The 57,671-nt window shown below is 44.3% G+C and carries 55 protein-coding genes, 1 tRNA gene and 3 pseudogenes; 21 read left to right on the forward strand and 38 right to left on the reverse strand.

All coding sequences use genetic code 11. The annotated features are described in order from the left end of the window. The 4 genes and pseudogenes from A3CS_RS1000000112300 to xylA all read right to left on the reverse strand — a co-directional run. Positions 1-264 (reverse strand): annotated as a pseudogene (locus A3CS_RS1000000112300) (transposase); the annotation flags it as partial. A gap of 306 nt (positions 265-570) precedes the next feature. After that, a tRNA-Sec gene (locus A3CS_RS1000000111905) sits at positions 571-665 on the reverse strand. A 74-nt stretch (positions 666-739) separates the two neighbouring features. Beyond that, positions 740-2,212, reverse strand: a complete 1,473-nt coding sequence (gene xylB / locus A3CS_RS0108425) for a xylulokinase (protein ID WP_019518407.1) — start codon at positions 2,210-2,212, stop codon at positions 740-742. 48 nt (positions 2,213-2,260) lie between these two features. Further along, positions 2,261-3,580 (reverse strand): xylose isomerase, encoded by a 1,320-nt coding sequence (gene xylA / locus A3CS_RS0108430; protein ID WP_019518408.1) that lies wholly within the window; start codon positions 3,578-3,580, stop codon positions 2,261-2,263. Between the two features lie 257 nt (positions 3,581-3,837). Here xylA and xylF point away from each other — a divergent pair, with 257 nt between their 5' ends. The 6 genes and pseudogenes from xylF (at position 3,838) to A3CS_RS0108460 (ending at position 11,367) form a co-directional block, all read left to right on the forward strand. Beyond that, complete coding sequence (gene xylF, locus A3CS_RS0108435; protein WP_005574956.1) at positions 3,838-4,836, forward strand: D-xylose ABC transporter substrate-binding protein; 999 nt, start codon at positions 3,838-3,840, stop codon at positions 4,834-4,836. Between the two features lie 56 nt (positions 4,837-4,892). Further along, positions 4,893-6,407, forward strand: a complete 1,515-nt coding sequence (xylG, locus tag A3CS_RS0108440) for a D-xylose ABC transporter ATP-binding protein (protein WP_162137885.1) — start codon at positions 4,893-4,895, stop codon at positions 6,405-6,407. Between the two features lie 3 nt (positions 6,408-6,410). After that, positions 6,411-7,457: pseudogene (locus tag A3CS_RS0108445) on the forward strand (sugar ABC transporter permease); the annotation flags it as partial. 30 nt (positions 7,458-7,487) lie between these two features. Continuing rightward, positions 7,488-8,684: a MalY/PatB family protein gene (locus A3CS_RS0108450; protein WP_005546250.1), complete on the forward strand. Its 1,197-nt coding sequence runs from the start codon at positions 7,488-7,490 to the stop codon at positions 8,682-8,684. Beyond that, positions 8,671-10,080 (forward strand): annotated as a pseudogene (nhaC, locus tag A3CS_RS01000000111055) (Na+/H+ antiporter NhaC). The gene A3CS_RS0108450 and the pseudogene nhaC overlap by 14 nt, the downstream one beginning before the upstream one ends. A gap of 114 nt (positions 10,081-10,194) precedes the next feature. Continuing rightward, the gene (locus A3CS_RS0108460; RefSeq protein ID WP_005546256.1) at positions 10,195-11,367 is read left to right on the forward strand and encodes a XylR family transcriptional regulator; all 1,173 of its coding nucleotides are present in this window, start codon (positions 10,195-10,197) and stop codon (positions 11,365-11,367) included. Positions 11,368-11,393: 26 nt separating this feature from the next. Here A3CS_RS0108460 and A3CS_RS0108465 read toward each other — a convergent pair whose 3' ends face one another. After that, entirely contained in the window at positions 11,394-12,785 is a 1,392-nt protein-coding gene (locus A3CS_RS0108465; RefSeq protein ID WP_019518410.1) for a DHA2 family efflux MFS transporter permease subunit, read from the reverse strand. A 351-nt stretch (positions 12,786-13,136) separates the two neighbouring features. Between A3CS_RS0108465 and manX the strand changes: the two genes are divergently transcribed. The 3 genes from manX to A3CS_RS0108480 are packed head-to-tail and all read left to right on the forward strand — an operon-like array spanning position 13,137 to position 15,802. Then, entirely contained in the window at positions 13,137-14,135 is a 999-nt protein-coding gene (manX, locus tag A3CS_RS0108470; protein ID WP_005574944.1) for a PTS mannose transporter subunit IIAB, read from the forward strand. An 11-nt stretch (positions 14,136-14,146) separates the two neighbouring features. After that, positions 14,147-14,950 (forward strand): PTS mannose/fructose/sorbose transporter subunit IIC, encoded by an 804-nt coding sequence (locus tag A3CS_RS0108475; RefSeq protein ID WP_005546265.1) that lies wholly within the window; start codon positions 14,147-14,149, stop codon positions 14,948-14,950. 15 nt (positions 14,951-14,965) lie between these two features. Further along, positions 14,966-15,802 (forward strand): PTS mannose transporter subunit IID, encoded by an 837-nt coding sequence (locus A3CS_RS0108480; protein WP_005546267.1) that lies wholly within the window; start codon positions 14,966-14,968, stop codon positions 15,800-15,802. Positions 15,803-15,982: 180 nt separating this feature from the next. On the opposite strand, the gene A3CS_RS0108485 is transcribed toward A3CS_RS0108480, so the two are convergent. The 6 genes from A3CS_RS0108485 to A3CS_RS0108510 form a co-directional block, all read right to left on the reverse strand. Then, on the reverse strand, positions 15,983-17,587 hold the full coding sequence (locus A3CS_RS0108485) for an HsdM family class I SAM-dependent methyltransferase (protein WP_005574943.1): 1,605 nt from the start codon (positions 17,585-17,587) through the stop codon (positions 15,983-15,985). Positions 17,588-17,687: 100 nt separating this feature from the next. Further along, positions 17,688-17,882 (reverse strand): restriction endonuclease subunit S domain-containing protein, encoded by a 195-nt coding sequence (locus A3CS_RS0108490; RefSeq protein ID WP_005541724.1) that lies wholly within the window; start codon positions 17,880-17,882, stop codon positions 17,688-17,690. Beyond that, positions 17,863-18,816, reverse strand: a complete 954-nt coding sequence (locus A3CS_RS0108495; RefSeq protein WP_005574942.1) for a restriction endonuclease subunit S — start codon at positions 18,814-18,816, stop codon at positions 17,863-17,865. The genes A3CS_RS0108490 and A3CS_RS0108495 overlap by 20 nt, the downstream gene beginning before the upstream one ends. Positions 18,817-19,024: 208 nt before the next feature. Beyond that, the gene (locus A3CS_RS0108500) at positions 19,025-20,014 is read right to left on the reverse strand and encodes a virulence RhuM family protein (RefSeq protein WP_005546272.1); all 990 of its coding nucleotides are present in this window, start codon (positions 20,012-20,014) and stop codon (positions 19,025-19,027) included. 48 nt (positions 20,015-20,062) lie between these two features. Next, positions 20,063-20,845, reverse strand: a complete 783-nt coding sequence (locus A3CS_RS1000000112310) for a hypothetical protein (RefSeq protein ID WP_005568554.1) — start codon at positions 20,843-20,845, stop codon at positions 20,063-20,065. A 64-nt stretch (positions 20,846-20,909) separates the two neighbouring features. After that, positions 20,910-23,051, reverse strand: a complete 2,142-nt coding sequence (locus A3CS_RS0108510) for a type I restriction endonuclease (protein WP_005546278.1) — start codon at positions 23,049-23,051, stop codon at positions 20,910-20,912. A gap of 305 nt (positions 23,052-23,356) precedes the next feature. On the opposite strand from A3CS_RS0108510, the gene A3CS_RS0108515 reads away from it, so the two are divergent. Then, on the forward strand, positions 23,357-24,403 hold the full coding sequence (locus A3CS_RS0108515; RefSeq protein WP_005546279.1) for an extracellular solute-binding protein: 1,047 nt from the start codon (positions 23,357-23,359) through the stop codon (positions 24,401-24,403). Between the two features lie 60 nt (positions 24,404-24,463). Here A3CS_RS0108515 and A3CS_RS0108520 read toward each other — a convergent pair whose 3' ends face one another. From A3CS_RS0108520 to A3CS_RS0108570, 11 genes are all read right to left on the reverse strand, one after another. Beyond that, the gene (locus tag A3CS_RS0108520) at positions 24,464-24,892 is read right to left on the reverse strand and encodes a F0F1 ATP synthase subunit epsilon (RefSeq protein WP_005546281.1); all 429 of its coding nucleotides are present in this window, start codon (positions 24,890-24,892) and stop codon (positions 24,464-24,466) included. Between the two features lie 41 nt (positions 24,893-24,933). Further along, positions 24,934-26,307: a F0F1 ATP synthase subunit beta gene (gene atpD / locus A3CS_RS0108525; protein WP_005546283.1), complete on the reverse strand. Its 1,374-nt coding sequence runs from the start codon at positions 26,305-26,307 to the stop codon at positions 24,934-24,936. Positions 26,308-26,323: 16 nt separating this feature from the next. After that, complete coding sequence (gene atpG, locus A3CS_RS0108530) at positions 26,324-27,193, reverse strand: F0F1 ATP synthase subunit gamma (protein WP_005546285.1); 870 nt, start codon at positions 27,191-27,193, stop codon at positions 26,324-26,326. Positions 27,194-27,208: 15 nt separating this feature from the next. Then, positions 27,209-28,750, reverse strand: coding sequence for a F0F1 ATP synthase subunit alpha (gene atpA / locus A3CS_RS0108535; protein WP_005546287.1), 1,542 nt, complete (start codon positions 28,748-28,750; stop codon positions 27,209-27,211). A 12-nt stretch (positions 28,751-28,762) separates the two neighbouring features. Beyond that, on the reverse strand, positions 28,763-29,311 hold the full coding sequence (atpH, locus tag A3CS_RS0108540) for a F0F1 ATP synthase subunit delta (RefSeq protein ID WP_005546289.1): 549 nt from the start codon (positions 29,309-29,311) through the stop codon (positions 28,763-28,765). 13 nt (positions 29,312-29,324) lie between these two features. Next, positions 29,325-29,795 carry a F0F1 ATP synthase subunit B gene (gene atpF / locus A3CS_RS0108545; RefSeq protein WP_005555006.1) on the reverse strand — a complete coding sequence of 157 codons (471 nt, stop codon included), beginning with the start codon at positions 29,793-29,795 and terminating at the stop codon, positions 29,325-29,327. A 49-nt stretch (positions 29,796-29,844) separates the two neighbouring features. After that, complete coding sequence (atpE, locus tag A3CS_RS0108550) at positions 29,845-30,099, reverse strand: F0F1 ATP synthase subunit C (protein WP_005539567.1); 255 nt, start codon at positions 30,097-30,099, stop codon at positions 29,845-29,847. Between the two features lie 53 nt (positions 30,100-30,152). Beyond that, positions 30,153-30,941, reverse strand: coding sequence for a F0F1 ATP synthase subunit A (atpB, locus tag A3CS_RS0108555; protein WP_005546295.1), 789 nt, complete (start codon positions 30,939-30,941; stop codon positions 30,153-30,155). Positions 30,942-30,965: 24 nt separating this feature from the next. Next, positions 30,966-31,343, reverse strand: coding sequence for an ATP synthase subunit I (locus tag A3CS_RS0108560; protein ID WP_005568543.1), 378 nt, complete (start codon positions 31,341-31,343; stop codon positions 30,966-30,968). A 111-nt stretch (positions 31,344-31,454) separates the two neighbouring features. Next, positions 31,455-32,072 carry a 16S rRNA (guanine(527)-N(7))-methyltransferase RsmG gene (rsmG, locus tag A3CS_RS0108565; RefSeq protein WP_005546299.1) on the reverse strand — a complete coding sequence of 206 codons (618 nt, stop codon included), beginning with the start codon at positions 32,070-32,072 and terminating at the stop codon, positions 31,455-31,457. Between the two features lie 58 nt (positions 32,073-32,130). Then, a complete protein-coding gene (locus A3CS_RS0108570; RefSeq protein ID WP_005546302.1) occupies positions 32,131-32,493 on the reverse strand; it encodes a winged helix-turn-helix transcriptional regulator in 363 nt (120 codons plus the stop codon). 151 nt (positions 32,494-32,644) lie between these two features. On the opposite strand from A3CS_RS0108570, the gene A3CS_RS0108575 reads away from it, so the two are divergent. Continuing rightward, a complete protein-coding gene (locus A3CS_RS0108575) occupies positions 32,645-33,502 on the forward strand; it encodes an SDR family oxidoreductase (protein ID WP_025298271.1) in 858 nt (285 codons plus the stop codon). A gap of 271 nt (positions 33,503-33,773) precedes the next feature. Here the strand turns inward: A3CS_RS0108575 and mnmG are convergent, their stop codons facing one another. The 3 genes from mnmG to zapB all read right to left on the reverse strand — a co-directional run bounded on the left by mnmG (position 33,774) and on the right by zapB (position 36,824). Then, positions 33,774-35,663 carry a tRNA uridine-5-carboxymethylaminomethyl(34) synthesis enzyme MnmG gene (mnmG, locus tag A3CS_RS0108580; RefSeq protein WP_019518411.1) on the reverse strand — a complete coding sequence of 630 codons (1,890 nt, stop codon included), beginning with the start codon at positions 35,661-35,663 and terminating at the stop codon, positions 33,774-33,776. Positions 35,664-36,105: 442 nt separating this feature from the next. Continuing rightward, the gene (gene mioC / locus A3CS_RS0108590) at positions 36,106-36,549 is read right to left on the reverse strand and encodes an FMN-binding protein MioC (protein WP_005546308.1); all 444 of its coding nucleotides are present in this window, start codon (positions 36,547-36,549) and stop codon (positions 36,106-36,108) included. Between the two features lie 56 nt (positions 36,550-36,605). Next, positions 36,606-36,824, reverse strand: a complete 219-nt coding sequence (zapB, locus tag A3CS_RS0108595) for a cell division protein ZapB (RefSeq protein ID WP_005539576.1) — start codon at positions 36,822-36,824, stop codon at positions 36,606-36,608. 195 nt (positions 36,825-37,019) lie between these two features. Between zapB and glpX the strand changes: the two genes are divergently transcribed. After that, positions 37,020-38,033 (forward strand): class II fructose-bisphosphatase, encoded by a 1,014-nt coding sequence (gene glpX, locus A3CS_RS0108600; protein ID WP_005546310.1) that lies wholly within the window; start codon positions 37,020-37,022, stop codon positions 38,031-38,033. 37 nt (positions 38,034-38,070) lie between these two features. On the opposite strand, the gene A3CS_RS0108605 is transcribed toward glpX, so the two are convergent. The 5 genes from A3CS_RS0108605 to A3CS_RS0108625 form a co-directional block, all read right to left on the reverse strand. Continuing rightward, complete coding sequence (locus A3CS_RS0108605; protein WP_005566167.1) at positions 38,071-38,475, reverse strand: hypothetical protein; 405 nt, start codon at positions 38,473-38,475, stop codon at positions 38,071-38,073. Between the two features lie 199 nt (positions 38,476-38,674). Further along, complete coding sequence (gene cysE / locus A3CS_RS0108610) at positions 38,675-39,472, reverse strand: serine O-acetyltransferase (RefSeq protein WP_005546312.1); 798 nt, start codon at positions 39,470-39,472, stop codon at positions 38,675-38,677. 2 nt (positions 39,473-39,474) lie between these two features. Beyond that, positions 39,475-40,488 carry an NAD(P)H-dependent glycerol-3-phosphate dehydrogenase gene (gpsA, locus tag A3CS_RS0108615; protein ID WP_005574927.1) on the reverse strand — a complete coding sequence of 338 codons (1,014 nt, stop codon included), beginning with the start codon at positions 40,486-40,488 and terminating at the stop codon, positions 39,475-39,477. Between the two features lie 78 nt (positions 40,489-40,566). Next, positions 40,567-41,079 carry a protein-export chaperone SecB gene (gene secB / locus A3CS_RS0108620; protein WP_005539581.1) on the reverse strand — a complete coding sequence of 171 codons (513 nt, stop codon included), beginning with the start codon at positions 41,077-41,079 and terminating at the stop codon, positions 40,567-40,569. A 15-nt stretch (positions 41,080-41,094) separates the two neighbouring features. Then, positions 41,095-41,535: a rhodanese-like domain-containing protein gene (locus tag A3CS_RS0108625; protein ID WP_026161191.1), complete on the reverse strand. Its 441-nt coding sequence runs from the start codon at positions 41,533-41,535 to the stop codon at positions 41,095-41,097. 326 nt (positions 41,536-41,861) lie between these two features. Between A3CS_RS0108625 and A3CS_RS0108630 the strand changes: the two genes are divergently transcribed. The 3 genes from A3CS_RS0108630 to cydC all read left to right on the forward strand — a co-directional run bounded on the left by A3CS_RS0108630 (position 41,862) and on the right by cydC (position 46,752). After that, positions 41,862-43,184, forward strand: coding sequence for an anaerobic C4-dicarboxylate transporter (locus A3CS_RS0108630; protein ID WP_005589153.1), 1,323 nt, complete (start codon positions 41,862-41,864; stop codon positions 43,182-43,184). Between the two features lie 168 nt (positions 43,185-43,352). Next, on the forward strand, positions 43,353-45,101 hold the full coding sequence (locus tag A3CS_RS0108635; protein WP_019518413.1) for an ABC transporter ATP-binding protein/permease: 1,749 nt from the start codon (positions 43,353-43,355) through the stop codon (positions 45,099-45,101). After that, complete coding sequence (gene cydC / locus A3CS_RS0108640; RefSeq protein WP_026161192.1) at positions 45,094-46,752, forward strand: thiol reductant ABC exporter subunit CydC; 1,659 nt, start codon at positions 45,094-45,096, stop codon at positions 46,750-46,752. Before A3CS_RS0108635 ends, cydC begins: the two co-directional genes overlap by 8 nt. Positions 46,753-46,863: 111 nt before the next feature. Here the strand turns inward: cydC and fabR are convergent, their stop codons facing one another. Then, entirely contained in the window at positions 46,864-47,484 is a 621-nt protein-coding gene (fabR, locus tag A3CS_RS0108645; RefSeq protein ID WP_005539586.1) for an HTH-type transcriptional repressor FabR, read from the reverse strand. Positions 47,485-47,495: 11 nt separating this feature from the next. After that, positions 47,496-48,395: a DNA-binding transcriptional regulator OxyR gene (gene oxyR, locus A3CS_RS0108650; protein WP_019518414.1), complete on the reverse strand. Its 900-nt coding sequence runs from the start codon at positions 48,393-48,395 to the stop codon at positions 47,496-47,498. A gap of 158 nt (positions 48,396-48,553) precedes the next feature. Here oxyR and pgdx point away from each other — a divergent pair, with 158 nt between their 5' ends. Continuing rightward, positions 48,554-49,282: a hybrid peroxiredoxin PGdx gene (gene pgdx / locus A3CS_RS0108655; RefSeq protein WP_005539592.1), complete on the forward strand. Its 729-nt coding sequence runs from the start codon at positions 48,554-48,556 to the stop codon at positions 49,280-49,282. A 60-nt stretch (positions 49,283-49,342) separates the two neighbouring features. Here the strand turns inward: pgdx and A3CS_RS0108660 are convergent, their stop codons facing one another. Next, positions 49,343-49,564 carry a SlyX family protein gene (locus tag A3CS_RS0108660; protein WP_005546325.1) on the reverse strand — a complete coding sequence of 74 codons (222 nt, stop codon included), beginning with the start codon at positions 49,562-49,564 and terminating at the stop codon, positions 49,343-49,345. Positions 49,565-49,652: 88 nt separating this feature from the next. Here A3CS_RS0108660 and A3CS_RS0108665 point away from each other — a divergent pair, with 88 nt between their 5' ends. The 5 genes from A3CS_RS0108665 to A3CS_RS0108685 all read left to right on the forward strand — a co-directional run bounded on the left by A3CS_RS0108665 (position 49,653) and on the right by A3CS_RS0108685 (position 52,156). After that, positions 49,653-50,378 carry an FKBP-type peptidyl-prolyl cis-trans isomerase gene (locus A3CS_RS0108665; RefSeq protein ID WP_005546327.1) on the forward strand — a complete coding sequence of 242 codons (726 nt, stop codon included), beginning with the start codon at positions 49,653-49,655 and terminating at the stop codon, positions 50,376-50,378. A gap of 79 nt (positions 50,379-50,457) precedes the next feature. Then, positions 50,458-51,126 (forward strand): helix-turn-helix transcriptional regulator, encoded by a 669-nt coding sequence (locus A3CS_RS0108670; protein WP_005546328.1) that lies wholly within the window; start codon positions 50,458-50,460, stop codon positions 51,124-51,126. Positions 51,127-51,129: 3 nt separating this feature from the next. Next, positions 51,130-51,507: a sulfurtransferase complex subunit TusD gene (gene tusD, locus A3CS_RS0108675; RefSeq protein WP_005546330.1), complete on the forward strand. Its 378-nt coding sequence runs from the start codon at positions 51,130-51,132 to the stop codon at positions 51,505-51,507. Next, positions 51,504-51,866, forward strand: a complete 363-nt coding sequence (gene tusC, locus A3CS_RS0108680) for a sulfurtransferase complex subunit TusC (protein WP_005546332.1) — start codon at positions 51,504-51,506, stop codon at positions 51,864-51,866. Before tusD ends, tusC begins: the two co-directional genes overlap by 4 nt. 2 nt (positions 51,867-51,868) lie before the next feature. Further along, positions 51,869-52,156, forward strand: a complete 288-nt coding sequence (locus A3CS_RS0108685) for a DsrH/TusB family sulfur relay protein (protein WP_005546333.1) — start codon at positions 51,869-51,871, stop codon at positions 52,154-52,156. Between the two features lie 4 nt (positions 52,157-52,160). Here A3CS_RS0108685 and A3CS_RS0108690 read toward each other — a convergent pair whose 3' ends face one another. From A3CS_RS0108690 to A3CS_RS0108710, 5 genes are all read right to left on the reverse strand, one after another. Next, entirely contained in the window at positions 52,161-52,928 is a 768-nt protein-coding gene (locus tag A3CS_RS0108690) for an amino acid ABC transporter ATP-binding protein (protein WP_005546337.1), read from the reverse strand. Positions 52,929-52,937: 9 nt separating this feature from the next. Continuing rightward, the gene (locus A3CS_RS0108695) at positions 52,938-53,660 is read right to left on the reverse strand and encodes an amino acid ABC transporter permease (RefSeq protein WP_005546340.1); all 723 of its coding nucleotides are present in this window, start codon (positions 53,658-53,660) and stop codon (positions 52,938-52,940) included. Then, positions 53,644-54,423: an amino acid ABC transporter substrate-binding protein gene (locus A3CS_RS0108700; protein WP_005546341.1), complete on the reverse strand. Its 780-nt coding sequence runs from the start codon at positions 54,421-54,423 to the stop codon at positions 53,644-53,646. The genes A3CS_RS0108695 and A3CS_RS0108700 overlap by 17 nt, the downstream gene beginning before the upstream one ends. A 125-nt stretch (positions 54,424-54,548) precedes the next feature. Then, positions 54,549-55,844, reverse strand: a complete 1,296-nt coding sequence (locus A3CS_RS0108705) for an NAD(P)/FAD-dependent oxidoreductase (protein ID WP_005546343.1) — start codon at positions 55,842-55,844, stop codon at positions 54,549-54,551. Positions 55,845-55,968: 124 nt separating this feature from the next. After that, a complete protein-coding gene (locus tag A3CS_RS0108710; protein ID WP_005546344.1) occupies positions 55,969-57,333 on the reverse strand; it encodes a patatin-like phospholipase family protein in 1,365 nt (454 codons plus the stop codon). Positions 57,334-57,671: the final 338 nt, after the last annotated feature.

Here is a 57,671-nt window from a genome sequence, read left to right on the forward strand (position 1 = left end):
ATCTGTGCACGTGCTAATGCCAGCTCTCGTTGCAGCTTTTTAAACGCTTTTGGGGAAAAGTCTGTTTGTTCCGGGATTTCAATCGCTTTCTTTTTCATCTTTGGCTTCACTATTTTAGGGCGTTGAGGGTTTATATAAGGGGATTTTACGCCATTAAGCCCTCTTTCACGAAAGGCTTTTCCAATAAATGACTTGAGAACGAGAAATCTGATGAAATTTAGCCACCTCACGGATACCCAAATCCTGCTCGGTGACCTGTTTGATAGTTTTTTAACGAAATTGGTAAGAGTAAGACATAATCTGCACCTCAAATTAAGTGTCCGGGTTTTGGGGGGCAGATCATAGGTGTTTATAAGGAAAATAACCGTTTTTCATTAATTCAAAGTTTAGCAATAGCCTACCTGTCGCCCGTTGCCATCAACAAAATGGGTGAATGGATTCAAATGCCAAATGTAACCATGCGATGGCTTCTATCGGGTGACAACGCTGCAACCGAAGCTGATAGTCGGCAATCAATTTCGGTCAAAAGTGCGGTCATTTTATGAAGTGTTTTTTAAAAATAAAATTGAGTGGCGGAAGATCGTAGGAGTTGAACCTACCCGAGACTGCTGGCAGCCTCAACAGGATTTGAAGTCCTGCCGCCTCACCGGAAACGACGATCTTCCTCTTGGAAATTGATGCGAACTTTAGCGCAAAAGCCCGTGCGATTCAAGTGAAGCGGAAAAATAATCCATTAATTTTATACGGAATATTGGGCGTTTAAATGTTGGCGATAGCGTTGGTAAACGGATTGATATTGTTCCGCATTTTCCGCTATCGGCGCTGTGCGCGTCGCTTCATTTAACTGTACGAAAGCTCGGCATAATTCCGCCAGCGAACCCTGTTTATTTGCCCACATGGCTTGAATTGCGGCGCCCAATGCGGCAGCTTCTTCCTCCATCAGGCACACTACGTTGACGTTCATAATGTCGGCAATCATTTGCCGCCATACGGCACTTTTCGCCCCGCCGCCAATCAGGCGGATTTCGGTGGCGGCCAGCCCCGCCTGTTCAAATAAATCCAAGCCGTAGCGCAAGGTAAAACTGGAGCTTTCCATCACGGCGCGGGATAAATTGGCGCGGGTGAAATTGCCCGCATCCAAGCCCAAAATCGCCGCTTTGCTATTCGGCAATGCCGGCACCCGTTCGCCGTTAAAGAAGGGCAGAATGGTCACGCCGTCGGCGCCGATATTGGCTTGTTGTACCAATTCATTGAATTCGCTCACGTTAATTTCCAGCAGTTGCATGAGATTTTTGTTAGCGGACGTCACGTTCATGGTGCAAACCAACGGCAACCAGCCGCCGGAAGAGGAACAAAAATCGGCAATCATCGGCGGCAAATCGGGGAGCGGTTTATCGCTGTAGGCATAGAGCGTGCCCGACGTGCCTAAGCTCATGGTGACGATGCCTTGTTGAATATTGCCGGTACCGATGGCGCCCATCATGTTGTTGTCGCCGCCGGCGGAAACAATGACGTCATTCTCCAGTCCTAATTGGCGCGCGACATCTGCTTTCACCGTGCCGAGAATTTGGTCAGCGTCGATTAAGTGCGGTAGATTTTCCAGGCATTTTTCCGGGGCAATAAGGCGCAACACCTCCTCGTCCCAACAACGTCGCACCACATCAAAATAACCGGTGCCGGAGGCGTCACCATATTCGGTACAGAATTTGCCCGTGAGCCAATAATTGAGATAATCATGGGGTAGCATGATTTTGTCGATTTGTTGGTAAATATCCGCTTGATATTTGCGCAACCAACGGATTTTAGATGCCGTATAACCGGTTTGACAAACAATGCCAAGGCGTTCAAAACAAGCTTGTTCGCCACCGAATAGCGCTAAAATCTCCGCATTTTCCGAGGCAGTTTCCGTGTCGCACCAAAGTTTGGCATGGTATAATGGCTGGTTGTTTTTATCCAGCACCACCAAGCCGTGTTGCTGCCCGGAAATGCCGATACCACGAATTAAGTGCGGTTGAATTTCGGCTTGTTTTATGGCATCGGCAAAGGCATTTTTAAACGCCGTAATCCACCAATCCGGTGCTTGCTCGCGCCGTCCATCGGAGTTTTCAATGAGCTGATGGGCAGCATAGCCACTGCCCAGCACCTTATGCTGTTGACTATCTACAACAATCACTTTCGTGCCTTGTGTGCCGCAATCGACGCCAAGATACATAAAACACCTCCGTAAAAATACCGAAAAAAACCACCGCACATTTACCGATTAACGGTAAATGTAACCGTTCACCAAGTTTTCCAGATACTCCTGTTTACCGGACACCGGTTGCGGATCCAAGCTTTGTTGCTCAACCGCCTGCGCGAGCTGTGCCAAAGAAGCGTTACCCTGCAAAATTTGCTGACCGAGGGATTGCCGCCAACCGGCATAACGCGCATCGACGATTTGTTGCAGGCGTTGTTCTTCCAGTATTTGTGCCGCCCGTTTGAAGGATAACGCCAACACGTCGATAGCACCGATGTGCGCATAGAACAAATCATAAGGATCGGTACTTTGACGGCGGATTTTCGCATCAAAGTTGAAACCGCCGGTAGTAAAGCCACCGTTTTTCAGAATTTCATACATCACCAGCGTATTTTCTTCCACACTGTTCGGGAATTGGTCGGTGTCCCAGCCTAATTGTGGGTCGCCACGGTTGGCGTCGATGGAACCGAAAATATCCAGCGCGAACGCTGTTGCCACTTCATGCTGGAAGGTGTGCCCCGCCAAGATGGCGTGGTTGGCTTCAATGTTCACTTTAATTTCATTTTCCAAACCGAACTGTTTTAAGAAACCGTACACCATCGCCACATCATAATCGTATTGATGTTTAGTCGGTTCCTGCGGTTTCGGTTCAATGAGCAACGTGCCGTTAAAACCGATGTTATGTTTATGTTCCACCACCATTTGCATGAAGCGTCCGATTTGTTCGCGTTCACGTTTTAAATCCGTATTAAGCAGGGTTTCATAACCTTCGCGACCGCCCCAGAGCACATAGTTTTCGCCGCCCAAACGCTTGGTAGCATTCATGGCGTGATATACCTGCGTTGCCGCCCAGGCGAACACCTCCGGATTCGGATTGGTGGAGGCGCCGGACATATAACGCGGATGGCTGAAACAGTTTGCCGTACCCCATAGCAATTTTACGCCGGTTTCCGCCTGTTTACGTTCAAGAATGTCCGTTATCGTGTTGAAATTATGAATGTAATCCTTAATGGAATTGCCTTCCGGCGCCACATCCACATCGTGGAAACAATAATAAGGCACGCCTAATTTGGTGAAAAACTCAAAAGCAATGTCCGCTTTTTGTTTTGCCGCCTCTAACGTGCCGGCATTCTTCTGCCAGCTGCGATCCAGCGAACCCAAGCCGAACATATCGGTACCGTTCCAGCAAAACGTATGCCAATAACATACCGCCAAACGCAAATGCTCCGCCATGGTTTTGCCAAGAGTGACCTGATTGGCGTCGTAATATTTATACGCGAAGGGATTGGTTGAGTCAGGACCTTCGTAGCGAACTTTGTCAATATTGTTTAAATAGTTTGTCATTTTAGCCTCCGGGACAGGGTTAATTTGGCACTATTCTTGATAAAAGCCCTTTGACGATCAATTACGTTATTTCGCATTGGATTTAAGATTATTGTTTATTGTGGACTGGGTCACAAAAGAGAAAAAACGTAATAGGCTCGGAAGATCTGATAATTGCGTTTCTTTGAAACGGAGTGATAAAACTACGTTCAGAGTAATATAAGTCGCTTCTCTAACACCCTTTTAATTCATTCACTATCACTATTTGAGGTGTCATTATGAAAATCAAATTTGCTTTATTATCTCTTGCTGCCGCACTTGCCTTGTGCAGCACCACCGGCTTCGCCAAAGACTTAAAAATCGGTATGTCCATTGATGATTTACGTTTAGAAAGATGGCAAAAAGACAGCAGTATTTTCGTTAAAAAAGCGGAAGCGTTAGGCGCCAAAGTTTATGTTCAATCCGCCAACGGCGATGATTCGGCACAAATTTCACAAATCGAAAACATGATTAATAAAAATATTGATGTGCTGGTGATTATTCCGCATAACGGTGAAGTATTAAGCAATGTCATTGCAGAGGCGAAAAAAGAAGGCATCAAAGTTTTAGCTTATGACCGTTTAATTAATAACGCGGATCTGGACTTTTACGTTTCCTTTGATAATGAAAAAGTCGGTGAATTACAAGCGCAAAGTGTTATTGAGAAAAAACCGGAAGGTAACTATTTCTTAATGGGCGGCTCGCCAGTAGATAACAACGCGAAACTTTTCCGCAAAGGTCAAATGAAAGTATTACAACCGTTAATTGATAGCGGAAAAATTAAAGTGGTGGGTGACCAATGGGTTGATTCTTGGTTACCGGAAAAATCCTTACAAATTATGGAAAATACGCTAACCGCCAACAAAAATAATATTGATGCCGTTGTTGCTTCGAACGATGCCACCGCCGGCGGGGCAATTCAGGCGCTTTCCGCGCAGGGTTTATCCGGCAAAGTAGCGATTTCCGGTCAGGATGCCGACTTGGCGGCAATTAAACGCATTGTGGAAGGCACACAAACCATGACCGTGTATAAACCGATAGCCTTATTGGCGGATAAAGCGGCTGAAATTTCCGTTGCCTTGGCTAAGGATGAAAAACCGCAATCCAATGCGGAATTAAATAACGGCTTGAAAAACGTGCCATCCTACCTACTTGAACCTATCGTCGTTGATAAAAATAATATTGAAACCACGATTATTAAGGACGGGTTCCATTCTAAAGATAGCATTTATAAATAACGCAACAGGGAGGCTTATGCCTCCCGAATTCTAATAGCAAATCACAAAAGGTTTCCATTATGGCTCTATTAGAAATGAAAAATATCACCAAGAAATTCGGCGATGTTGTAGCATTAAACAACATTTCCATTTCCTTGGAAAAAGCGGAGATTCTGTCTTTATGTGGTGAAAACGGCTCCGGTAAATCCACCTTAATGAAGGTATTATGCGGCATTTATCCTTTCGGCGATTATGAAGGCGATATTTATTTCAGTGATGAAAAAATCGTTGCCAAAAACATTAAAGATACGGAAGAAAAAGGCATTTCCATTATTCACCAGGAATTAACCTTGGTAAAAAATATGTCCATTTTGGAAAATATGTTTTTGGGCAACGAAATCACCAAAGGCGGCATTACCGACGACAACGAAATGTATTTACGCTGTAAAAAACTGTTGGAACAAGTCCAACTGGATATTGACCCGCACACCAAAGTCGGTGAATTAGGTTTGGGGCAGCAACAACTTGTTGAAATTGCCAAAGCCTTAAATAAACAGGTTCGTTTGCTGATTTTAGACGAACCGACAGCATCATTAACCGAAAAAGAAACGGCGATTTTATTAAATCTGGTAAAAGATTTACGCGCCCATAATATCGCCTGCATTTACATTTCCCACAAACTCAATGAAGTTAAAGAAATCTCCGACAAAATCTGTGTGATTCGCGACGGTGAGCATATCGGTACCCGTGATGCGAAAACCATGACGGAAGATGACATCATCACCATGATGGTAGGCCGTGAAATCACGTCTTTATATCCCCATGAAGCACATGAAATCGGTGAGGAAATCCTGCGGGTGGAACATATTACCGCTTGGCATCCCATTAATACCCATATTAAACGGGTAAGTAACGCGTCGTTTACGCTCCATAAAGGAGAGATTTTAGGGGTTGCCGGTTTAGTCGGCTCCGGACGAACAGAAATGGTGCAATGTATTTTTGGTTCCTACCCGGGTAAACATGAAGGTGAGATTTTTATTCATAACCATAAAGTAAAAATTCGTAATTGCAGCGAAGCCATTAAACACAATATCGTAATGGTGCCGGAAGATCGCAAAAAACACGGTATCGTTGCCATTATGGGCGTGGGAAAAAATATTACGCTACCTTCATTACGCAATTATTGTTTCGGTAAACGGGTCATCAATGAAGCCTTGGAAGAAACGGTAATTAACCAAGCTATCGCCCAGTTAAAAGTCAAAACGTCTTCACCGCACTTAGCCATCGGGCGTTTAAGCGGCGGCAATCAGCAAAAAGCGATTCTTGCCAAATCCTTATTACTTAAACCTCAAATTCTGATTTTGGATGAACCTACACGCGGGATCGATGTGGGCGCCAAATATGAAATTTATAAACTTATCAACCAACTGGCACAAGAAGGCATCGCGATTATTGTCATTTCCTCCGAATTGCCGGAAGTGCTTGGCATTAGCGATCGGGTTTTAGTGATGCACCAAGGTCAGATTAAAGCGGATTTAATCAATAATCATCTGACACAGGAACAGGTCATGGAAGCGGCGCTAAAGAAGTAATTTATGTCTAAATTGAAATCAATAAATTTACAGGTTTATATTATGCTTATTGCCATTGTGGTGATTATGGCATTCTTCTTTGTCGCCACCGACGGCGCTTACCTGAGTGCGCGTAATATTTCCAATCTATTACGCCAAACCTCCATTACGGGCATTCTCGCCATCGGCATGATTTTCGTGATTATCTCTGCCGAGATTGACTTATCCGTCGGTTCATTAATGGGATTACTCGGCGGTTTTGCCGCCATCGCCGATGTTTGGTGGGGCTGGCCGTTACCGTTAACCATTATAACAACGTTGCTTATCGGCATTGTGCTCGGCGCTTGCACCGGCTGGTGGGTTGCCTATCGAAAAGTACCCTCTTTTATTGTCACATTGGCGGGAATGCTGATTTTCCGCGGGATGTTGGTCGGCGCAACCAACGGCACCACGGTTTCACCGATTATCAAAGACATGACAATCATCGGTCAAGGCTACCTTCCCGATACCACCGGCATTATTTTAGGTTGTGTTGCCGTTATTTGTTTCTTCCTATGGGGTTCTTATCAACGCAAAACCCGCAAAAATCTTAACTTAAGCGTTACCGGCACAGGTAAAGAAACCATGAAATACGGTTTATTCGCCATTGGTGTACTGGGTGCGATCTATCTCTTAAATGATTATCGGGGCATTCCGTTCCCGGTGTTGCTTCTGGCGATTTTAGCGGTTATCGGTATGTTCATTGCACGAAAAACCGCATTCGGACGACACATTTATGCCATTGGCGGTAATATTGAGGCTGCCAGATTATCAGGCATCAATGTTGAAAAAATCAAACTCATGATTTTCTCCATTAACGGCTTAATGGTCGCCATCGCCGGGTTAATTCTCAGTGCCCGTTTAGGTGCCGGCGCGCCGTCCGCCGGTCAAAATGCCGAACTGGACGCCATCGCCGCCTGTGTTATCGGCGGTGCAAGCCTCGCCGGCGGTGTCGGTAGCGTTTACGGCGTGGTTATCGGTGCATTGATTATCGCCTTATTGGACAACGGTATGAGTATGTTAGACGTGCCGATAATAATGTTATCTCCTTAAGGAAAAATAATGGAAATCAAATTTGATCAATGGGTTAATCGAATCGGAACGGATAGTGCCAAATGGGATGTCCCTTATTCAAAATATGGTTCCGATATTATTCCTCTGTCGGTAGCGGATATGGATCTTCCTGCGCCGCAGGAAATTATTGAATTATTGAACGAACGTAATCGGTTGGGCATATACGGATATACAATAATATCGGATGATTATTATCCGCTCATAACCGATTATTTCAAAAGACATTACGCTTACTATGCAAGCCCTGAAGATATTGTATTTTGCCCGCGAATAATTCAAGCGGTATCAATTTATATCAGAGAATTTACAACCGAGAACGATACTATTTGCTTATTTACGCCTTCTTATTCGCCTATGCTTAATGCCGTATTACTAAATAACCGAAAGCTGTCGCAATGTCCTTTAGTTTACTACAATCAAAAATATCATATTGATTTTAAAAAACTGGAAATATGTTTTAGTCATTCCGACGTATTTATTCTGATTTCTCCACATAATCCCACCGGTTTGGTGTTTAGCATTCAGGATCTCAATCGAATTGCATTACTGGCGGAAAAGTATCATGTCTTTATTATTTCGGATGATATTCATGCAGATTTTGATTTTTCAGGCGAGAAACATCATATTATTTCTTCGATTAATCATTATGTAAAAGAACATTCGATTATTTGCACTTCCCCGTCAAAAACCTTTAATTTAGCCGGTTTAGAAATTTCAAATCTGATTATTCATAATCACGTCATACGAAATAAATTTAATCGATTACTGCAACAATTAGGCATCCATAATCCTAATTACTTCTCCATTCCCGCCATAAAAGCAGCTTACCGAAACGGTGATGTCTGGCTGAGAGAATTACAACAATATATCCTTGAGAATAAGCAGTTTGTTAAACGTTTCTTTACAGCGCATATTCCTGAACTGGACGTCGCTGATACAACCGGTACCTATCTGGTATGGGTTAATTATTCCCGCTTAAAAATAGACGAACAGCTATTGAAACATTGGCTATTGCATTTAGCCCGCGTTGAAATGTCTTGGGGAAGTGACTTCGGGGAAGATGGGAATAGATTCTTTCGTATGAATATTGCAGTACCACGCTCCTGTTTGATTAGTTGTTTAAACAGAATTAAGCAGGCTTTTCTTTTATTAAAAAAAGAGGGATATTGCTATGCAGCACAGTAACACACAAATAAAAATACCGACTTTAGCACAAGCACTATCACCAATAATCGTTATGTTACTATTATTGGGCTTAGGTTATGCGCTGTTTGATCTGCCGCCGGAACCACTCATGGTAGTTTCTTGTGTGTTTGCCGGCTTTTTAGTGAAATATTTAGGCTTTCGCTATAATGATATGCTGAACGCTATTGCAGGGAAAATTGCTAAAACTATGCCGGCATTATTGATTTTAATCACCGTCGGTTTACTCATCGGGACTTGGATTGCAGGTGGTACGATTCCGATGATGATTTATTATGGGTTGAAGGTAATTGATCCTAAATTTTTATACATTACCGCCTTGTTTTTGACTTCTGTGGTTTCTATTTGTACCGGCACATCTTGAGGTTCGGCCGGAACCGTAGGCGTGGCTTTTATGGGGGTCGCGACCGGATTAAACGCCAACCTTGCCGCCACCGCAGGTGCTGTCGTAGCAGGAGCCTATTTCGGGGATAAGCTTTCACCGTTATCCGACACCACAAATATCGCATCGGCAGCAACCGGTGTGGATTTATATGAGCATATTACCCATCTGTTATATACCACACTCCCGTCTTTTATACTGGCAGCGATAGTTTATATCATATATGGAATGAATGCGGATTTTCAGAACGTAGCAACGCCGGAAAAAGTTGCACTCATGCTATCCGGTTTGGAGTCAATTTATCATTTCAACTTATTATTAATTCCTGTCATCATTATTTTATGGGGCTCCATTACCAAAAAACCGACCATTCCGGTCATGTTATTATCGGCATTCGTTGCAATGTCAAATGCATTTTTTATCCAACACGTTGCGTTGCATGACATTGTAAACAGTGCGGTTAATGGTTTTAATGTATCAATGGTCCATAGTGATGTTCAAATTAGTTCGGATTTAAACCGTCTGTTAAATCGTGGCGGGATGAATTCAATGATGGGAACTTTACTGATCTGCTTTTGCGCATTATCGTTCGCCGGTGTTTTATCATTAAGCGGCGCATTGGATGTCATTATTAACAATCTATTGAAATTGGTAAAATCCACTGCGTCACTCATTGTCGCGACGATTATCTGCGGCTTAACCATGATAGGTGTAACCAGCAACGGGCAGGTTTCCATCCTGATTCCGGGTGAAATGCTACGGGATGCCTATATCGAACGTGATCTGCACCCCAAAAATCTCAGCCGGACGATAGAAGACTCGGCGACTATCATTGAACCGATCCTACCTTGGACAGCTGCCGGCGCTTATATGGCCGGCACTTTAGGCGTAGCGACATTGTCTTATTTACCTTGGGCCGTGCTATGCTGGAGCGGTATCGTCTTTGCGACAATTTGGGGAATTACCAGTTTCGGTATAGCTAAATTAAATCAATAGCCGTTAAAAAGTGCGGTCGGTTTTTTGAGTGAAATCACAGAGATGAAATAAAGCAGTTTTCTTCGCGGCGAATTTGTGTATGCTAATATCAGTTGCCGCAAAGGGAATGATGTGATGAATAATCAAAAATATTACCGCATTGCGTTGTTATTCAACGCGAACAAAATCTATGACCGGGAAGTGGTTGAGGGTGTGGGGCAGTATTTGCAGGCATCGCAATGTATGTGGGATATTTTTGTGGAAGATGAGTTTATTTATCATAAAGATACCATCAACAACCTGTCTATTGACGGCATCATCGCCGATTTCGATGATGCCGAAACCGTCGAGTTACTTAAAAATATATCGATTCCGCTCATTGCCGTGGGCGGCTCTTATCAAAATCCCGCGTTTTATCCCAATCTGCCTTACGTCGCCACCGATAATTATGCCTTGGTGGAAACCGCTTTTTTACATTTGAAACAAAAAGGCATTACCAGCTTTGCGTTTTATGGTTTGGAGACGGAAGAAACCAAGCATTGGGCAAATGAAAGAAAAGACGCGTTTCTTGCATTAATGCAGAAATATGAATTCCAAAGTGCGGTCTATTTAGGCGACAAAACTGACTCACAGAACTGGGCGCAGGAACAGGCGAAAGTCACCGACTGGCTTAAAACTTTGCCACCCCACACCGGCATTATCGCCGTCACCGACGCCCGCGCACGGCATATTCTGCAAGCCTGCGAAACCGCCGGCATTGCCGTGCCGGAGCAACTCTGCGTGATCGGCATTGATAACGAAGAACTGATTCAATATTTATCCCGTGTCTCCCTTTCTTCTGTGGCACAAGGCACGCGGGAAATCGGTTACCAGGCAGCGAAACTGCTGCACCGTTTATTAACTGGGCAAAAAGTCGCCGCCACACCGCTTCTGATCCCGCCGGTAAAAGTTATCGAACGCAGCTCCACCGATTACCGCTCCCTGCGCGACCCGCTGGTGATGCAAGCCATGCACTACATCCGCCACCGCGCCTGCCAAGGCATTAAAGCGGAACAGGTGCTGGATTACCTGCGCACCTCCCGTTCCAATTTAGAAGCCCGTTTTAAAGCGGAAATGAACAAAACCATTCATCAGGTCATCCACGAAGAAAAAATCACCCGCGCCAAACAGCTACTGCGTCGCAGCGATATTCCCATTCAGGAAATCTCCGACATTTGCGGCTACCCGTCACTACAATACTTTTACTCGGTATTCAAAAAAGAATTTAATCAAACCCCGAAAGAGTTTCGAAATCGTGAAGGGAAGTAAAAACGCAGGGAAAAATCACCGCACTTTCACCCCTTCCGAAAATTCCCCTCACCATCCTCGCTTTTAAGATAACTCAAGACCCACAACAGGGCGATGCCGAAGAGGGCGGAGGTGAGGAAAGTGGCGCTGAAGGCGTGTTGCAGTTGTGTGCCGTTTTCGCCGATGAAGTGGCGGTAGAGGTCTAAGATGACGGAAGAGACGGCGATGCTGATACCAATCCCCACTTGTTGGATGACGCTGAGATAAGTGGAACCGGTGCTGGCATTGTGGTCGTTTAAGTCGCTAATGGTGAGGGTGTTGACGGCGGTGAAAATAATCGACATGGAACAACCGTACCACGCCAGAATCAGCACCAACAGCCAAATCGGGCTTTGCTGATCTAAGAGGCTCATGGTGGCGATGGCGAAGGTCATGGAAAGTGCGGTCAAAATTAACGTCGTTTTGTAGCCGAAGCGCGACAGAACTTTCCCTGCGAAGGATTTGGTCAACACCGAACTCACGGCGATCGGCGCGAGTAACCAACCGGCAGCATCGGCGCCATAATTAAACACCACCTGCAACATAAGCGGCATTAAAAATGGAATGCCGGAACCACTCAAGCGAATGAAGAGGTTGGCGACGATGCCTACCCGAAAGGTGCGAACCGCAAATATATTGAGCGACAATAAGGGATATTGTGCCCGTCGGGCATAAAAATAATAAATGGAAAAACAACCGATTCCGGCAGCCAGAATCAAGGCGGTCATCCATTGGCTGACACGATCTTCGGACAACAAATCCAAACCGAGGGTCAAGCCTGCCAAGCCGCCGGCAAACAGTACGAAGCCCCGCCAATCCAGTTTACCGATATTGCCCGTACTGTTCGGCATATGTCGTCCGGCAAACCAAACGCCGAGCAAACCGATAGGAATGTTAATCAAGAAAATCCAATGCCATGTGGCGTGCGTCACCAGCCAACCGCCCACAATCGGTCCCAGCACCGGACCGATAAGCCCTGCCATCGCCATGGCATTCCACGCAGCAACCAGCTGGGTTTTCGGCACGTTGCGAATAATTGCCAAACGCGCCACCGGCATCATCAGCGCGCCGCCCAGCCCCTGCAACACACGCGACCAAATCAGCGCATTCAATGAATTGGATACCGCACAGGCGACGGAACCGAGTACAAAAGTCGTCATTGCCACCCGAAACACATTGAGCGTGCCGTATTTATCGGCGATCCATCCGGTGAGCGGAATAAACAGGGCAACGGTGAGGGAATAACTGATGATCGTCATTTGCATTTCCAGCGGCGATTCATGCAAATCGGCGGAAATGGCGGGTAGCGCGGTGTTCAAAATGGTAGCGTCAAGGGATTGCATAAACAATGCCATGGCGGCAATTAGGGCTAAATTACGGTAATGTTGACGCTCACTCATCTGATTTTCTCGTTCTGCGGAGGCAAAAAACACCGTTATTTTCCGCCGCACTTTTGCGCCCTCCATGATAAGGAAAGCATCGTTGATTAATTTTGCCCGTATTCTACATGATTCGCGCCTATTGCATGCAATTTTAATCCGATTTTATTGTACCAACGACAAATCGGACGATTGTTTTTTTCACACAACGGCATTGCGGACACACTAAAGTGCGGTGCTTTTTCTTTATGTTTTTTATAAAAATGTGATCCTGATCACATAAAATCTACTAAAAAGCACCGAGCTTAAACGAATGAGTTGTCGGTTTTTAGGTAGAATGGTAAACGATACAACTATCTTTAAGGAGACCAAATGACCATTGCTATTATTATCGCAACACATGGGGTCGCGGCGGAGCAGCTGTTAAAAACCACAGAAATGCTCATCGGCGAACAGGAAAATGTGGCGACCATTGATTTTGTGCCCGGTGAAAACGCCGAGACCATCATGGAAAAATATCAGGCGAAACTCAGCGGCGATCTTGCCCATTGCGACAAAGTGCTGTTTTTGGTGGATACCTGGGGCGGCAGTCCGTTTAATGCGGCAAACCGCGTGTCGGAAGGCAAGGACAACATGGATATCGTCACCGGTGTGAACGTGCCAATGTTGGTGGAAACCTTCATGGCGCGAGATGACGGTCCAAGTTTGGATGAATTGGTGGCAATCGCCTTAGAAACCGGCCGTACCGGCGTACGTGCGCTGCGTTATCAGGAGCCGGAAACCGAACCGACCGCGCCAACATCCGAGGTTCCAGCACAACCCGCCGCATCACAAGCGGAACCGCAACCGGCGGTGGTCACACCGAATCAGGAAGGGCATTTGGAAATCGGTTTGGCGCGTATTGACGACCGATTGATTCACGGGCAAGTGGCAACCCGTTGGACGAAAGAAAGCCGTGTATCGCGCATTGCGGTGGTGAGCGACGAAGTGGCGAAAGACACCGTGCGCGCGACCATGCTAAAAAGCGTTGCACCGCCCGGGGTCACCGCCCACGTGGTAAACGTGGATAAAATGGTGCGGGTTTACAACAACCCTGAATATGCCGGCGAACGCATGATGTTGCTGTTTACCAATCCGACGGACGTATTGCGTCTTTCCGATGCGGGCGTTGATTTTAAATCCATCAATGTGGGTGGCATGGCGTATCGCGATGGTAAAAAAATGATTACCAATGCGGTATCCGTGGACGACAAAGATATTGCCGCCTTCAAAGCCCTTGATGCCAAAGGCATTGAGCTGGACGTGCGTAAAGTTTCAAATGACAACCGCCAGTACATGATGGATTTATTGAAGAAAAATAACTTACTTTAAAGGAAATGATTATGGAAATTACCACTTTACAAATTATTCTGGTGTTTCTGGTCGCCTGTATTTGCGGCGCAGGATCGATTCTTGACGAATGGCAAACCCAACGCCCGTTAATTGCCTGTACCTTAATCGGCTTAGTGTTGGGCGATATTCAAACCGGTATCATTATCGGCGGGACCTTGGAATTATTGGCGTTAGGCTGGATGAATATAGGCGCGGCCGTGGCACCTGATGCGGCACTGGCCTCCGTGATTTCAACCATTTTGGTTATCGTCGGTAAACAAGAAATCTCTACCGGAATTGCGGTGGCGATTCCGCTTGCCGCCGCCGGTCAGGTGTTGACCTATATCGTGCGCGCCATCACCGTGGGTTTCCAACATGCCGCGGATAAATCAGTGGAAGACGGCAACCTAACGCGTTTAGACTGGTTACATTGCAGTGCGCTAATGTTACAAGCCATGCGGATCGCCATTCCGGCGCTGATCGTCGCCTTAACCGCCGGTACTGATGAGGTACAAAGCATGCTGAACGCCATTCCTGACGTAGTGACAACCGGGCTTAAAATCGCCGGTGGCTTCATCGCTGTGGTCGGTTATGCCATGGTAATCAACATGATGCGTGCAGGGCATTTAATGCCATTCTTCTATGCGGGCTTTGTCATCGCCGCTTATACCGAATTCAATCTGGTTGCCCTCGGTGTGTTAGGCATCGTGATGGCGGTGTTATATATTCAAATGCACCCGAAATATAACCAAAGCAAGCAAGTGGTGCAGGTAACAACTGCCGCCGGCAATGACTTGGACAATAGACTGGATTAATGAAGGAGCGATAACATGACAACCGAAGTCAGAAAAGTAACAAAAAGTGATTTGAACGCCGTCGTAATGCGCTCCAACCTGTTCCAAGGGTCATGGAACTTCGAACGTATGCAGGCGTTGGGCTTTGCCTATTCCATGGTACCGGTAATCAAACGGTTATACCCAGTACAGGATTCCCAAGAGCGCAAAGACGCCATTAAACGCCACCTGGAATTTTTCAACACCCAGCCTTTCGTCGGCGCACCCGTATTAGGCGTGGCAATTGCCATGGAAGAACAACGTGCCAACGGCAAACCGGTGGAAGATGCCGCCATCAACGGGATTAAAGTGGGTCTCATGGGACCGCTTGCCGGCGTGGGCGACCCGATTTATTGGGGGACCGCGCGTCCGGTCTTCGCTGCACTCGGCGCAGGCTTAGCGTTAAACGGCAGCATTTTAGGTCCGATTCTGTTCTTCGTTTTATTTAACCTCGTGCGTCTCGCCACCCGTTACTACGGCGTAATTTACGGCTACCGCAAAGGGCTGGACGTGGTCAGCGACATGAGTGGCGGCTTATTGCAAAAACTTACCGAAGGCGCATCAATCCTCGGTTTGTTCATCATGGGCGCCCTAGTGCAAAAATGGACCAGCATTAATGTACCGTTAGTAGTTTCCACCATCAAAAAACAAAACGGCACCGTTGAAGTCACCACCGTACAAAGCATCTTGGACAGTCTCATGCCAGGCTTACTGGCGCTACTGCTCACCTTCGCCTGTATGTGGCTGCTGCGCAATCGGGTAAACGCCCTGTGGATCATCGTTGGCTTCTTCGTCATCGGCATCTTCGGCGCCTGGACGGGCACCCTCGCGTAATTGACCACCACATCAAGAAAAGCACAGAATCCGCGCCGAATCTGTTGGATAACGCGTGGATTTTTATTCGATACAAGAAAAGTGCGGTGGTTTTTTCCGGTGTTTTTCACATTGAAAAACGTTCTGAAAATTGACCGCACTTTATCATCATTTCCTTCAACTCGAACGAGGGTTTTATTGCTATTTCCCCCCAAGCCTCAACACCCGCAACCGCTCCCCAATCTCCCGTCCCAATTCGGCAGACTCCGCAAAAAGCCGGTCTAAATCCGCTGAAAACCCCGCCATTTTCTGCTCGAATTCATCGGCGGAAATATCCACATAATCAATCTTCACCTCGAAATACTGCCCTGCCGAGAGGCTGTAGTTTTTCGCTTGGATTTCATCGTAGCCGACCACCACGCTGAAATTTTCCACCACCTGTTTGTCCGTAAACGTTTGGCAGATTTTTTGCTCTTCCTCGCGGGAAAGTACGGTTTTTTGGTTTTTGCCGTCTTTGATTTTTTCGCCCAAACCAGACGCGTCGATTAATACCACTTGGTCTTTATTAGCTTTGTCAATAAACAGGATGGAAACATTGGTTCCCGTGGTGGCGAAAATATTGGAAGGCATAGACACCACGCCGGCGAGCATTTTATTTTCCACCAGATATTCGCGGATTTTTCTGTCTATGCCCGATTGAGCGGTGATAAAGCCCGTCGGCAACACAATCGACGCCTTGCCGTTTTCTTTCAGGCTGAACAGGATATGCTGGATAAAAAGCTGGTAGATTTCCATCTTATCCTTGTCTTTCGCCTTGATTTTCGGAATCCCCGCAAAAAAGCGTTCGCGGTTTTCCGCGCTGTCCAATTGGTCGCGGAAATCGCTGAAATCCAACTTAAACGGCGGATTGGACACGATGAAATCGAATTTTTTCAGACGACCTACTTTATCCTTATGGTAAGGCGACAAAATCGTATTGCCCTGAATCACATTATTCAAAGAATGCACCAGATTGTTCAGAACCAGGTTCAAGCGCAACAGGTTGGACGATTTTTGCGAAATATCCTGCGTATAAATCATACATTTGTCTTCGCCGATGGCGTGCGCCACATTCATCAGCAGCGTTCCCGAACCTGCCGACGGGTCGTACACGTCCACACTGCGGATTTGTCCGCGCACATCTTGAGGCACCAAAATATCCGCCATAATCCGCGCCACCGCGTGCGGCGTGTAGTATTCGGCGTATTTTCCGCCCGAATTGCTGTTGTAGTCCTTAATCAGGTATTCGAAAATCGTCGCGAAAAAATCGAATTTTTGGGCAAACACCGCCTCGAAGCTGAAATCCGCCAATTTGGAAATCAGCGCGCGGCAGAAATCGTCGCGGCGGTTTTCATCAGCGATATATTGGCTGATACGCTCGAACAACACGATTTTCGCCCCGCCCTCGGTTTTCACCGCGAACACTTCGGCATTATGCGCGGCAATGTCTATCAGCGTATCGTCGAACAATTTGGCAAAATCCGCATCGTTTTGCCTTTGCGACAGATAGCGGATGGAATGCTCCGGCTTCAATACCGCCGTTTTGCTCTGAATCTCCATATCGACAAATTCCATCGGCTCGCCGGGCTTTTCTTCAAGGATTTTTTTGACTTCGAAATCATATTTGTCGTTTAAGAATTTATACAGAAAAGCCTGACTGATGATTTTGAACTCATTGCCGTCGTTGCCCAAGCCGTAGTGGGCGCAGATGGTTTTCAGGCTGTCAATCAGGGTTTTGGTTTGTTCGGTGAAATACAGTTCGGTCATTTTTTGTCTCGTTTGTTTTTTATTTCGGTTTTAGTTTCACGTGGCAGACTGAAAAGCGCGGTCGGATTTGGAAGCCGTAGGTCGGGCATTTATGCCCGACCTACTCTTCCGCCACGGCTACCTGCCCATTCATCAGCATGGGCAGCAGGAAATCGCGTAGTTGGGTCAGCTGGTGGTTTTGTTTTTCGCTATTTACAATCTTTAAATTCCAATTTTCTACAAACTCACTAAATCTCTTTAAAAGGAAATCAGGCGGTACAATTATTTTTAATCCTTCAATATCTTTTGGATACATGGGGCTGCGCCGATCCTCTAGCTTGTTGGTAAATAAAATCTTGAACAATTCTTAAAAAGTTTAATATATATAATGTGCTGCCAATAACACTATTTGTAATAGTTGTACAATCGCAGACAAAAATCGGTTCTCTCCAAAAATTAACAAAACCTGCGTTTGCACCCGAAGCACTAATTGTAATGGTATTCTTTGGACGATTAGCTACATCGTGATAATAAGAGAAATCCAATCCTGCCGAAATCACTTTAATATCTCCATTGGTATTAGCAGTTTTTTCTGTAATTAAAGTCCCTTTTTTAATTTCAGCCCAATCTCCCAAACTCTTCACTTCCCACCCCTTCGGAATTTCTCGTTTCAGAGTTTCGTCAAACACCATTTCGCCGCCGGAGGATTTGTAGGGTTTGCCGTTTGCGTCGGGGAAGTCGAACTGCACGAACCAGTAGTCGTACAGGGTTTTCGCCATCTCTTCCAAGCGCGCGTTGATTTGTTTGTTCAGGGCGATTTTTTTATCCAAGGCAGAGAGAACGGCGGCGATGGATTGTTGGGTTTTGAGGTTGGTGAACGCTCTGATTTTTAACGGATGCAGATGATTTCGGTTCATGGTTGGAACACCAGAACCAGTTTTATATTCATTTAATTTTAAATTTTTCAATAGGTAATAAATATATTGGACGTTATTTCCCTTAAAATCTTTTACATACAATGCTGTATTATGCGGAAAAAAGTTTTTTGTTATTAAATGTGGAATACCGACTGTTCCACTTCTCCCAATCGTAATTCCAGGCGCTTTAACTTTATATTCATTGTGATAACCCAAAATTCCGTTGGAAGATTGAACAGGATATTCGCCTTTTACAAAAGCATCTTTTGGTAAATCATATCCACGTTGGAACTCTACCAAATCACCTAAAATACAATCTTGTAATTCATTCATAAAATTTTATTTCTCTTCAAAGATCATCTGAAAATATTCTCAATATCCGACCGTACTTTTTCAGTCAATCGTAAGGTGTGCTTTTAGCCACCATCTGAAACCGTCGTTGTTTATCGGTGGGCAGGAATGCCCACCCTACAATAAAGGTCGTTTGAAAAACATTTCAAAATCCGACCGCACTTTTTCAAGTAGCCTACATTGATGCCTGTTATTTCTTTAGGTTCAGCAGTTCGGCAATATGGCGTTCGCCCTCGCGTTCTTTTTCCAGTCTGCGTGCAGCGGCGAATTTTTCGTATTCGATGCAGGCTTTTTCGTCTGCCTGAGTTTTGCTGACTGTGCCTGCGTTTTGCAGCACACGGCGGTCGTTGAAGGTAAGAAAGGCATCCAGTTTTTCCGTCCAGTCTTGCAGGAATATTTGTTTTTTCCGGGTTGCCTGGTCTTCGGCAAAGTCCAGCCACATGGAAACAATGCGGTTGAGGGCATCGATTTCTGCCTCGTTCAGGTAGTTTTTGGCAACGGTTGTATCGGCTTTCCCCCGCCAATGAGTCAGCCCCATATTGGGTTTTTCTGCATCTGCGCGCTGATAGATGATTTCGGGCGCGGTATGCAGGGTGCAAGCGTAGTGGAGTTTATTTTGTATGGTTTTGAAAAATGCGTTGGTTTCTTTGAAGCTGTGCTGGTAATCCGCCGCCATTGCAAAGATTTCGCGCACGCGCAGATACATCCGCCGCTCGCTGCTACGGATGTCCCTGATGCGGTTAAGCAGCTGTTCAAACTGATCTTCGGCGCGACTTGTGCCGACGGGCGGGTTTTTGAGGCGGTCATCATTGAGTACGAAGCCTTTGCTGATGTATTCGCCCAATGTCCGTGTTGCCCATTGGCGGAATTGTGTGCCGCGTGTGGAGCGGACGCGGTAACCGATGGCAATGATCAGGGACAGGGGGTAAAGGGCAATTTTTCGGCTTACCTCCCGCCCGCTTTCATTTTGAACTGTCAACTGAAAGTTGACAGTTGCCTGTTCGTCCATTTCGTTTTCGTCAAAAATGGTTTTAATGTGCTTGCTGATGTTTTGTTTGCTGGTTTGGTAGAGTTCGGCAATTTCTTTTTGGGTCAGCCACAGTTCGCCGTCAAGCTCGCGCAGGGTGAATTCGGATAGTCCGTCTTCCGTAGTGTAAATGATGATGTCGTTGTCGTGCATAGTTTTCCTGTTTTTATAAATAGTTAAGACTACCTGAAAACCGCCGCCTCAAATCCGTCCGCTTTCTTTTAAATATTCGCGCACCAGCAGGCGGTTGATGACTTGGATGTCTGCGGGCTGAACGGGGAATTTTTGTTCTGTGCGGAAGCGTTTTAAGACGATGCCCTGCATTTGTTTTTCAAAGTAATTCTGGTTGTCCAAAATCTGCGCCATATCCAGCACTTTTTGGTCGGCGTCGGTTTTGACGCCGTTGAGCGCGTCGAAGACTTTTTGTTTGTCGCCGTAGAGGACGGGATTTTCCAGCAGGCGTTTGTGGGTGCGGGCGTATTTTGCGTCGCCGCCGTATTTGTGCCGCAGGAGGTCGTTTTTTCGGTTGAGCTCTTTGATTTTGGCATAGACGGTTTCGAGTATGCCGATGTTGGTTTTCATGTCGTCTTGTCCGACTTCGGCGAGGTTCTTTTTCTTGAAGATGCGTTCCAATTCTTCGCGCAGGCTGATGAATTCGGGGTCTACTTGGTCGAAGTTGCCCGCCAGCCCTTCGCGGACTTTGCGCATGATGTCTTTCAAGTCGTCGGCGAGTTTGAGCTCGGCTTCGCCGGTTTTGACAAATTGGAAGTAGATGTCTTCCAAGGCTTCGTTGAGCAGGTGTGCGGTGTCGCCCTGCTGCAGTTTTTCGGCAAGGTTCAGGGTGTCGATGCGGGCGGCGGTTTCACGGTATAGGAGGTTGAGTTTGTCAAAATCGAGATGCTCGAGAAATTCATAGTCGCCTTGCAGGCGCAGGATGTTGTACAGCTCTTTGGCGGTTTGCAGGGCTTTTTTAAGGGTGAGCAACTGGGTTTTGTCTTTTATTTCGTTGATTTGGCTGCAAAAGGCTTCGGCGTTTTCGGTGTCGAAGTCAAAGAGGGCGGCTTTGATGCCGGCGATTTCCTGTTCGATTTCTTCGGCGGTTTTGAAAAGTTGGCTGTAGCTGCCGATTTCGTCGCCCAGTTCGTTGGTTAGTTCGTCCCAATAGGCGCGGTTGGTTTTGTCGAATTCGCTTTGTATGTCGGCGAAATCGACGACGTAGCCGTAGCGGTAGTGTTTGTACGCGGGTGAGGGTCTGTAAAAGGTTGTGGGCTTTGATGAGTCTGCCCAAATAGAGTTTTTTCAGGCGCGGGGCGTCAAAGCCGGTCAGCAGCATGTTGTACACGAAGAGGAGGTCTGTTTTGCTGGCTTTGAAGTCTTTGACCCATTGGTCGCGCTCGTCTTTGGTGCCGACGTCGTGCAGTATCAGGGCGGCGGTGAGCTTGTGGTCCGAGGTCGTCTGAAAATAGGCGTACATCTGCCGCGCCTGCTCTGCGCTGTCGCAGATAATCATGGCGCCGAGGCTGTCGTCTTGGTTGGTTTTGCGGAATTTGGCAAAGTCGTCAAGGATGTAGTCGAGCATCGGGCGGACGAAATGCGGATGGGCGTAGATGGCTTTGCGCTCTATGCTGCCTTTTTCGATTTCAAGCTGCGCCAATGTTGCCTGCAATTGGGCTTTGTATTGGCTGCTGATGGCTTCGCGGATGAGGCGCAGGGTGTAGCTGTCGGCGATGGAGGCGTTGTAATAATATTTGTGGATGTAGTCGCCGAAGAGTTCGCGGGTGTTGACGCTGCCGGCGGTTACTCCGATAAGCGGCGTGCCGGTCAGCCCGATTTTGACGGCGTTTACGTCGGACTGGTTGAGGTTGGCAAGAAACGAACCTTTGGGGTTGTAGCTGCGGTGTACTTCGTCGAGGAAATAGACGCGCTGGATGCTCAGGTCGTAGTCGCTTTTGGTGACGACGTCGGGGTCGTCTTTGAATTTTTGGATGTTGACGACGGTGATTTCCGCTTTGCCGGAATGGTTGTGCAGGGTTTGGGCGGATTTGATGTCGGCGGCGAAGGCTTCGCGGCTGTCGATGGTGTGGACGATGAGGTCACGGGCGGTGAATTCCTGCTGCGCCTGTTTCAAGAGGTCGAGCCTGTCCACGATGAAATAGAATTTTGGCACGATACCTTGTTTGGCGTAATAGCGGGTTAGATAGCGGGTGCTGTAGTAGGCGAGCGCGGTTTTGCCGGAGCCTTGGGTGTGCCAGATGACGCCTTTTTTGCCGCCGTTGGTCAGGTGTTTTTCGGTGGCGTAGGCGGCGAAAAGCTGCGGATAGCGCATGATGTGTTTTTTTATGCCGTTTTGTGTTTCGACGTATGCAAAGCCGTATTGCAGGAGAAAGGCGAGGCGGTCGCGGCACAGCAGCGAGGTCAGGATTCGGTTGGTAGGCGTGTCGGGGGATTTGTTGCTGATAAATTCGGGGTTATGTTTGATGACGGACAGGTTGTTGTCTTGCAGGACGGTGTTTTCAAGGTCGTCTGAAAGGGTGTTTAAAAGTTCGGCAAGGTTGAGCTTATGTTCTTCGCGGAAATAGTTGAAAGCGGGGCTGCCATAGGCGGATGAGGAGTAGAATGCGCCCTGCACCGGCTCGGTCGCGCCGTCGTCGTATTCCATGTTGTTGGAAAAAATCATGAATTGGGTGATGTTGATAAAGCGGCGGAATTTGGGATTTTGCGCGCGCTTTGCCATCCGCTCGCGTTCTGCGCCTATACCGCCTTTGTTATTGGGCTTTTTAACTTCGACAAATATCAACGGCATGCCGTTTACCAGCAGGGTGATGTCCGGGCGGAATTCTTCGTCGCCGTTGATGCAGGGCAGTTCGGTTACGACATGGAAGCGGTTGTTGTCGAAATTTTGGAAATCGATCAGCTTGATGCCGGAGCGGCTGATGAGGCGTTCGTAAAATTGCCGTCCCAAGTCTTCGTTGTCCAGCTCGATGGTGATGTCGGTCAGCAGGCGGCGCGCGTCGTCTTCGGATAGTCCCGCATTGATGCGGCACAGGCTTTCGGTGAAGATGTCGGGAAAGATGTTGGTCTGCCTATCCCATGTTGCGGTTTTTAGCGAAAGATAGCGGTAGCCCAGTCGCATCAGGTGCAATACGGCGGGAATTTTGACACGGGAGTTTTCGTTGTGGGTTTGGAACATGGTTTTTCCTGACTGATTACCTTTTTGTTGGCTATTATATAATATTTTTACACAGGCGAAATCATCTATACCTTATCGATCTTCCAGACAACTTTGTTTTAAGAAAAGTACAGAGGGAAATTTTAACCATTTCGAAAATCAGAAATAATCAAAAAACCCACCGCACTTTATGAGCAAAACGGCGCAGTGCTTTCACAAAACTAAGGGACAAGCGCTTAAAATCTGCTATACTGCCCGCCGAGTTTTTACTCAGTTTGCTGATAAAATTTAACCGCTCGCTATTTTTAGCTCCGGAGGACAATAAATTGAAAAACTTGTTTGCAAAAACATTAAAATCCCTTTGTTTCGCCTTGACTTTCCTTTCCATCACTGCCTTTGCGCAAGAAAAACTTTACGTTTATAACTGGACCGATTACGTGCCTTCCAATCTCATTGCCGAATTTACCAAAGAGACCGGCATTGAAGTGATTTATTCCACCTTTGAAAGCAACGAAGAAATGTATGCCAAACTTAAGCTTATTTCCGACAATGCCGGTTATGACTTGGTTTTCCCGTCCAGCTATTATGTGAACAAAATGGTGCAAGACGGTATGTTGCAAAAATTGGATCATGGCAAGTTAAGCAATTTCAAACAAATTCCGGACAATTTATTGCACAAAGATTTCGACCCGAATAACGACTATTCCCTGCCTTATGTGTATGGTTTAACCGGTATCGCCGTGAACTCGGAAGATGTTGACGTCAGCAAAATCACTAGCTGGTCAGATTTGTGGAACCCGGAATACAAAGGCAAAGTGTTGCTCACTAGTGATGCGCGCGAAGTGTTTCATGTGGCGTTATTGTTGGACGGAAAATCACCGAACACCACCAACGAAGACGAAATCAAAGCTGCTTACGAACGGTTGGAAAAATTATTGCCGAACGTCGCCGTTTTTAACTCCGACTCGCCGGAAGTGCCTTATGTGCAGGGCGAAGTAGCACTAGGCATGATTTGGAACGGTTCCGCCTACATGGCACACCGTGAAAACGAAAACATTCAGTTCGTCTATCCGAAAGAAGGCGCAATTTTCTGGATGGATAACTACGCTATTCCGAAAAGCGCGAAAAACGTCGAAAACGCCTATAAATTTATCAATTTCCTGCTACGTCCGGAAAATGCCAAAGTGGTTTTGGAACGCTTGGGCTATTCCATGCCAAACAACGGCGTAAAAGCCTTAATCTCACCGGAAATGGCAAACAACCCGACCTTATTCCCGCCGGAGGAACAAGTGAAAAAAGGCATTATTCAAGGTGACGTAGGTAACGCCATTGATATTTATGAAAAATATTGGAATAAGTTGAAAACGAATTAATTAGGGATAATAAAAAAGTGCGGTGGTTTTTCACCGCACTTTTCATGATTACCGATAAAATCAGCGCTTAGATTTGACTAATTGTTCTGTCAGTTCATAAGCACGAAGTTTTGCCAATTCTTTAGAAAGTTTGGACATTAATACTTCGTAATCTGCATCGTGGTGATGCTGACGAATGTTTTCTTCAGCACGTTTCTTCGCAGCAATAATGCGTTCGCTGTCAAGTTCTTGGCCTCGAATAGCGATATCCGCAAGGACAATAACCGCTGTCGGTTGTACTTCTAAGAAACCACCGGAAACGTAGATAACTTCCTCGCTATCATTTTCCAACGTCAGCTTAACAATACCCGGCTTGATTGCCGTTAGTAACGGGGCATGACCCGGTAAAACACCGAGCTCGCCTTCAATACCAGTTGCTTGAACGCTTTTCACATTGCCGGAAAAGATTTGTTGTTCTGCACTTACCACTGTTAAATTAAATGTTGCCATGTTTTTCTCCTTCAAGTTTGATATGCATCAGCTTGAAGTGATTACATATTTTTGGCTTTTTCTAGCGCTTCGTCGATAGAACCGACCATATAGAACGCCTGTTCCGGAATATGGTCGTACTCACCGCTTAAAATACCTTTAAAGCCGCGAATAGTTTCTTTTAACGGAACATACTTACCCGGTGAACCTGTAAAGACTTCAGCAACAAAGAATGGTTGTGATAAGAAACGTTCGATTTTACGCGCGCGCGCTACCACTAATTTATCTTCTTCGGATAATTCATCCATACCAAGAATTGCGATGATGTCTTTCAATTCTTTGTAACGTTGCAAGATACCTTGGACGCCACGAGCGACATTATAGTGTTCTTGACCGACAACCAACGGATCCAATTGACGGGATGTAGAATCTAACGGGTCAACCGCCGGATAAATCCCCAAAGACGCAATTTGACGACTCAATACGACGGTGGAATCTAAGTGCGCAAAGGTAGTTGCCGGAGACGGGTCGGTTAAGTCATCCGCAGGAACATAAACCGCTTGTACGGAGGTGATAGAACCGGTTTTGGTTGAGGTGATACGTTCTTGTAACACACCCATTTCTTCCGCAAGTGTCGGTTGATAACCTACCGCTGACGGCATACGACCTAAAAGGGCGGATACTTCGGTACCGGCAAGGGTATAACGATAGATATTATCCACAAAGAATAATACGTCACGACCTTCATCACGGAATTTTTCCGCCATAGTCAAACCGGTTAAGGCAACACGTAAACGGTTACCCGGTGGTTCATTCATTTGACCATAAACCAGAGATACTTTATCCAATACATTGGAATCTTTCATTTCGTGGTAGAAGTCGTTACCTTCACGGGTACGTTCACCTACACCGGCGAATACGGAATAACCTGAGTGCTCAATAGCAATATTACGGATTAATTCCATCATATTTACGGTTTTACCTACACCCGCACCACCGAATAAACCGACTTTACCCCCTTTCGCGAATGGGCAAATTAAGTCGATAACTTTAATACCGGTTTCTAATAATTCGGTACTGTTGGATTGTTCTTCATAGCTTGGTGCCGAACGGTGGATTGACCAACGTTCTTCTTCACCGATTGGACCTTGTTCATCGATTGGTTCGCCCAATACGTTCATAATACGACCAAGGGTTTTTGTGCCTACCGGTACTTGAATCGGGTCATTGGTATTTTCTACTTTCAAACCGCGTTTTAAACCGTCGGAGGCACCCAGTGCGATACAACGTACCACACCACCGCCTAATTGTTGTTGAACTTCAAGGGTTAAACCTGTTTCAACTTTTAATGCATCATAAACTTTTGGTACTGCATCTTGTGGAAATTCGACGTCAATCACCGCACCGATGATTTGTACAATTTTACCTGTCGCCATTACCGTTCCTCTTCTACTAAATCGCTGCCGCGCCGGCAACAATTTCATTTAATTCATTTGTGATACTTGCTTGACGAGCTTTGTTATACACCAACCGCAAGTCATTAATTAAATTACCTGCGTTATCCGTTGCTGCTTTCATCGCTACCATTCGAGCCGCTTGTTCTGAAGCTAAATTATCTACAACCGCTTGATAAACCTGAGATTCTAAATAACGAACTAAAAGACTGTCTAATAATACTTTTGGATCAGGTTCATAAATATAATCCCATGCCTGTTGTCTTTCGCTTAGGTGATCGTTTTCCATTTCCGGTAAAGGAACTAATTGTTGTATAACCGGTTTTTGCGACATCGTATTAATGAATTTATTGTACGCAATATAAATCGCATCAATTTCACCATTACGATAAGCATCAAACATGGCATTCGCCACACCAATTAATTCTTCCAAAGCCGGGTTATCGCCCAAACCGGAAAGTTGTCCTTTGACATTAAAGCCAAGAGAACGGAAAAAACTAATCCCTTTAGAACCGATTAAACCAAGTACGGTAGCGGCATTCTGCGCTTTCCAGTCCTTAATTTGGTTAAGCGTGGCTTTAAACAAATTAACGTTTAAACCACCGCACATTCCACGATCGGTAGAAATAACTAAAATGCCGACATTTTTCACTTCACGTTCCACTAAGAACGGGTGTTTGTAACCGATACTGGCTTTAGACACATGACTGATAACATTACGGATAGTTTCAGAATACGGACGAGATGCCGCCATACGGTCCTGCGTTTTACGCATTTTCGAGGTTGCAACCATTTCCATTGCCTTGGTGATTTTCTGCGTACTCTGCACGCTGGCAATTTTGGTTTTTATCTCTTTTGCACCTGCCATCTTGTTTCTCCGTTACTACCAAGCACTGTTAGCTTTAAAACTATCTAAAATACCTTTTAACGTATCTTTGATTTCGTCATTATAGTTACCGGTTTTGGTTAGTTCTTGCATAAACTCGGCATAATTACGATTTGCATAATCTAAAAGTGCGGTCTCAAAACTTGCTATTTTTGATAACTCCACATCTTCCAAATAACCGAACTCAACAGCAAATAACACAACAGCCTGTTCCGCAACCGAAAGCGGCGCAAATTGTTTTTGTTTTAGCAATTCAGTTACTTTTTCACCGTGAGAAAGTTGTTTACGGGTTGCATCATCAAGATCGGATGCAAACTGTGCAAACGCCGCTAATTCACGATATTGGGCAAGTGCGGTACGAATACCACCGGCTAATTTTTTGATGACTTTAGTTTGTGCCGAACCACCTACACGGGAAACGGAAATACCCGGGTTTACCGCAGGACGAATGCCGGAGTTAAATAGGTTGGATTCCAAGAAAATCTGACCGTCAGTAATCGAAATTACGTTGGTTGGAACGAAGGCGGAAACGTCACCCGCTTGTGTTTCGATAATCGGAAGTGCGGTTAAAGAACCGGTTTTACCTTTAACTTCACCGTTAGTGAATTTTTCTACATATTCTTCATTTACACGAGAGGCACGTTCAAGTAAACGTGAGTGTAGGTAGAATACGTCACCCGGATAAGCTTCACGACCCGGCGGACGACGTAATAACAAGGAAATTTGACGATAAGCCACCGCTTGTTTGGAAAGGTCATCGTAAACGATTAATGCATCTTCACCACGATCGCGGAAATATTCACCCATTGCACAACCGGCATAAGGCGCTAAATATTGTAATGCGGCAGATTCGGAAGCAGAAGCAGCAACCACGATAGTGTTGGCTAATGCGCCGTGTTCTTCTAATTTACGTACCACATTGGCAATGGTTGATGCTTTTTGACCGATTGCAACATAGATACATTTAATACCGGAATTACGTTGGTTGATGATAGTATCGATAGCCAATGCGGTTTTACCGGTTTGACGGTCACCGATAATTAACTCACGTTGTCCACGACCGATTGGTACCATGGAGTCAACGGCTTTATAACCGGTTTGAACAGGTTGATCAACGGACTTACGTTCAATTACACCCGGTGCAATGACTTCAATTGGAGAAAAACCGTCATTTTCAATTTCACCTTTGCCGTCAATCGGTTGACCAAGGGTATTTACCACACGACCTAATAAACCGCGACCTACAGGCACTTCAAGAATACGGCCGGTACATTGGACTTCCATGCCTTCTGCAAGATCGGCATAAGGCCCCATTACCACTGCACCAACAGAATCTCTTTCTAAGTTTAATGCCATTGCGTAGCGATTTCCCGGTAATGCAATCATCTCACCTTGCATCACTTCACTTAAACCGTGAATACGAATGATACCATCGCTGACTGAAACGATTGTTCCCGTATTACGCGCTTCGCTTTCTACATTAAACTGGGCAATGCGTTTTTTTATTAATTCACTAATTTCAGTTGAATTTAGTTGCATCTTCTAATCCTCTTATAATTGCAACTCATTTGCCAGACGGGTAAGTTGCCCACGGCTACTTCCGTCAATCACAAAATCATCTGTACGAATGATAACTCCGGCAATCAGTGAGTTATCAATGTTGCAATTTAACTTAATTTTACGGGCTAATTTCTTTTCCATTGCGGCAGCAATTTTTTCTTGTTGCGCGACACTTAATGGTTGAGCTGAGGTGACCTGAACTTCCGTAATTGCGTTATATTCCTCAACATAATGCCGGAATTCTTTGAATACTGCCGGAAGGACAGTTAAACGCTTATTTTCAGCCATTAACCGAATCAAATTTTGCCCATATTGATTTATTTGTTCACCACAAATTGCGATCACCGTATCCGCCAGTTTTTGTGCCGAAAAAGAGCTTGTTAAGAAATCTTTCATGGTGTCATTTTCAACGACTTCAGCAAGAAAACCTAACATTTCTCCCCATTTTCCCACCGCACTTTTATCAACCGAACGCTGTTCTACGGCAAAATCAAATGCTGCTTTTGCATAAGGGCGAGCTATGGTAGTTAATTCTGACATAAGCTCAACCTTCTTATAGTTCTGCAACTAATTTATCAATAATGTCATTGTTTGCCGCTTCATCAATAGAACGACCCACAATTTTTTCTGCACCGGCAACAGCCAAAGACGCCACTTTAACACGCAATTCTTCCTGAACACGCTTACGCTCGGCTTCCACTTCCGCATAGCCTTGTTCAATAATTTTCGCTTTAAGTTCTTCAGCTTCGTTTTTAACTTCGTCCAATACTTCGTTACGACGTTTATTGGCATCATCCAAAATTTCTTGTGCCTGAATTTTGGCTTTAGAAATTTCTTGTTCAACAAGGGCTTTGGTATCCGCCTGTTCTTTTTTTGCCACTTCCGCCGAAGCTAAAGCATTTGCAATTTGGCTTTGACGCGTTTCAATTGCCTTAATAATTGGCGGCCAAACAAATTTCATACAGAACCACACAAAAAGTGCGAATGAAATGAGTTGACCAATTAATGTTGCATTTAAATTCACAACGTCCTCCTTAATCTGCCTGCTTCACGTTGATAAGCAAATAAGGTGATTATTGTAATAAACCGATGAATGGGTTTGCAAAAATGAAAAGTAAAGAAATACCAACTGCAATCATCGCAATCGCATCTAAAAGACCTGCCACGATAAACATTTTAGTTTGTAGGCTTGAAGCTAGTTCCGGCTGACGGGCGGATGATTCTAAGAATTTACCGCCTAAGATAGCAAAGCCGATTGCCGTGCCCAATGCAGCGAATGCAAGAAGGATAGATGCACCGATAATTGTAGCTGTAATTACAGTTTCCATAATGTTCTCCAATAGAAGTTAAGTTTTTAGCCCTAGAGCCGGTTAATAAAAAATTAATGTTCTGCTTTGTTATAAGCAATACTCAAATAAACCACCGTCAACATCATAAAAATGAATGCTTGTAACGTGATAACCAAAATATGGAAAATCGCCCAAGCAAGGTGTAATGGAATTCCCAGTGCCGCAATCGCCATATTGGCGGAATACATAACGGCAATAAGAATAAAGATTAATTCGCCCGCATACATGTTACCGAACAAACGGAAGCCGAGAGAAATCGGTTTAGCCAGTAAAGTAACAGTTTCGAGAATAAAGTTAACAGGGATAAATGCCCAGTAATTAAACGGATGTAAGGTATATTCCTTAACTAAACCGCTAACCCCTTTGGATTTAACCGTATAGAAAAGAATCAGGAAGAAGACGCAAATCGACATCCCCAAAGTAGCGCTAATATCTGCCGTAGGGACGGCTCTTAAATAGTGAATACCGAATAATCCGGCAAGTTGCGGAAGGAAATCAACAGGGATTAAGTCGATGGCATTCATAATGAATACCCAACAGAAAATGGTCAGGGCAATCGGTGCCACCACCTCGCGCGGACCATGGAAATTTTCTTTAACGATGCCATTAACCCAACCTACCAGGATTTCCACCAGACATTGTAATTTTCCCGGTACACCCGGCGTTGCCTTTTTAGCAACCCGTCTGAAAATGAAAAGGAAAATAACGGCGGACAGAATAGAGAAAAATAAGGTATCAACGTGAATATTCCAGAAACCGTCCCCCGTTTTAAGGAAAGATAAGTGGTGACCGATATATTCTGAAGTTGTTTGTTCAGACATAGTTAACCCTTTGTAAAATAAAACTTAAGACCTATTCAGCAGAAATGGGATAATATTATTTAGCATTAATGCTGTAAAAAAACCTGTAAAGAAAACAATAAAATATGTTACCGAAAGCCATTTGAACGAAAAAATAATCAGTAGAATCGTCAATACGAATTTAATGGCTTCACCACGATAAAGTGCGGTTAATTTTTTTGATAAATCCTGATTGCGATAAAAAACAACATACACAAAGATAAAAAAAGGTATGAACGCGGCAAAAAATCCTAAGCAGAAATCAACCGCACTTTGGGTATTGGCTAACAACGCAATAATAGAGCTCAAAACAAGACCGACGAAAAATTCAATGTAAATGGATTTTTTATATTTGGCTCGGGCTTGTGCTAAAACTCTGGACATAACTTTTAAACCTTAAAACGGAGCAATTATACCCTTGAAAAAATGAGATTCAACTCAAAAGCACTCAAAAAGTGGTAAATGAACTACAATAAAAGATAGTTAACAGAAATTTTACTTTTTAGTCAAAAGTATTAAATGGCGTTCACCGATAAGTGTTGGAACCTCAATAGAAATCACATTTTCAATCTGAAATTGATCACTTAAATTTTGTGCTTCTTCCTGCTGATAAATACCTTTTAACGCATAAAACATACCATCAGGTTTGGGTAAATGCCAGCACCATTCTGTCATGTCTTTTAAGGAAGCAAAAGCGCGGCTTAATACGCCGTCGAATTTTTCTTCCGGTTGATATTCTTCCACACGGCTTAGAACAGGCTTAACGTTTGTTAGTCCCAACTCACGAACCGCATTACGAATAAAGCTGATACGCTTGCCCAGGCTATCCAACAGTACAAACTGCTTATCAGGGTTAATGATCGCCAACGGCAAGCCGGGCAAGCCAGGACCGGTACCTACATCAATAAAACGATCACCTTGTAAATGAGGGCTAACCACGAGGCTATCCAAAATATGTTTCACCAACATGTCTTGCGGATCGCGCACGGAGGTTAAATTATAGGCTTTATTCCATTTGTTTAATAAATTGACGAAGTCGATCAATTGCTGTTTTTGTTGATCGTTTGGTTGAATCTTCGCTTGTGCAAGGAGGCTATCTAATTTAGCTTTCATTGATGAGATACTCTCTTTAGGAACACCGCACATTCTACTTGAAAGTGCGGTCAGTATTCTATGCATTTTTCGCCTGTTGCTGCAAAATCCCGGTTAAATTCGTTTCCAGCCAATCCACCAATTCAAACATTTTACTTGACGCCTCCGAACCAAATTCCGTCAGCGTGTAATCCACTTGCGGCGGCACTGTGTTATAGGATTTGCGAACTAACATACCGTCCGCTTCCAATTCTTGTAAGGTCTTCGTCAGCATTCGCTCACTCACACCGTCAATGGCGCGACGCAATTCGCTAAAACGTTTGGTACCGGAATACAGACTCACCAACACCAAAACGCCCCAACGGTTGGTTAAATGCTGTAAAATTTGGCGTGAAGGACAATCTGAAGCCAAAACATTGCCACGTTCAAAAATATTTTCCATTTTTATTTCCTTAAAAATCAATTTATTAAAAATAAATTTAAATTTATTCCAAAACTTACGTTTATGTAAGTACTTCTCAAAAGTAAGTAATGTAATTATAGTTGCTATTGAATAATACGGTCAACCATCCCAATACCAGGAGGAAAACAACATAATAAACAAAACTATCGCCATTACAGGTGCAACAGGTCAATTCGGTGCTATCGCATTAGATTTATTAAAAGCAAAAAGCGTCAACGTTATCGCCCTTGTGCGTTCTCCGGAAAAAATTTCAGGTGCGCAAGCCCGCAAATTTGACTATTTAAAAGTGGAAGGTCAAGTAGAAGCACTACGAGGCATAGACACTTTAATTCTAGTATCAAGCAATGAAATCGGGCAACGTTTCGTACAACACAATAATGTCATTGAATCAGCCAAAAAAGCAGGCGTGAAGCGTATCATCTATATTAGTTTTATCAATGTTAACAAAGAAAACAATGTACGTTTATTATCAGATGAATATGTACAAACCGAAGCTGCATTAAAAGCATCAGGTATTACTTACACCATTCTACGCAACGGCTGGTACACCGAAAACCATACCGCCTCTATTCCTGCAGCATTGGAAAATAACGCTTTCTACGGTTCTGCAAAAGAAGGACGTATTTCATCCGCCCTTCGTGCAGAACTTGCTGAAGCCGCGGTAAATGTGACATTAGGCGAAGGTCACGACAACCAAACTTACGAACTTGCCGGCTCAACTAGTTGGACATTAGCGGATTTAGCCGCAGAAATCAGTAAACAAACAGGCAAAGACATTCCCTATGTCGATCTTCCTGCCGCAGATTATTCAGCAGCACTTATAAAAGCAGGCTTGCCTGAAGATTTTGCAAGGTTAACTGCAGAATGTGATGTAGACGCATCAAACGGTGCATTATTCTCAGAGGATAAAACCCTTGAAAAATTAATCGGTCGCCCAACCACAAGATTAGATGTGGCAGTGCAACAGGCATTGCAACTTTTACCATAACAAGGTTTGATGCTTAACCGAGGATATTCGCTATCCTCGGTTTTTAACCTTAGGCTGGCAAAAATGCGTGATAGGCTTAGCCGATCTCACCTCATCGCCCCGCACATTTACTTCTTATAAGGCGAGATAACCCGGAAATGTATATGGTGCTTAATGTATTTAAAGACATGGATTTGAGGATTTATCAGGAATTATTGGGTTAGTGATAAAAAAGTGCGGTCAAAATCGACCGCACTTTTTTGTTTTTTAGCGAGAGGGAAAGATTACTAGATTACTCCCCACGCTTTAACATCCCTTGTTTTTTCAAGTTCACTAAAATGATGGAAATAGCTGCTGGCGTGATGCCGGAAATACGGCTTGCTTGCCCGATAGACACCGGACGATGTTGTTCTAACTTAGCACGTACTTCGTTTGATAAACCGGAGACTTTAGCATAATCAAACTGTGCAGGAATCGCTGTGTTTTCGTGGCGTTTTTGTTTTTCAATTTCTTCTTCTTGATGTTCAATATAACCTTGATATTTAATAGCAATTTCCACTTGTTCCACTGCTTCTTTATCTTCCATTGCTGGTTGATAAGGCGTCAAAGAAGTTAAAATCTCATAGTTCATTTCCGGGCGACGCAATAAATCTTCACCGTTGGCTTCGCGCACCAATGGACTACCCAACACTTTATTCGCTTCTTCCAAATATTCTGAACGCGGGTGCAACCAAATGCTGCGTAAACGTTGGCGTTCAAGCTCAATATTTTCCATTTTTTGATTAAAACGCGCCCAACGCGCTTCATCAATTAAACCTAATTCGTGCGCAATCGGCGTTAAACGAATATCGGCGTTATCTTCACGTAACAACAAGCGATATTCCGCACGGGAAGTAAACACGCGATATGGTTCTTTAGTACCAAGGGTGCAAAGATCATCCACCAACACACCAATATAAGCCTGATCACGACGTGGGAACCAGGCATCTTTTTCCTGCACATAAAGCCCGGCGTTGATCCCGGCAAGTAAACCTTGTGCCGCTGCTTCTTCATAACCGGTTGTGCCGTTAATTTGACCGGCAAAGAATAAACCGGAGATCGCTTTGGTTTCTAAGGTCGGTTTGAGATCACGCGGATCAAAATAATCGTATTCAATGGCGTAACCCGGTTTGACGATTCGTGCCTTTTCCAAACCTTTCATGGAATTCACGATCCCCATTTGCACATCAAACGGCAAACTGGTGGAGATTCCGTTCGGATAAATTTCATTACTGGTTAAGCCTTCCGGTTCAAGGTAAATCTGATGAGAATTGCGATCCGCAAAACGCATCACTTTATCTTCAATAGACGGACAGTAACGTGGACCGATGCCTTCAATCACACCGGTGTACATTGGGCTGCGATCCAAATTATTGCGGATCACGTCATGAGTTTGCTCGTTAGTATGGGTGATATAACAAGGAATTTGTTGTGGGTGATCGGAAACAGATCCCATAAACGAGAACACTGGCAATACGGCATCGCCATGTTGTTTAGCAAGCACATCAAAATTGATCGTACGCGCATCAATACGCGGTGGTGTACCGGTTTTTAAGCGATCCACCCGTAAATTGAGATCGCGCAAACGCTGGGCTAATGTGACGGAAGCAGGATCACCTGCACGCCCGCCGGTATAATTTTCCAAACCAATATGGATCTTGCCGGCGAGGAAAGTGCCGGCAGTGAGAATCACCGCTTTGGCGTGAAATTTTAGCCCCATTTTGGTGACCACACCCGTGGCGCGATCCTGTTCGATTAAAATATCTGTGGCTTCTTGTTGGAAAATATCCAAATTCGGTTGATTTTCCAATGCGATTCTGACCGCTTGGCGATATAACACGCGATCCGTTTGTGCGCGAGTAGCGCGTACGGCAGGACCTTTGCTGCTATTTAAGGTGCGAAATTGAATACCCGCCTTATCTGCTGCGGTTGCCATTAAACCGCCCATGGCATCAATTTCTTTGACCAAATGCCCTTTTCCGATCCCACCAATCGCCGGGTTACAAGAAATTTGCCCTAAAGTATCGATATTATGGGTAAGCAACAGGGTTTTTAACCCCATGCGCGCAGGTGCCAAGGCGGCTTCGGTTCCTGCATGACCGCCACCGATTACGATGACATCATAGATTTCTGTATAAAACATGATTATTTTTTATCTCTTTTTTGCATTCTGTAACGGATCATCTGATCCTTTAAAAAAATTGGCTGCTATTCTACTGAAAATCCCGTGTGGATAAAAGGTCAGTTTGAGAGGAATAGAAGACGGGATCTGAAGAAAGGATCCGACGTTAATAAGTAATAAGATCTTTATCTATATATAAAGTTTATTATTACTATAATTAAGATCGACGAAAACCTTGGATAAGATCTTTTTTATGTTGTAAATGAAGGAGATGGATCATGCTACAAGTTGTTAAGATCTTACCGATCCTCCTAAAATTTCTTGTGTATAACTCTGTTATTTATCCACAGTTGGATCTTTTGTAAAATTTATTCGTGTTATAAAAACAGATTTTTCACAATTTTATGTGAAGTTATCCACAAGAGGTTTTAGAAAATGACTGATTTTATTTTGAACAAAAGGATTAAAGATGGTGCAGAAAGTTAGGCAGCCAGTCTTCCGCACATTGTTCCTGATCGGTTTCCGTTAAGACATCAATACGCAAAGCGTCGATAATTTTGACCGCACTTTTTGCCTGCAAGGTCTGTTCTACCGTATCCACCGCAAAACAGAAGGTATCATAGTCGGAATTGCCCAAGCCGATGACGGCAAATCGTAACTCTGAAAGATCCGCATCACCGGTTTTGAGTTCATCAAATAGCGGTTTTAGGTTATCCGGTAATTCGCCGGCGCCGTGGGTGGAGGTGACCACTAACCATAGTTTTTCGTTAATAACTTCGTCTAAAGAGGGTCCGTGCAGAAGTGCGGTGCTGAAACCCTGCTGTTGTAATATGCCTTCCAAGTGTTCGGCAACATATTCGGCGCCACCTAATGTGCTGCCGGTAATTAAGCAAATTTTAGGCTGCATTTTCTCTCCTAAAAAGAAGGCTTAGATAAACTAAGCCTTTGTTTAAAAATAAATAGTTAGATGCTGTCGGTGATACCTAAAAGTGAACGTAAACGTTCTTGAATATTTTGGTGTTCGCCTCTTAATTGTTCGTTTTCACCGCGTAGTGCATCATTTTCTTGTTGTGCTCTGCTGCTTTTTTCTCTTAATTCATCCACTTCCAATTGAAGCAACTGAATGGTTTCGACAGCTTGTTTAATCTTGTTTTCTAACTGGTCTAGAATTTCTAGTGACATAAGTAATTTCCTCTAAAACAAATGGATGTAAAGTAGCAATATTTTACCTTACTTAATCGTCTTTTTTAAAGCAAAGAATCGCATTATCTGCTAATTAATTCTTTTAGTTAAAATTTTCTCTTAAATTTTAGTATGCAATCGTTTGCTTAGTGCTAAAATAGACCTATTTCACATTTTTATTTTAAGGGATACATTATGAACAGAGCATTAGCTATTGAATTTTCAAGAGTTACGGAAGTTGCCGCGTTAGCCGGTTTTGCCTGGTTGGGGCGCGGGGATAAAAATGCAGCGGATGATGCGGCGGTGAAAGCCATGCGTTATATGCTGAACTTAATTCATATGGATGCGGAAATAGTGATTGGTGAAGGGGAAATTGATCAGGCACCGATGTTGTATATCGGTGAAAAAGTCGGTTCGGGCATGGGTGAGCTGGTGTCCATTGCCGTTGATCCTATTGACGGTACGCGAATGACGGCAATGGGACAGTCTAATGCCATTTCTGTGTTGGCTGCGGGCGGTAAAAATACCTTTTTAAAAGCGCCGGATATGTACATGGAAAAACTGGTGGTCGGCCCGGAAGTAAAAGGCTTGATTGATTTAAATTTACCTATTGAACAAAATTTACGCCGCGTTGCCTCTAAATTAGGCAAATTACTCTCCGATTTAAGCGTCATGGTCTTGGATAAACCCCGTCATAGCGCGGTGATTGAAAAAATGCACGAGTTGGGCGTACGCGTATTTACCATTCCTGACGGCGATGTTACCGCTTCCGTTTTATGTTGTTTGCCGGAAGCGGAAGTAGACATGGTTTATGGTATTGGTGGTACGCCGGAAGGTGTTGTGGCGGCAGCTGCCATTCGCGCACTGGGCGGTGATATGCAGGTTCGTTTGCTGCCACGTGATCAGGTGAAAGGCAACACGCCGGAAAATAACGCTTTGGCTGCGGAGGAAGTTCGCCGTTGTCAGGAAATGGGTGTGGAAGTGAACAGCGTGTTGCAATTGGAGCAATTGGTGCGTGATGATAATTTGGTGTTTGCTGCAACGGGCATTACCAATGGCGATTTATTAAAAGGTATCCACCGCAAAGGTAATTTGGCGACAACGGAAACTTTATTAATTCGTGGTAAATCCAGAACCATTCGTCGTATTCAATCCACCCATTATTTAGACCGAAAAGACACCGTACTTTATCGTTTAATTAATGCTTAATTATAAAAATAAAGCCGGTAATTAAACCGGCTTTTATTTATTTTACTTTGAGTGAATATCGCTTTTTAAATAATTTCGGCGAATAACTCATATTTCCATAGATTCCCCATTGAAGGTCTATATAAATATCGCCCTGAAGTTGCGGTTTTCCTTCAATTATCACAAGGTTTTGCGTTAAATTAGCCTGTTCATTGAACAGGTATCTTACTGTTATTCCCGAATTTTCCGGTGAAATCGCTATTTTTACCGAAGTTTCAATAGCCTTTCCGTTGGCTAATTTATCAATATCGATGACATAGCGGTATTCACTATTCGTTTGTATTTCGCCAAGATATTTATCTTCTAATTTATCTGTATTATTTCCGCAGGAAAAAACAAAAAATAAACTGATAAAAAGGGCAAATAGAAATTTTCTATTTGAAAATAGAGATTGATTTTGCATTATAAGTCATTCGGTTAAAATTGGTTTTTAAGTTTAAAAATAACAAAAAAACTAACCGCACCTTAATACGCCTAAAGTGCGGTTATAAAATTCAACGGATTTTGAACGTTGGCAAAGCCAACGGCCCCATCGGGGCGAACAATCGAACTTGATTCGATTGTGAGTAATTTTTATGGTGTTTTTGATTTAATAATGGAAATCAGATATTCAGTTCCATACCAAGATCAATAAAGTTTTGGTTCATATCGAACGCCGGTTTGGCATCTTTATCTTTACCAATGATTCGTGCAGGTACGCCCGCTGCGGTGGCATATTCCGGCACTGGTTGCAACACTACGGAATTGGAACCAATTTTAGCATATTTTCCGATTTCAATGTTGCCTAAAATTTTTGCACCAGCGCCGATCATCACGCCTTCGCGCACTTTTGGATGCCGATCACCGGATTCTTTTCCCGTTCCGCCTAAGGTAACCCCTTGTAAAATGGATACATTATTTTCAATGACCGAGGTTTCACCCACTACAATGCCGGTGGCATGGTCAAACATAATACCATGTCCGATTTTTGCCGCGGGGTGAATATCCACGTCAAACGCGACAGAAATTTGGTTTTGCAGATAAATCGCCAGGGCTTTGCGATTTTGTTGCCATAAATAATGGGTGATGCGATAACTTTGTAAAGCGTGAAAGCCTTTTAAATAAAGCAACGGCGTGGATAATAATTCAACCGCCGGATCACGCTGACGCACAGCCATGATGTCGCAGGCGGCACATTCGATAATGCCGGGTTTTGCCTGATAGGTTTCTTCGATGATTTCACGTAACGCGATGGCGGGCATGATGGTATTGGCTAATTTATTGGCTAAAATGTAGCTTAATGCACTGCCTAAATTGTGATGTTTTAAAATCGTCGAATGAAAAAAACTGGCAAGCATAGGTTCGTTATCGACGAGCTGTTTCGCTTCCTGACGAATATTTTGCCAAACTTCTAACGACATGATTATTCCCCTTTACGTTCTCTGCCGAGTAAATTAACGGCGGCATCTTTTGCTGCTTTGCCGCAGAACAGCACTTGATAAATTTGTTCGGTAATTGGCATTTCTATGTCATGCCGTTGCGCCAATAAATGGGCTTCTTTGGTGTTATAAAAGCCTTCCACCACCTGTCCGATATTTTCCATCGCTGCTTGTGCCGAAACGCCTTGCCCAAGCATTATACCGAAACGGCGGTTGCGCGATTGGTTATCGGTGCAGGTCAATACCAAATCACCTAAACCGGACATTCCCATGAAAGTATTCGGATTAGCGCCAAGTGCGGCGCCTAAACGGGATATTTCCGCAATGCCACGGGTAATTAAGGCGGTTCTGGCATTGGCACCGAAACCTATGCCGTCGGAAATGCCTGCGCCGATGGCAATCACGTTTTTTATAGCCCCGCCCAGCTGTACGCCGAGCATATCGTTGTTGATATAAACCCGAAAATGTTTACTGCAATGAATGCGCGCCTGAAATTGTCGGGCAAAGGCTTCATTATCGGACGCCAGCGTAATGGCGGTAGGTAAACCGGAAGCGAGTTCTTTGGCAAATGTCGGGCCGGAAAGTACCGCCAGCGGGTACTGTTCGCCAAGTTTTTCTTTAATTACCTCTTCCAGTAAACGACCCGTATCCCGCTCCAATCCTTTGGTTGCCCATATGATACGATGATCGGGGCGTAAGTGCGGTCGAATTTCATCGAGAATTTCACCGAAGCAATGGCTCGGCACGGCAAGTAATAAATCCTTTGAGGTTTGAATCACTTTGCTTAAATTGGCTTCAATAACCAAAGATGAAGGAAAAACAATCTCGGGTAAAAATGCTTTATTTTGACGATCTGCCTGAAGTTGTTGCATTTTTGCCGGGTTGTGTCCCCACAGATAGGTGGAATGCCCGTTGCGCGAAAAAGCGATAGCCAATGCCGTACCAAAAGAACCGGCACCCAGCACAGTGATAGGGAAATCGGCTATGGTCGTATTCATCATTTACTCCTTATGGCAAAAAAAACGCTACCGAAAAAAATAAACCCACTTTTCAAGACTAAAAAGTGGGTTTTTTAATTAATTTACTGTTGGTTCGCTTTGTTCGCCGGCTTCTTGCGCTTGTTGTTCCTGACGTTGTAAATATTCAACAAATAGCGCGTCAAAATTTACCGGAGAAAGATTTAATGCCGGGAAAGTACCGCGGTTCACTAAGTTGGAAACCAATTCGCGCGCATACGGGAATAACATATTCGGGCATTGTGAAGTTAAGCAATGCGCCATTTGCATTTCTTCCAAGCCACTGATGGTAAACACGCCTGCTTGTTTCACTTCACAGATGAATGCCACATCACCGGAATCTTCTAATGCGGTTTCCACTGAAATATTTAAGCAGACTTCATATAAGTCATCGCCTAATTTAGCGGTTTCGGTAGATAAATCAAAACTTAAACGCGGTTTCCATTCTTGGTTGAAAATGTGCGGTAGGTTTGGTGCTTCAAAAGAAACGTCTTTCACATAAATGCGTTGAATTTGCAACACCGCTTGAACTTCCTGTTCTTGGTTTGCCACTTCTTTGTTTTCTTCGGTCATTTTCGAGTCCTTATTTTATTTTTTAATTAAAGGTAAATTTGCTGCACGCCAGCCGCCGATGCCTTCTCTTAGCACATAAACATGATTGAAACCTTGTTTTGCCAGAATTTCACCGGAAGAACGGGAATAAACGAAATCGGCACAGGCTAAAATTACCGGAATGTCTTTGTGCTGTTCAATTTTTCCAATATTGTTTTTTTTAATTTCGGAAGGCAGGATGTTTAAACTGTTTATGATATGGCCTTTGTTAAACTCATCAATGGAGCGTAAGTCGATAACCACGGCATTTTGGTTGTTCATTAAAGAAATCGCTTCCGCATTATCAATAAGTTTGGTTTTACTGGTGGCGGATTTTACGAAGTTATAGATCACCATCAAAAAGACAGCTACCCAAGCGACGACGATCAAGGTATGATTTTTGGCAAAAGCGGTTGCCATGGGTATAAATTCTTGCATTTTTTTCTCAATAATTAGGTTTAAAAATAAGGGTTCAAGTATAACTTTACTTGAGTCATTTATCAAAAATTATTGTCTCTGCAGGTTCTATTAATTTTGTTGAAATAACAATCAATTATTTATTTAAAGTGTGATATAGATCATAATTTAATCAGAACGTCCAAAATCCGCCATACTCACCATTACAACATTCTTATATAATTAAGGTGAATTTTGAAGTTAACTAAATCCCGATTGCCTTTGTATAAGGCATTTCTCTCAAAATCTCATTGAGTATAATCTCTTATACATTAAACAATTTTTTATTTTTATTCTAAGGAGGCAGTATGTCTGCTATGTTTTTATTTCAGTTCGCCATTGTGCTGCTCTGCATTTTAATCGGTGCGCGTGTTGGCGGAATCGGTTTAGGTGTATTTGGTGGCTTGGGGCTTACAATTTTGTCCTTTGGGTTCGGTTTAAAACCTGCCGGCTTGCCAATTGATGTGATGTTTATGATTATGGCGGTAGTTGCAGCGGCAGCGGCAATGCAAGCTGCCGGTGGGTTAGATTACATGATCAAAATTGCCACTAATATTTTACGTCGTAATCCGAAAGACATTACTTTTATGGCACCTGCGGTAACTTGGACATTTACGCTGTTAGCAGGAACCGGTCACGTGGCTTACTCCGTATTACCGGTTATCGCTGAAGTGAGCCGTCAAAATGGTATTCGCCCGGAGCGTCCGTTATCCATGGCGGTTATCGCATCACAATTTGCTATTGTTGCAAGCCCGATTGCGGCGGCGGTGGTAGCCGTGGTTGCCTACCTTGAACCGCAGGGTATTCACCTGGGGGATGTCCTGATTGTTACCATTCCTTCTACGATAATCGGTCTTTTCCTTGCTTGTATCTTTGTGAACAAAATGGGCAAAGAATTGAAAGATGATCCGGAATATCAACGCCGCTTAAACGATCCTAAATATGCGGAAGCTTTCAATTCAACCACTAGCAGTAAAGAACTTGAAATTAGCAAAACCGCAAAAATTTCCGTCTCACTTTTCTTATTCGGTGCATTACTTGTGGTTTTAATGGGGGCAATGCCTTCATTACGTCCGGTATTCGACGGCAAACCGATGGGTATGGCACACACCATTGAAATTATTATGTTAACCATCGGTGCATTAATTATCTTAACCTGTAAACCGGACGGTACGGAAATTACCAAGGGTTCGGTTTTCCATGCCGGTATGCGTGCAGTTATCGCCATTTTCGGTATCGCATGGTTAGGTGATACGTTAATGCAGGCGCATCTTGAAGAAGTGAAAGGTATGGTGAGGGGTTTGGTAGAAACTGCGCCTTGGACATTTGCAATCGCCTTATTTATCCTGTCTGTATTGGTAAACAGCCAAGGGGCAACGGTGGCAACGTTATTCCCGCTTGGTATTGCCCTTGGCATTCCGCCGGCAGTATTAGTTGGTGTGTTTGTGGCGGTAAATGGTTATTTCTTCATTCCGAACTACGGTCCGATCATTGCCTCTATCGACTTTGACACTACGGGCACCACACGTATCGGTAAATACATTTTCAATCACAGCTTCATGTTGCCAGGCTTATTGAGTATGGCATTCAGCTTAGCCTTAGGCTTATTATTTGCAAATATTTTCCTATAACACGATTTTGCTTAGGGGAATAATAGCGTCTTATTTCAGGCGCTATTTTTTATTTAGCCGTTAAACACGAAATACATTATTTTTACGAATAAAATTAATTAGCATTTGTCATGTAAATGTTATGATATAGCACTTTCATTGAGGTGATTTTAAGGACAAATAAACATTATGATGATTGATAAACGGCTGATAAATACGGTCGCCAACAGCAAAAAATGGATTACGATTAATGTATTGTGGAACTGGGTTACATTAATTGGCGGCATTATTAGCGCAGTGGTGTTTGCCATTTGTTTGCAATGGGCGTTTGAGCGTTCGCTTACCCTCCAAAGTGCGGTTATTTTTACCATCGTTTTAATTGCCTGTTTGGCACTACGTGCCTGGGCGGGCAAAATGGCAGTGAAAGCGTCCTATAAAGCCAGTACGCAGGTGAAACACAAATTACGTACGCTGATTTATCAAAAACTGTCTTCCATGCCGCTTAATCAGGTAAATCAACAATCAACCTCTTCCGTAATTCAAGTGGCTTCCGAAGGGGTGGAACAGCTGGAAATTTATTTCGGGCGTTATCTCCCGCAGCTTTTTTACAGCCTACTTGCGCCACTCACGCTGTTTATTTTTTTGGTTTTTTTCAACGCGCCAACGTCCCTCATTCTGTTGGTTTGCGTACCGTTAATTCCTATGTCCATTATTGCCGTGAATAAAATCGCGAAACGTTTATTAGCGAAATATTGGTCCATTTATGTGGGTTTAGGCAGCAGTTTTTTGGATAACTTACAAGGCTTGATTACTTTAAAAATCTATCAGGATGACGATTACAAAGCCAAACAAATGGACATTGAAGCGGAAAATTTCCGCACTATTACCATGAAAGTGCTCACTATGCAGCTGAACTCCGTTTCGCTAATGGATTTATTGGCTTATGGCGGCGTTGCGCTGGGTATTTTGACCGCACTTTTACAATTCCAGGACGGCAATTTATCCATTTTCGGCGTGGTGTTATTTATTTTACTGGCTTCCGAATTTTTCATTCCATTGCGCTTGCTTGGTTCCTTCTTCCATGTGGCGATGAACGGCAAAGCTGCTTCGGAAAAAATCTTTACGCTGTTGGATACGCCGGTGGAAGAAAATAAAAGTGCGGTGGATTTTCCGGCTAAAAATGAAGTCACCGTGCAAATTAACGATTTGCATTTTACCTATTCCGAGGAAAAACCCGTTATTAACGGCTTAACCCTCAGCATCCAGCCGAAACAGTTAACGGTTTTCGTGGGCAAAAGCGGTTGTGGCAAATCGACCTTGGTATCTTTACTAATGGGGTTCTATCAGGCGCAACAAGGCGAAATTTTGTTTAACGGCATCGATATTAAACAGATTAACCGCCATTCCTTATATCGCCACATTTCGCTGGTAAGTCACAGCAGTTACATTTTCAAAGGCAGCTTGCGGGAAAATATGCTAATGGTGTTATCAAATGCCTCCGACGAAGTCATTTATCAATGTTTGGAACAAGTGAATCTGGCGAATTTTGTGCGGGAAAACGGCGGTTTGGAGATGCCGTTGCTCAGTCGCGGAAGCAATTTGTCCGGCGGGCAAATTCAACGTTTAGCGCTTGCCCGCGCCCTTTTGCATAACGCTGATGTCTATATTTTCGATGAAGCTACCAGTAACATCGATGTAGAAAGCGAAGAAATTATTCTGCAATTTATTCAACAGCTTAAACACAGCAAAACCATTGTGATGATTTCTCATCGGTTGGCAAACGCGGTGAACGCGGATCAGATTTATGTGCTACAAAGCGGTCGCTTGATGGAATCCGGCGATCATGCCTCTTTAATGGCAGAAAACGGAATTTATGCAGAAATGTTCAATCAACAAAAGAATTTAGAAAATATCAGAATGGGGGCAAATCATGCGTAAGAACGGATTTGTCGTCATGTGGCAGCTCATGAAATTGGTTACGCCGTTAGCCCACATCATGAGTTTCACCATCATTATGGGCACCCTCGGTTTCCTCAGCGCGATTTTCATTATGGTGCTGGGCGCCATGGGATTGGCGGAACTGCTCAATTTCCACGTTCACTTAAATTTATCGCAAATTTTGACCGCACTTATCGTGTTGGCGGTAGCACGCGGCATTTTGCGTTATCTGGAACAAATGTCCGGGCATTACATCGCTTTCAAATTATTGGCATTATTGCGCGATAAAGTGTTTGGCGCATTGCGTCGCCTGGCGTTCGTTAAATTGCAGGATAAACAATCCGGGCAATTGCTCTCTTTAGTCACCAACGACATTGAATTGTTGGAAGTGTTTTACGCACACACCATCGCCCCCATCGCTATTGCCTTTCTCACTTCCGCCATTTTATTGGCGGTATTCGCTCACATTTCCTGGTGGTTCGTGTTGGTGGCTCTGTTGGCGTATGTGACCATCGGCATTATTCTGCCTATCGTCACTACCCAAATGGCGCGCGAAGACGGGCGCAAATACCGCGAGCTGGTGGGCGAAATGAACGATTTCTTTCTCGACAGCATTCGTGGCATGAAAGAAATTCAGTTATTCGGCAACGAACAAAAACGCCTACAGGAAATTCACCAACGCAGCGAAAAAATCGATCAGGCATTCTTAAAAATCAAACAACAGGAAGGCAATGTGCGTTCCTTTACGGAAATCGCCGTATCGTTTTTTAATATCGTGATTTTACTGGTGGGCTTAACGTTATTTGCTTATGATAAAATTGATTTTGTCGGCTTGTTAGTGGCGGTGATTTTGCTTATGTCCGGCTACGGACCGGTGATTGCCTTAAGTAATCTCTCCAATAACCTGCTGCAAACCCTTGCCAGCGGCGAGCGGGTATTGGCGTTGCTGGCGGAACAGCCTGAATTGAAAGACGTGGAAAATGGAGTAAGTATCACCGATGTGCAGCAAATTAAGGTAGAAAATGTCAGTTTTGCTTATGCGCAGGAACAGATTTTGTCCGATGTGAATTTGCACATAAATAAAGGCGAAATCCTCGGCATTCACGGACGCAGCGGCAGCGGAAAAAGCACGCTGTTAAAATTGATTATGCGTTTTTACGATCCGCAACAAGGCAGCATCTGTATTAACGATACCGACTTAAAACACATTAACACCGTGAATTTGCGCGATAATATCGCTTACATCACGCAACAAACCTATATTTTCAACGAAACCATTTATGAAAATATTTTGTTGGCGAACCGCAACGCGACCAAAGAACAAGTGATTGAAGCGGCGAAAAAAGCGTCTATTCATGAATTTATCATGAGCCTGCGGGAAGGCTATGACACCAAAATTACCGAAATGGGGAACAACCTTTCTGACGGCGAAAAACAACGCATCGGTATTGCCCGCGCTTTCTTGCACAACGCGCCGATTATTTTGCTGGACGAACCTACCAGCAATCTGGACAGCTTAAACGAAGCCATGATTTTGCAATCTTTATTGAATGTAAAAGCGGAAAAATTAATCATCCTCGTCAGCCATCGCGCCTCCACCATGGCGATTTGCGATCAGGTGATCCCGATTGCCAACGGCCGAATGTCATAGTTGTTCCTACAAAGTGCGGCTAGCTTAACTATTTGAGGGGTATAAAACCTAAAGATCTGTTTTTGGCATGAAATGTAAAATAAGCAGAGCTAAATTGAATCTGTTAAAAAATTAGCCAGGCTTGTATTTATCCCTGGTTTCATATTTAGCCCCTTTTGCCAACATTCTGAGTTGTAAAATCAACCGCGCTTTTAACTGTTCCCGTTCCGCCTTACTCATGTCTAAGGCACTGGCTCCAGTAGTAAATACAATGGTGACCATCCCTTCAGCCTGCACATAAGCGATATATTGGGAATAGTGGTTTTTGTGGGCAATGTATTCTGACAGTTCGTCGATAAAATGCTTTATTTCACGGGCAGCGGCAGTGCGGAAAGCCTGTGATGTGCCTGAACTTTCACGCAATAGTAGGCGGAATATGTTTGGACTGTTGTTGATAAATTCAAAGAAGGTTTCCACTGAGATGACGATAACGCTTCCGCCGTTGGCAATGCGTTTACGTGCTTGACGCATGAGTTGACGTAGGATTAAACCTGCTTCATCCACCATGGTGAGACCAAGCTCATTCATATCGCGAAAATGGCGATAAAATGAGGTCGGAGCAATACCGGCCTCGCGGGAGACTTCCCGCAAACTCAAATTGGAAAAACTCTTTTCTGCCGTCAGCTGGTTAAAAGCCGCATCAATTAAGGCACGACGGGTTTTTTCTTTTTGCTGCGCCCGAATACCGACCATAGCTTACCCCATTAAGAAGATAAGATAGATTTAACCGATTGACTCACCGTATTTGCTACTCGCTCATAACGTGCACGTAATGGTGAACCCGGGCGATAAACCAAGGTAATGTCGCGGGATGGTTCCGGTTCATCACAAGGCAGGTATTTTACGCCACTACGATTGCCTTCACTGAGCACAGCAAGCTGTGGCATTAAAGTGACGCCGGTATTGGCAGCGACCATGTTGCGTAGAGTTTCTAAGCTGGTTGCCTGAAAGTGGGCGTTTTCCCGTGCGCCGGCAGTGAAGCAATAACCTAATGCTTGGTTGCGTAAGCAATGCCCATCGTCCAACATTAATATTTCACAGTCTTTTAGTAAGGACATTGAGACTGAATTTTCATTAGCCCATGGGTGCTGCTCAGCAACGGCAATAAGCATTTTTTCATTAAATAGTTGGACTTCAATAAAGGCTTCAGTTTCCGGTACGGACGCTACAATAGCACAATCCAATCGACCGGTTTCCAGTTGTTCTAACAACCTATAGGTTTGTGCTTCATAAAGGAATAATTCCAGATCAGGGAAATTTTGCTGTAAGGTCGGTACGATATGAGGCATTAGATAAGGTCCTACAGTAGGAATAATGCCTATATGTAGCGGACCGGTCATGTCTTTGCCTTGGTTGCTTGCCATTTCTTTTAATAACTTTACTTCGCGCAAGACGGTTTTAGCCTGATCCACCAATAATAAACCCGATTGGGTAAACAATACTTTACGGCTGGTACGTTCCAACAGAATAATACCCAACTCATCTTCCAGTTTACGAATTTGTCCGCTTAATGTCGGTTGGCTTACATGACAAGAATCCGCCGCACGACGAAAGTGCTTGTGTTCGGCAAGCGCTACAAGGTATTCTAAATCACGAATATTCATAGATCCTCAATTATAGAAGGTAGCAATTAAAAAAATAGAATTAATTGATTGCGACTATATCATAATTTTACCTATAATTCACCTTATGTTTAGATATTGCTTAGGCTTTTAACGGCGGTTTCTAAATGTGTTCTGCAAATTTTAATAGGAGAAAAATCATGTCTAATATGGAAGGTAAAAAAGTTCCTCAAGTGACATTCCGTACGCGTCAAGGCGACCAATGGATTGATGTCACTACATCCGAATTATTTGATAATAAAACCGTTATCGTTTTCTCTTTACCGGGTGCATTCACCCCGACTTGTTCTTCTTCCCATTTACCACGTTATAACGAATTAGCGCCGGTATTCAAAAAATACGGTGTTGATGATATTCTTGTGATTTCCGTGAATGATACATTCGTGATGAATGCATGGAAAGAAGATGAAAAATCCGACAACATTACTTTCATTCCTGACGGTAATGGCGAGTTCACCGAAGGCATGGGCATGTTGGTAGGGAAAGAAGATTTAGGTTTTGGCAAACGTTCATGGCGTTATTCTATGCTGGTGAAAAATGGCGTAGTAGAAAAAATGTTTATCGAACCAAACGAACCGGGTGATCCGTTTAAAGTGTCCGATGCCGATACCATGTTGAAGTATCTTGCACCGCAACACCAAGTTCAAGAATCTATTACGATCTTCACTAAACCGGGTTGTCCATTCTGTGCAAAAGCAAAACAAATGTTACACGAAAAAGGCTTGAGCTTTGAGGAAATCGTGTTAGGTCACGATGCGACTATCGTGAGCGTACGTGCGGTTTCCGGTCGTGCGACTGTGCCGCAAGTATTCATCGGTGGTAAACACATCGGTGGTAGTGATGATTTAGAAGCGTATTTTGCGAAATAATCAACATTATAAAATAAATGAGGACGCCGGTTCGGCGCCCTTTTTTTATTTTCTTTAACTCTAATAATGCAGTGGTGGGGTTTCTTCCGCTTGGCTGGCGATATTGGAAGGCTGTATATCTTGTATTTTATTCGCCAGATAACGTAACTGGAGCTGAATTTTATCCAGAATAAATTGTTGTTCAACTAATGCCTGATTCAATTCTTCAATGACAGTTTCCTGAAAGGTCGCTTTCATCTCCAATTCGGTGATACGCTGTGCTAAATTTTGTTGCATCGACATAATATTTCCTAAATAACTGTTGTGAATTTGTTGAATCCGTTTTACCCTATCCAACGCATTTTTTACTTATTATAAAGGATAGAACCCAATGTTAAAAATGAAGAAAATTTCAGTGCCGGTGCTGATTTTAAGTGCGGTCGTTTCTAGCGGTGTTTTGGCGGAAAGCAAAACTGATGCAAAATTTACCGATGATTCCTCTTACGCGGTAGGCGTATTATTCGGTTCCGATTTACAAGGCTTAATTAACGCACAAAAAGGCATGATTGATTACAACAATGCGAAAGTGATTGCCGGGATTTCCGACGTGTTAAACGGCAAAGTAAAATTGGAAGGCAACAAAGAAATCGCCTCTACCTTGCAAGGCATTAATGCCAAGTTAAAAGCGGAAAATGAAAAACGTGTCGCCGCCATGGTGAAAAAAGCGGAAGAAGAAGGCAAAAAATTCACGGCAGAATTTGCTAAGAAAGATGGCGTGAAGAAAACTGCTTCCGGTTTGTTATATCGTGTGGAAAAAGAAGGGTCCGGTGATGCCATTAAAGCTGCCGATGTGGTTAAAGTTCACTATACCGGTAAATTGCCGGACGGTACCGTATTTGACAGCTCCCGTGAGCGTGGAACGCCTGCCGAGTTTCCATTAAATCAAGTGATTAAAGGTTGGACCGAAGGTCTGCAATTAGTTAAAAAAGGCGGACAAATTGAGTTGGTCATTCCGGCGGACTTGGGGTACGGTGAGGACGGTGCGGGCGATAAAATTCCACCGCATTCCACACTTCACTTTGATATTGAAGTATTGGACGTCACCCCGGCGAAATAACCTGAAAAACGACCGCACTTTTCCGGCAAGCGAAAGTGCGGTCATTTCTAGTGGCTTATAACAATAAACACGTTCTTTCATGTTAACGGATAAACGACCTTTTACTGACGAAGATCGCACCATTTTAAATTCTTATATTGCCGTGGTTGACGGCGTGAGTGCGCTTATCGGGCAACATTGCGAAATTGTTTTACATTCCTTTGAGGATTTAGAACATTCCGCCATTTATATCGCCAACGGGCATAACACCAACTGTCAGGTGGGTTCGCCCATAACGGATTTTGCTTTGCGTTCATTGCACGAGATGAAATCAGACAGCGTCAGTAAACCTTATTTTCTCCATGAGGAGAAAAACAGCGGTTTGATGAAGTCGGTAACCATCGCTATTCGCAACAGCACAAAGCGTATTATTGGTTTGCTTTGTATAAACATTAATTTAGACGTGCCGGTGTCGCAATTTCTGCAAAATTTTATCCCAATCCCCGATCATCAAGAAACCTCAGCGGTGAATTTTGCCAGCTCGGTGGAAGAACTGGTAGTGCAAACTGTGGGTAAAACCATTGAGGAGATTACTGCTGATCGCATGGTGGCGAATAATAACAAAAATCGCCAAATTGTCGTTTCTCTGTATGAAAAAGGCATTTTCGACATTAAAGACGCTATCAATTTAGTGGCGGAGCGTCTCAATATTTCTCGTCATACCGTGTATTTATATATTCGTCAAATTAAACAAGATCAGGATGAATAAGTCATGGATTATGTGTTGGTGGTGAAACAACCGGTTTACGGTAGTCAAGGCGCGTTTCTGGCGTACCAACTGGCACAAGTACTGGTGCAAAAGCATCATATCCGCCAAATCTTTTTTTATCAGGATGGCGTAACCAACGGCAACGCCTTGGTTTATCCCGCTAATGACGAATTTAATTTGGTCCAAGCCTGGCAGGCATTTTCCCGTCAATTTAACGTGCCGCTGCATTTGTGCGTTGCCGCCGCTCAACGGCGTGGCGTGGTGGATAGCTATTCTGCCGCCGATAAAAGTGCGGTTAACCTGGCGGACGTTTTTCAACTTGCCGGCTTGGGTGAATTCAGCCAAGTCTTATTACAAGCCGATCGGGTGATAACCCTATGAGTAAACTTGCCTTTATTTTCCGTCACGCGCCTTATGGTTCGGCAAATACACGCGAAGGATTAGACGCGCTGCTTGCCGCCACGGCATTTTGTGCGGAAGAGGACATCGCGGTGTTTTTCTTGGATGACGGCGTGTTGAATTTGCAAAAACATCAACAGGCGGAACAGATTTTGCAAAAAGATACGGCAAGCGCATTGAAATTATTGGATTTATACGACATTGAACAACGTTATGTGTGCGCCGATTCCCTGCAACAATTTCAACTTAAGCCGCCGGATTTATCCTTAGACTGTGAGGCGCTGCCGCGTGAACAGCTGATGAGAATCCTGCAACAATGTGAAAAAATTCTGACTTTCTGATTATGCTTTATACCTTTTCCCAAGCCCATTATTCCCAAGCCGAACTGGAACGTTATCTGCTGAATGCCAGCGCACAGGATGCGGTCGTGCTGTGGCAGGACGGCGTGTTATTGGCGTTAAAACAGGCGGATTTATTGGCGCGCTGTAAAGCGCAATGTATGATGTTGCAGGAAGATATTTTGGCGAGAAATTTAACCGCACTTTTGCTGTCACCAACAAAAGTGCGGTTGATTTCTTTGACGGATTTTGTGGCAATCAGCGAACAATATTCTCCGCAAATTGCCCTTTGAGGGGCTAAATCTCATACTCCACGCAGACCGGAATTTTTGCCTGTAACAAGAATTGTTTGGTGCGTTCCTGTTGCGGGTTTTCAAAAAATTCACGCGCGCCGTTTTGTTCCACCACATTGCCGTCTGCCATTAAAATCACGCGATCCGCCACGTCGCGGGCAAACTGCAATTCATGGGTGACGATAATCATCGTCCAGCCTTCCTGCGCCAGTAATTTCAAAGTTTGTAGCACTTCACCGACCAATTCCGGATCCAGCGCCGAGGTGGGTTCGTCCAGCAGAATAATGTCTGGTTGCACCGCCAACGCGCGCGCAATACCGACACGTTGCTGCTGACCGCCGGATAATTGGGACGGATACAAATGCATTTTGTCTTTTAAGCCCACTTTGGTGAGCAATTCCTCGGCGCGCTGTTCCGCTTCCGCCTTGCTTTTCTTTTGCACCACAAGCATGCCTTCCATTACATTCTCAAGTGCAGTGCGGTGGGGAAATAAATTGTATTGCTGGAACACCATGGAAGAGCGGCGACGCAGCTTTAATTCGTCGGCTTTGCTGATTTTTTTGGCAAAATCCAATGCAAGGCTGCCGTCGGTGAAGTGCAACGTGCCCTGTTCGGCGCGTTCCAGTAAATTTAAACAGCGTAAAAACGTGGTTTTGCCGGAGCCGGAAGGGCCGAGAATCGCCACCACTTCGCCTTTTTGAATCTGAAAATCGATCCCTTTCAGCACCTGATTGCCGTTAAATGTTTTATGAATGTTGCGAACATCTAACATGGGATTTCCTTAGGCTTGTAAGTGACGGGACAGGCGTTTTTCCAAGCGTTCCTGAGCAAATGACAAAACCAGACAAATGCACCAGTAAATTAACGCCGCTTCGCTATAAATCATAATAAATTCATAGTTTTCCGCCGTGATGTTTTGTGCCACGCGGAACATTTCGGTCACCAGCACCAAAGAAGCTAACGACGTGTCTTTTACATTGCTGATGAAGGTGTTGGATAACGGCGGCACGGAGACGCGCAAAGCTTGCGGCATGATGGTGCGGGTGAAGGTTTGGAAATAGTTCATGCCGATAGAATAGGAAGCTTCCCATTGCCCTTTCGGGATGGATAAAATCGCTGCGCGAATGGTTTCCGACGCGTAGGCGCCGATATTAATGGAAAAGGCGATAATCGCCGTCGGAAAGGGATCCAGTTTAATGCCCACTTCCGGCAATCCGTAGAAAATAATGAAAATCTGCACCAACATCGGCGTACCGCGAATGATGGAAACATAGATGCGACAAAGCAGTTGCAACACAAGTAAACCGATGCTGCTTTTCGGCATGGTACGAATCACCGCCACACCCAACGCAATCACTAAACCGGCAAAGAAAGAGATAATTGCCAACGGAATGGTTTTATCAATTGCCGCTTCCAACATAGGCCAAAAAGCGCTGATGGCTTCATTGGCTCTTTCTGCATTCATAAAGGGAAGGGAGGCAAGAAAATTATTGAGTAATGTCATCACCGAACCATTTAATTGAGATTTGCTTCAAGGTGCCGTCTTTTCGTAATTCTTCCAGCGCCTGATTGATTTTTTCCACCAACGGTTCTTCACCTTTTAACACGGCAAAACCGGAAGGCACTTTTTCATCGCGTTTTACTGCAATTTTTAAGCCGGCATTTGGTTGTTTTTTGAAGTAATCCAACACTGCTAATTGGTCGTTTACTACGGTTTGTGCACGATCTTGTGTGATGAGTTTCAAGGCTTGCGCCAAACCGTCCACCACGATCAATTCCGCGCCGTTGGCTTTGGCGATTTTGCCGTAGTTACTGGTTAAGGATTGCGCCGCTTTTTTGCCTTTTAAATCTTCAAATGCCTTAATGCTGTCATCGCCTTCTTTGGTCACGATAACCGCCGTGGAGTAGTTATAAGGTGTGGTGTAAAGGTACTTTTTCAAGCGTTCCGGACTTGGGCTGGTTTGGTTGGCGATTAAGTCGAAACGTTTGGCGTTTAACCCGGCGTACATGGAATCCCATTGGGTTTCGTTAAATTGAATTTTTAAGCCTAAACGTTGCGCCACAGATTCGATAATTTCCACGTCAAAACCGGTTAATTTGCCGCTGTCATCGTGGAAGGTGAACGGAGCGTAAGTGCCTTCCGTACCCACTAATAAGGTTTTGGTTTTTTCCACGCGATCGGAAATTTCGCCTGCTGCCGCCTGCGTGGCGATGCCGAGGGCTAAACCGGTTAACAGTAATGTTTTTGCTAAAATGGATTTTTTCATAATTCGTTCCTTTATTTTGCTTAATAAGAGGAAAAGTGCGGTGGATTATTACAGTAAATCTGCGCCGAATAAAATAATCATTTTCTCTATCGTATAACTAAAAGAAATAAAATTTGTCTACAAAATCAACGGTATTTATCTAAGAAACGATAATAATTGACGCCAATTTTTAATGCCAGATTTTTCACCAATTTGCCGCCGAACACGGAAGGCACTTTTAATTTACTGAAAATCGTTAAACGCTCGTCGTTGCCTAAGATGGCTTCCGCCACAATGCGCCCCGCCAAACCGGTGAGCGCGACGCCGTGTCCGGAATAGCCTTGCGCGAAATAAATATGCGGCGAAATCCGCCCGAAATGCGGGTTGGAATTGATAGTCATGTCGATAGGTCCACCCCAGCCGTAGTCAATTTTGACCTGTTCCAACTGTGGAAAAACATGCAACATATTGCCGCGCATGACTTCAATCATGTCTTTTTCCGAACTGGAGTCACTGCCGAACAGCAAGCGATTATCGGCGCTTAAACGATAATAATCCAGTAAATAATTGCTGTCGCACACGGACATTCCGTTATTAATCACCGAATCGGCGGTGGCTTGATCCAACGGTTCGGTGGCGATAATAAAACTTTCCACCGGAAGAATTTTGCGCGCAATACCGTGGTGAATGCTTTTCGGCAAGGCGTCAATATAGGCGTTGGTCGCTAATGCCACATCTTTGGCGATGACCGAACTTTGATCGGTGATCACTTCAATTTTCGTGGCTTTTTCCTGCAAATCCACTACCGGCGACTGTTCATAAATGCGCACGCCCAGCTCCAAACAGGCTTTCGCCAAACCGAGACAATAATTGAGCGGGTGTAAATGCCCGGAATTACTGTCGTACAACGCGCCGTAATAAATTTTGCTGCCCAGATGTTGTTCCAGCTTAGCTTTATCCCACAGTTGCATATTTTGATAGCCGAAAATCTCGTGGCTGGCTTTTTCGATCGCAATGAGATCGTCCATGCGGCGCTCATTTAACGCCAAGGTAGCATAGCCTTTCTTCCAATCGCATTGAATGCCGTATTTAGCAATGCGCTCATCAATAATCTCAATGGCTTCCAGCGACATCTGCCATAGCTTGCGGGCGGTGTCCAGCCCCACTTGCGCGATATATTCGTCGATGCCGTCTTCAAACCCGTTAATCGCCTGCCCGCCGCTACGCCCCGATGCACCGAAGCCTACCCGCGCGCCTTCCAGCACGATCACGCTTTTTCCTTGCTCGGCAAGTTCCAACGCAGTGGATAAACCGAAAAAGCCCGCGCCCACCACGCAAACGTCGGCAGATGCTTTTTGACTTAGCGATGGTAACTCAAAATGTTGGTTACGAGTGACGGAATAATAGGATTCAACATGTTCCTGATGTGAAAACGCTAGCATAAAAAAAGCCTGTAATGGAAAGTGGGAGCATATTACTACGCAAGGGGGAGAAGTCAATATTTGTACGACAGACAAGCAAAAGTGCGGTCATAAAAAAATGTATTTTACACCGCACCTATCAAGATTATTGCAATGCCTTCAGCGCTTCTTGATATTCTTTCGATTGCTCTAACAAAATCTTAGCGGCTTCGCGCAGTTTATCCACATCAGATTCAGGCAAATAGAAAGAGGTGCCGATATGTAACACATCGGTTTTTAACTGTCCTTCAGGCAGATTCCGCAAACTCAAATTCACAAAATAAATCTTAATTTTTACGTCTTTTTTGCGCTTGGTGTAAGCATTCCATTGGTCGGCAAATTTTTGTGAATATTGCAATGTGGATTCCGTCGCTTTATCAATAGGCACACTGATAACTGTATTAACCACTTCTTTCACGCCCGGCACATCCGCCGATTTATCTATCTGACTGGTATTTTCGTTTTGCGCATTCACATTCACCACCACAATATTGCGCAAATTGGACTTTTTCAATTCTGTATATAACTCATGCATACTCAATAAATTCGACATATCCAATAAACTCGCCAAGCCCAAATTGTCTGTCAAACCGCCGTCTACCAAATGTAAATAGGTTTTTTCGGGATTATTTTGATAGCGGGCAAAACGTTTTTCCATAGCATTAAAATTATTTAGCAGGAGCCAATAACCCGGCTGTTCGGTCAACATCGCTTTTTTGTTATGGATATGGCAAGATCCACCATGATTATTGAGCGTCACCGGCGAAAAAATTAACGGCACGGCGCTGGACGCCGCCACCGCGCGGGCAATTTCAATATCGTTTAAATCCAGACAAAGCCAATCAAAGAAATCTTGGGTAAAGGAGATTTTTTGCCCCATGGCCATGTCCGTGGCATTGATCACCGCAAAAGGACCTTTTCTATGTTGGGCGAGGTCGGCAAATTTTTTCCCTTTATATAACGCAAGATTCAACTGCTCCTGCAACAAATCGCTCCGCCCGAATTGCGGGGAGGTTAGCCGAGGCACGTTGCTCATGGAGAACACTTCGTTAATTACTTTCTTTTGAAAGTCCTTTTTCAAAAAGGATTCGTTAAATTTCGGGATCACATCCTGCCCTTCCTGTGCAAAATATGCCGCCAACACCGAACCGCCCGACACGCCGTACACCACATCAATATTTTGCAACAGAGTATCGCCTTTTTCCGTCGGTCGCACCGAGGCGTTTTTGAATTGCTCCAACATGCCGTAGCCCAAAGATGCCGCCCGCGAACCGCCGCCGGAAAAGGTCATAATCACCAGATTCTCTTTTTGCAACGCCTGCTGCATGACGTTTTCCAAACGATAACCGCTTTGCAGATCGATGTGTTCAATGGTTTTGGCAGGTTGATAAATGATGGAGTGGCAAGCGGTTAGCAACGCTAAACCGGCGGCGAGAAAGGTCAATCGGAAAGGAAAGTTCGCGCGTTTCATAACAATATCCCTTTGACGGATTTGGATAAAATTTATTCTACAACGCTTAGCAAGAAAGGGGAAAGTGCGGTGGATTTTTTCGGTGTTTTTATTTTGAAAATGTGATCGGTGTGGCAATTAAGGAACAAAATGTGAAGATACGCATGGTGTATTTACTCAAATTTACAAAGAAAATGGTGGTATACAGTATTGGTTTATAACAGAGAAAGGTATACAATCCTAAGCCAAATTTTAGTTTATTATAGAATAAGGAGGTAAATTGTGGGTTATTCATCTATTGCTATCGCCAACTCATTCATTGGCAAGGCTAATATTGGAGAAATTTCTAATTTAACTCC

The sequence above is a fragment of the Aggregatibacter actinomycetemcomitans DSM 8324 genome, assembly GCF_000372365.1.
Classification (GTDB): domain Bacteria; phylum Pseudomonadota; class Gammaproteobacteria; order Enterobacterales; family Pasteurellaceae; genus Aggregatibacter; species Aggregatibacter actinomycetemcomitans.

Coding starts and splice junctions, on each gene's coding strand:
- xylB (WP_019518407.1), bottom strand. CDS start 2,212: ATGTATCTTGGCGTCGATTGCGGCACACAAGGCACGAAAGTGATTGTT.
- xylA (WP_019518408.1), bottom strand. CDS start 3,580: ATGACAAACTATTTAAACAATATTGACAAAGTTCGCTACGAAGGTCCT.
- xylF (WP_005574956.1), top strand. CDS start 3,838: ATGAAAATCAAATTTGCTTTATTATCTCTTGCTGCCGCACTTGCCTTG.
- A3CS_RS0108450 (WP_005546250.1), top strand. CDS start 7,488: ATGGAAATCAAATTTGATCAATGGGTTAATCGAATCGGAACGGATAGT.
- A3CS_RS0108460 (WP_005546256.1), top strand. CDS start 10,195: ATGAATAATCAAAAATATTACCGCATTGCGTTGTTATTCAACGCGAAC.
- A3CS_RS0108465 (WP_019518410.1), bottom strand. CDS start 12,785: ATGAGTGAGCGTCAACATTACCGTAATTTAGCCCTAATTGCCGCCATG.
- manX (WP_005574944.1), top strand. CDS start 13,137: ATGACCATTGCTATTATTATCGCAACACATGGGGTCGCGGCGGAGCAG.
- A3CS_RS0108475 (WP_005546265.1), top strand. CDS start 14,147: ATGGAAATTACCACTTTACAAATTATTCTGGTGTTTCTGGTCGCCTGT.
- A3CS_RS0108480 (WP_005546267.1), top strand. CDS start 14,966: ATGACAACCGAAGTCAGAAAAGTAACAAAAAGTGATTTGAACGCCGTC.
- A3CS_RS0108485 (WP_005574943.1), bottom strand. CDS start 17,587: ATGACCGAACTGTATTTCACCGAACAAACCAAAACCCTGATTGACAGC.
- A3CS_RS0108490 (WP_005541724.1), bottom strand. CDS start 17,882: ATGTATCCAAAAGATATTGAAGGATTAAAAATAATTGTACCGCCTGAT.
- A3CS_RS0108495 (WP_005574942.1), bottom strand. CDS start 18,816: ATGAATGAATTACAAGATTGTATTTTAGGTGATTTGGTAGAGTTCCAA.
- A3CS_RS0108500 (WP_005546272.1), bottom strand. CDS start 20,014: ATGCACGACAACGACATCATCATTTACACTACGGAAGACGGACTATCC.
- A3CS_RS0108510 (WP_005546278.1), bottom strand. CDS start 23,051: ATGTTCCAAACCCACAACGAAAACTCCCGTGTCAAAATTCCCGCCGTA.
- A3CS_RS0108520 (WP_005546281.1), bottom strand. CDS start 24,892: ATGGCAACATTTAATTTAACAGTGGTAAGTGCAGAACAACAAATCTTT.
- atpD (WP_005546283.1), bottom strand. CDS start 26,307: ATGGCGACAGGTAAAATTGTACAAATCATCGGTGCGGTGATTGACGTC.
- atpG (WP_005546285.1), bottom strand. CDS start 27,193: ATGGCAGGTGCAAAAGAGATAAAAACCAAAATTGCCAGCGTGCAGAGT.
- atpA (WP_005546287.1), bottom strand. CDS start 28,750: ATGCAACTAAATTCAACTGAAATTAGTGAATTAATAAAAAAACGCATT.
- atpH (WP_005546289.1), bottom strand. CDS start 29,311: ATGTCAGAATTAACTACCATAGCTCGCCCTTATGCAAAAGCAGCATTT.
- atpE (WP_005539567.1), bottom strand. CDS start 30,099: ATGGAAACTGTAATTACAGCTACAATTATCGGTGCATCTATCCTTCTT.
- atpB (WP_005546295.1), bottom strand. CDS start 30,941: ATGTCTGAACAAACAACTTCAGAATATATCGGTCACCACTTATCTTTC.
- A3CS_RS0108560 (WP_005568543.1), bottom strand. CDS start 31,343: ATGTCCAGAGTTTTAGCACAAGCCCGAGCCAAATATAAAAAATCCATT.
- rsmG (WP_005546299.1), bottom strand. CDS start 32,072: ATGAAAGCTAAATTAGATAGCCTCCTTGCACAAGCGAAGATTCAACCA.
- A3CS_RS0108570 (WP_005546302.1), bottom strand. CDS start 32,493: ATGGAAAATATTTTTGAACGTGGCAATGTTTTGGCTTCAGATTGTCCT.
- mnmG (WP_019518411.1), bottom strand. CDS start 35,663: ATGTTTTATACAGAAATCTATGATGTCATCGTAATCGGTGGCGGTCAT.
- mioC (WP_005546308.1), bottom strand. CDS start 36,549: ATGCAGCCTAAAATTTGCTTAATTACCGGCAGCACATTAGGTGGCGCC.
- zapB (WP_005539576.1), bottom strand. CDS start 36,824: ATGTCACTAGAAATTCTAGACCAGTTAGAAAACAAGATTAAACAAGCT.
- glpX (WP_005546310.1), top strand. CDS start 37,020: ATGAACAGAGCATTAGCTATTGAATTTTCAAGAGTTACGGAAGTTGCC.
- A3CS_RS0108605 (WP_005566167.1), bottom strand. CDS start 38,475: ATGCAAAATCAATCTCTATTTTCAAATAGAAAATTTCTATTTGCCCTT.
- cysE (WP_005546312.1), bottom strand. CDS start 39,472: ATGTCGTTAGAAGTTTGGCAAAATATTCGTCAGGAAGCGAAACAGCTC.
- gpsA (WP_005574927.1), bottom strand. CDS start 40,488: ATGAATACGACCATAGCCGATTTCCCTATCACTGTGCTGGGTGCCGGT.
- secB (WP_005539581.1), bottom strand. CDS start 41,079: ATGACCGAAGAAAACAAAGAAGTGGCAAACCAAGAACAGGAAGTTCAA.
- A3CS_RS0108625 (WP_026161191.1), bottom strand. CDS start 41,535: ATGCAAGAATTTATACCCATGGCAACCGCTTTTGCCAAAAATCATACC.
- A3CS_RS0108630 (WP_005589153.1), top strand. CDS start 41,862: ATGTCTGCTATGTTTTTATTTCAGTTCGCCATTGTGCTGCTCTGCATT.
- A3CS_RS0108635 (WP_019518413.1), top strand. CDS start 43,353: ATGATGATTGATAAACGGCTGATAAATACGGTCGCCAACAGCAAAAAA.
- cydC (WP_026161192.1), top strand. CDS start 45,094: ATGCGTAAGAACGGATTTGTCGTCATGTGGCAGCTCATGAAATTGGTT.
- fabR (WP_005539586.1), bottom strand. CDS start 47,484: ATGGTCGGTATTCGGGCGCAGCAAAAAGAAAAAACCCGTCGTGCCTTA.
- oxyR (WP_019518414.1), bottom strand. CDS start 48,395: ATGAATATTCGTGATTTAGAATACCTTGTAGCGCTTGCCGAACACAAG.
- pgdx (WP_005539592.1), top strand. CDS start 48,554: ATGTCTAATATGGAAGGTAAAAAAGTTCCTCAAGTGACATTCCGTACG.
- A3CS_RS0108660 (WP_005546325.1), bottom strand. CDS start 49,564: ATGTCGATGCAACAAAATTTAGCACAGCGTATCACCGAATTGGAGATG.
- A3CS_RS0108665 (WP_005546327.1), top strand. CDS start 49,653: ATGTTAAAAATGAAGAAAATTTCAGTGCCGGTGCTGATTTTAAGTGCG.
- A3CS_RS0108670 (WP_005546328.1), top strand. CDS start 50,458: ATGTTAACGGATAAACGACCTTTTACTGACGAAGATCGCACCATTTTA.
- tusD (WP_005546330.1), top strand. CDS start 51,130: ATGGATTATGTGTTGGTGGTGAAACAACCGGTTTACGGTAGTCAAGGC.
- tusC (WP_005546332.1), top strand. CDS start 51,504: ATGAGTAAACTTGCCTTTATTTTCCGTCACGCGCCTTATGGTTCGGCA.
- A3CS_RS0108685 (WP_005546333.1), top strand. CDS start 51,869: ATGCTTTATACCTTTTCCCAAGCCCATTATTCCCAAGCCGAACTGGAA.
- A3CS_RS0108690 (WP_005546337.1), bottom strand. CDS start 52,928: ATGTTAGATGTTCGCAACATTCATAAAACATTTAACGGCAATCAGGTG.
- A3CS_RS0108695 (WP_005546340.1), bottom strand. CDS start 53,660: ATGACATTACTCAATAATTTTCTTGCCTCCCTTCCCTTTATGAATGCA.
- A3CS_RS0108700 (WP_005546341.1), bottom strand. CDS start 54,423: ATGAAAAAATCCATTTTAGCAAAAACATTACTGTTAACCGGTTTAGCC.
- A3CS_RS0108705 (WP_005546343.1), bottom strand. CDS start 55,844: ATGCTAGCGTTTTCACATCAGGAACATGTTGAATCCTATTATTCCGTC.
- A3CS_RS0108710 (WP_005546344.1), bottom strand. CDS start 57,333: ATGAAACGCGCGAACTTTCCTTTCCGATTGACCTTTCTCGCCGCCGGT.